Genomic DNA, 48,049 nt, shown 5'->3' with positions numbered 1-48,049 from the left:
ACTGCACTTCCAGATCGGCCAACGCTTCGCGCCGACGCTCGACGAACTGACGCAGCAGGGCAAGCTGCGCGGCCGCTTCGTCGCCGTCCGCCGCATCCAGCGCCCGGCACAGCCGCGCCAGCGCGTCGAGGCCGATGCCCGCCTCGAAGGCCGCCCGCACGAAGCACAGCCGTTGCAAGGCGGCGTCATCGAACAAGCCGTAGCCGCCTGGTGTGCACGCCACCGGGCGCAGCAATCCGCGCAGCAGGTAGTCGCGCACGATATGCACGCTCACCCCGGCATCAAGAGCCAGCCGGGACACCGTGTAGGCGTTCATTGAACACCTCCTTTTTCTCACCCGGCGCAGCAGGAAAGCTGCTTCACATCCTTGTTGAAGGTCTGCGCCGCGAGCTTCAACCCCTCGACCATCGTCAGGTAGGGGAACAACTGGTCGGCCAGTTCCTGCACCGTCATGCGGTTGCGAATGGCCAGAGCCGCCGTCTGGATCAGTTCACCCGCTTCCGGCGCGACCGCCTGTACGCCGATCAGCCGATGGCTGCCTTCCTCGATAACCAACTTGATGAAGCCGCGTGTGTCGAAGTTGGCGAGCGCACGCGGCACGTTGTCCAAGGTCAAGGTGCGGCTGTCGGTCTCGATCCCGTCGTGGTGGGCTTCCGCCTCGCTGTAGCCCACGGTCGCCACTTGCGGATCGGTGAACACCACGGCCGGCATTGCGGTCAGGTCGAGCGCCGCATCGCCGCCGGTCATGTTGATCGCGGCACGGGTGCCGGCCGCTGCCGCCACATAGACGAACTGCGGCTGGTCGGTGCAGTCGCCGGCCGCGTAGATGTTCGGGTTGCTCGTGCGCATGCCTTGGTCGATGACGATGGCACCTTGCGCATTGACAGTGACCCCCGCTGCGTCCAGCGCGAGGCTGCGCGTGTTCGGTGTCCGACCGGTGGCAACCAGCAGTTTGTCGGCGCGCAATTCACCGTGCGTGGTGGTCAGCACGAATTCACCGTCCATATGGGCGACCTGGCTGGCTTGCGTGTGCTCCAGCACCTCGATGCCCTCGGCACGGAAAGCGGCTGTCACCGCCTCGCCGATGGCCGGGTCTTCACGGAAGAACAAGGTATTGCGCGCCAGGACCGTGACCTTGCTGCCCAGCCGGGCAAAGGCTTGCGCCAGCTCCAGCGCCACCACCGACGAGCCGATTACGGCAAGGCGTTCGGGAATGGTGTCGCTCGCCAGGGCCTCGGTGGAAGTCCAGTAGGGTGACTCTTTCAACCCCGGAATCGGCGGGACCGCCGGGCTGGCACCCGTGGCGACCAGGCAGCGGTCGAACATCACGACGCGCTCGCCACCCTCGTTCAAACGGACGGTAAGGCTCTGGTCGTCCTTGAAGCGCGCCTCACCGTGCACAACGGTGATGGCCGGATTACCGCCCAGGATGCCTTCGTACTTGGCGTGCCGCAGTTCGTCGACGCGGGCCTGCTGCTGGGCCAGCAGCTTACTGCGGTCAATCGTAGGCACAGTTGCCGCAATACCGCCATCGAACGGGCTTTCCCGGCGCAGATGGGCGATGTGGGCGGCGCGGATCATGATCTTGGACGGCACACAGCCGACATTGACGCAGGTGCCGCCGATGGTGCCGCGCTCGATCAGCGTGACCTGCGCGCCTTGCTCGACGGCCTTCAGCGCCGCCGCCATCGCGGCTCCACCGCTGCCAATGACCGCTACCTGCACCGGGGGCTCGTTGCCACTGTGCTTTTCGGCGGCGGCCATCCATCCCCGCACCTTGTCGAGCAGTCCGACGCGGTTGTCCGCCAGTGGCGCATCGGCTAGCGTTGCCTTGTAGCCCAGTCCGGCCACGGCGGCAGTCAGCGCGTCCGGCGATGTGCCCGGCACGATGGCGAGTTGCGCTGTGCCCTTCGGATAGGACACCAGCGCCGACTGCACGCCTGGCACTTTTTCCAGCGCTTCCTTGACGTGCGCCGCGCACGAGTCGCAAGTCATGCCGGTGATTTTTAGATGGGTCATGCAACAGATCCTTTATCGTTTGTGGCGCCAGACAATGACGTCCGTTGTGCTGCGGTGCCGTTTTCAGTGACTCACTGCTTGACGCTGGACGGATAGCCCGCGTCTGCGGTTGCCTTGGTCAGCTTCTGCACGCTGGTCTTGGCATCGTCGAAGGTGACGACCGCTTGGCGTGTCTCGAAAGTCACGTCAACTTTGCTGACGCCTTCGACCTTGGAAATCGCCTTCTTGACAGTGATCGGGCAGGCGGAGCAGGTCATGCCCGGTACGGACAGCGTGACGGTCTGGGTGGCGGCCCAGACGGGGGCAACAACGGCGGCGAGGGCGAGGGAGGCAAACAGTTTCTTCATGGTGAACTCCGATCAGTAGAAAAATGGCATGACGTAGGGAAATCCGAGCGCGACCAGAACCAGCGCGGCCACGATCCAGAAAATGAGCTTGTAAGTAGCTCGCACTTGGGGAATCGCGCAGACCTCACCCGGTTTGCAGGCCGCTGCCTGCCGGTAGATGCGCCGCCAGGCGAAGAACAACGCCACCAGCGCCACGCCGATAAAGATGGGGCGATAGGGTTCCAACACCGCCAAGTTGCCGATCCAAGCGCCGCTGAACCCCAAGGCGATCAGAACCAACGGCCCGAGGCAGCAAGCCGAGGCGAGGATGGCGGCAAGCCCTCCAGTGAAGAGCGCGCCGCGCCCGGTTTTTGGTTCAGACATGCGCTTGTCCTTTCGAATTGAAATTGGATAGCGTAACCTTACTTCCGTACTCATGTACGGAGTCAAGCGATATGGAAAACAATTTGGAGAACCTGACCATTGGCGTTTTCGCCAAGGCGGCCGGGGTCAATGTGGAGACCATCCGTTTCTATCAGCGCAAGGGCTTGTTGCTGGAGCCTGACAAGCCCTATGGCAGCATCCGCCGCTATGGCGAGGCGGATGTAACGCGGGTGCGCTTCGTGAAATCAGCCCAGCGGCTGGGCTTCAGCCTGGATGAGATCGCCGAGCTGCTGCGGCTGGAGGATGGCACCCATTGCGAGGAAGCCAGCAGTCTGGCCGAGCACAAGCTCAAGGACGTGCGCGAGAAAATGGCTGACCTGGCGCGCATGGAGGCCGTGCTGTCTGAGTTGGTGTGCGCCTGCCATGCGCGAAGGGGGAACGTTTCCTGCCCGCTGATCGCGTCACTACAGGGTGGAGCAAGCTTGGCAGGTTCGGCTATGCCTTAGCGTGCTTTATTTTCCGTTTTCTGAGACGACCCCTTAGAAAGCCTAGTCAAAGAGCTGTCACGAGAACACCGTTAGCTTAGCGTACGATTTTTTCCGAATTCTGCGGTTCCCCCAAGCACGTCGTGAGTGCCTGGCGAATGATCCCAGGAGATCCACTCCACTAGCTCAAGTAGGTTCAGCGATGGCTTGGATCATTACGAAGTACCTGGTCACTGCCGCGATAGTGATTATCGTGTCTGAGCTGGCAAAGCGCAGTGACAAGCTGGGCGGCTTGGTTGCCGCCCTGCCATTGGTCACCGTCTTGACGCTCATCTGGCTCTACTTGGAGAACCAGAGCATGGAGAAGATTTCCAATCATGCCTGGTACACGTTCTGGTATGTGATTCCAACGCTGCCGATGTTTATCGCGTTTCCGGCACTGCTGCCCAAGTTGGGATTCTGGCCAACACTTATCTCCAGCATCCTCATCACCATGGCGAGCTTCGGAGGATTTGCCCTACTTCTAAGGCGATTGGGCATCGAGTTGCTTTGAGTCGGGTGTAGAGGAAAGCACTCGGTCACCGCTTACCGGCTGTTGATGCACTCACCTTTCACGAGGTAGCGAACCATGTGCAGTTCGCCCTTGGAATCCTCGTAAGTCATCATGCTTCTCACATTCCCGCAGTACCGCACGCTAGGCGAGACGTACACCAACTTGCCAACGTCCAAATCCATACCGTATGCGTAATCTTCAAGCTCGGGCATGGGTTTCTTCACGCTCTGTGCATAGCGTTCTGTAGCCTTCCTGGCAGACTGCTCAAGATCGTCGTTGATCTGAACGCTACTTTGGGCATTTGTCGACAGTGCAGAGAAAAGCATGAACGCGGCAATAGCCGATATAGTTGTTTTCATGAGAAGTCCATTAATAAAAAAGCGCCCATGGCGGGGCGCTAAAATTCACCTTACCAAAGGAGCGTATGGTTCCAAGGTGAATGCTTTGGCGTGAGCAGGGTATCGTTACTCCCGCCATGCTGCTTCAGATGAGACTGGCCCAAAGCAGCGCTGCCTGTGTGCTGTTCTTAAACTAGCAAAAGCGGCTAACGACAAGATGATTGTGAAATTACAATTTGGACATGTAATAGATTGTAAAGTAATTATTCTTGCCCAATTAAGATGAAAAGCCATGCATGCTGGCCGGTTTAAGCCCGTTATCAAAGGGGCGAACGATCGGTGGCTTGCTACCACTCGGAGCTTGAGCTTGTAGGATTGAACGCCATAAATGCTGAGCAGCTTGGCAGAAACGCCACCCCTCTCGGCCGAATCCTCCTGTCAGTCCTGAGGACTGATAACCGCTGCAAGCCACAGAATCCGCTAAGCTCAGTAGGGAAAGCCGTCATGACTGTCAGCAATCTTGCGGCTACATTACAAATTTGTAGGATTTCGCCGCGGCCAGCGTCTTCGCGTTAAGATTCAAGCGTCCTCAGGTGACCCCGGCGTATGGACAGAGGTAGCGACTACCAGATGTCATGCACTCAGCCGAACCTTCAAACTGCCTGCAACCACAGTCTTGGCGGATTAGGCCAATTCCTTCCTCACACCTTGAGATAAGTTATGCGCGTTCTAGTTGTGGAAGACGAAATTAAAACTGCCGAATATCTTCAGCAGGGCCTATCCGAAAGCGGGTATGTCGTAGATATCGTGCACAATGGTGTTGACGCCCTGCACTTGTTCAATACTAACGTCTATTCGTTGGTTCTGCTGGACGTAAACCTTCCTGGCATCGACGGTTGGGACCTTTTGGAAACCATCAGGAAAACCAGCCGGGTCCGCATCATCATGCTGACCGCTCGTGGTCGCATCAACGACAAGCTCAAAGGCTTGGATGGCGGAGCCGACGATTACCTTGTCAAACCCTTCGAATTCCCGGAGCTGCTCGCTCGAATCCGTTCGCTGCAGCGGCGTGGTGATGAATTAGTCGAGAAGAGTTCGCTGAAAATTGCCGACTTGGAACTCGACTCAGTGCGCCATCGGGTTTTCCGCGCTGGCACACGCATCGATCTCACCACAAAGGAATTTACGCTCCTGCACCTGCTTATGAGCAGGACGGGCGAAGCGCTGACTCGTTCTCAGATCATTTCGTTGGTCTGGGACATGAATTTTGACTGCGATACCAACGTCATCGATGTCGCTATCCGGCGCCTTCGCTCAAAGATCGATGACCCGTTTGAAACCAAGCTCATTCACACGCTTCGTGGCGTAGGGTACGTTTTTGAGGAACGCGCATGAGGCCATTCAGCCTGGCTGCAAAGCTGGGATTAAAGGTGGGGTTGATGAGCGCAGCGTTGCTGCTTCTGTTCGCCACCTTCGGGTATCTGATGGTGGGTCAGGCGCTAGAGCGAAATGCCCGCAGTGACCTGGAAGTGAAGATGGCGGGCATGGCTCACAACCTGTCCATGATTTCCGACATCTCAGGAGTCAACGCAGACGCACATCAGCTTGTGGATCTGGTGATGGGCCACAACAACCTGTACGTCAGCATTTTCGAGTCGGCGCAGAGTGAAACGCCCCTGCTCTCGATTGGCTCGAAGCAGGTCAACGTGGAGGTGCACAAGTTTCAACCATCCGCACAGCCGAAGGAACATGAGTGGCGCGACACCCAGGACCGCCCCTTGCTGACAGCTTCTCGCACCATGAATTTGGGCGACGGAACCGAAGTCAGCGTGTACATGACTATGGACCAGTCGTCCAATGAAGCGCTGCTTGATGCATTGCTCACCTGGGCCCTGATGATTTCCCCGCTCATCATCGCGCTGATCCTCGCAATCGGCTGGTGGACCGTACGCAGAGGTCTGCTGCCTCTGACCAAGTTCCTGAAAGTCGCCTCGAAGATCTCCACCGAGAGTCTTGACCATCGTCTGCCGACTAATGGAATGCCAGCAGAACTCAAAGAGCTCGCCGACGGTATCAACATCATGCTGGCTCGCCTGGATGACGGGGTTCAGCAGCTCTCGCAGTTTTCTGACGATCTTGCTCACGAACTGCGAGCGCCGCTATCCAACCTGATGGGTAAAGCCCAAGTTGCACTGACCAGAGAGCGATCCCTTCCCGAGTACAGGGAAGTGCTGGAGTCGTGCACAGAAGAGCTGGACCGCATGAGCCGCATGGTTTCCGACATGCTGTTCCTCGCTCAGGTCAGTCATCCGGCATCCATGGTGGAGTTCGAACCTGTGTCCCTGGTCGATGAAGTTCAGCGGGTGTGTGATCTCTTCAGCATTTCGGCAGAGGATGGCGAGATCCAGCTGCAGATCTCTGGCAGTGATGACGTGGTGCGCGGTAACCGCCTGATGATTCAACGAGCCGTCTCGAACCTGGTGTCAAATGCGATTCGCTACTGCCCTCGCGGTCGCACGGTCTACGTGAAAGTGCAACGCGGTGGTAGCGGCACGACCTTGAGCGTCGGCAACCCGGGCCGCGGGATCGCCAAGGAACACCATGCGCATTTGTTTGAACGGTTCTACCGCGTAGATAAGAGCCGAGCACGAAGCGAAGGGGGGACCGGTCTTGGCCTTGCCATCGTGCAGTCGATCATGAGCCTGCATCAAGGCTCGGCGAGCGTGGAAGTGACCGAGGAAAATTTCACCTGGTTCCACCTTCACTTTCCCGAAGCCCAGCTAAAGCAGTCGGCAAAGACCGCTGCTTGAAGCGCGCCCACTTGAAAAGGCCCGTCAATCGACGGGCCTTTTGTCTATGCAATGCCTCAGTGCCTAAGCACCACAGGGTCCATAGGTGACCGCAGAATTACCGACTTTATGATCTTTTGCTCTTCTGGGTTGGCGTTTCTCCACAGGTGGGAGAAGTATTGGGCATTCACTTTTTCCTGAGCGCTCACACTGCCGGCGGCCTCAATGAACTGCATGGTCGAGTACACACAGATCAGTGCCAGGATGAAGAATGCTGTCGCCACCACCATGACATAACGTTTGGCCAGCACCGGTGCCCGCTTTAGCTCCAGGATCGAGGCATCCGCTAATTTTGTCGCGGCAGTAAGCTCCGAAATCAGCGGTTGGATGGCGGTCTCGACTCCACGAGCGGCAGCGGAATATGCCTCTGCCGCAGCGCGGATGACGACCTCTTCGGCATTGGACCAGGCTTTCTCAGCCTTTCGTACCTCCTCCTGAATCTGCCGACTGACAAGGTCAACCTCCTCCACCAGCTCGTTCGACTTTTCCAGAACAGCGTTGCAGGCCCTGGTCTGGGAGGCCAGCTCATCGAGCTGAACAGTGAGTTTTTCAGTGCTTCGGCGGAAGTCACCGATGGCAACTGACCAAGGCTCTATGTCATTCATGGCTATCTCCTAGAGCGGCCGGTGACGGCGCACGGTTTTATTTTGTTAGATATCAAAAATGTAATTTACGGAACAGTTTGAAGTCAGCCTCGACACAAGCGAGATAGACATGATCCTTCCAGATTTGCAGATTGGGCGCATCCGGCCAGCCGCCTAAATTACGGAATTGTAATTATTGACTCACCTTGTCGTTAGCTTCGCGTTCCTAAACTACAAACCAACAAAGGCCGTCAGTCAGGCAGGCCTAGTAAGAACCGAGGCACACAATGAAATTTGTCAAATCTATCGCTATTGGCAGCCTGCTGCTTGGTCTCGTGGGTACCGCTTACGCTGAAGGTGGTTACGAACGAGCGAAACAGTTCCAGGAAAACTTCCGAAATGAACAGGCTCGCTTATGGAGCGACGATTCTTCGGACCAGAACAAACAACAAGTCGCTCAAGAGCAAAAGAAAGAAAGCAAGGATGGTAAGGAACAAGCCGATAACTAAACGGCGGTTAAATAGGACTTTAAATGACGAAAGCAATCGACAAAAAAGCCAGGGTAAAACCTGGTTTTTTTTGTGTCTGGAATTTTACCTTCGTTTGTACGAGGCGTTTCCGCATTACTGTCTCCGACCAGACCTTCGGTACCTTGCTTGGCGTCTTTCCAACGGCACAGCAACAGCTGACTGGCGTTCGCTTCGGTGATCTCGACACAGCCCAGGTTGGCAGGCAGCTCAGCATTGCTGTCGAGTAAGCGCCGGGACAGGTAGAATGAGCTGTCACGAGGCCACTTTGCTGGGTACTGGATGTTTTCGGACTTCCCGCTGCTGTAGAACTCCGAGGAATTCGAGCGGCGACCAGGGTAGATCAGAGGGGCCGATTGAGCACATTCAACCAGGCCTGAACGACATCTCGCTGGTTCTGAGGCCTCTGCATCAACACCCCGGCATAGATGATGTCGACGCCGATGATTGGCAGTATCAACGCTCGCGGCGGCGCCCTGGTGATCCTTCGGCCAACCTCATTGATCCGACCGGACAGGAGCAACGCCGAGACAGGTACAGAACCAGCGGCAGCCAGTCGATCAGCCCTAGTTTTCCTGCGAGCGCTCCGGCTCCGAGCAGGGCACCACAGATCAGCGCGAAAACCAGCTCGGTGTTCATGCCAAAGATGCCGTCGTGCTCATGGCTCAGCCCTTCATGCTCTGCTTGGTCATCTGGGCGTTCAAGCGAACTTTTCATAACTCGTCCCTTCTGGGGGGCAAGACTATAAACTGCTCTATGCAGTTGAAAGACATTACTGTTGTGTAGTTGAGATTTATTTCACAGCTAACCCAGGGGCAGTCATTAAGGCATCTAGCCTAAATGACGTTCATCGAGCTCAATAAAAAATGCCAGGCACTGCCTGGCATTTATGAATTCTCTAAGTATTCTACTCACAGCAATTACTACTTGTTGTTGATGCATTGCGAGTACATGGAGTAGCGAACCGTCTTAAGCGTACCCTGAGAGTCCTCGAAGGTCATCAATCGCGGGTAAACTTGGCAGGTACGCGGGTCTTGGGACTGACGCACGAATTTCGCAACATCGATCTTCATGCCGTAATTGTAGTCCTGGATCTCCGGCATCGGTTTGCCATTTCTCTCGGCATAGTTCGCTACAGCAGTCTGATGCTCCTTGATGTATTGCAGCTGCTTGCTTTCAGAGTAAGTATAAGCCTGCGAAGCCATCGAGAACATAACAAGTGCAGCAGCAACAATTAGCTTTTTCATAGGAACCTCTCAAATTCAAATCATCTCGGGCGTAACTTTAGCAACGCAGAGGCATCACCGGCATGACGAGAAACTTACAATTTTGAAAGGTAAGTGCATCTATTTCATATAAAACAAAAAACCCACAACGCGTGTTGTGGGTTTTTGTATCTGGGGGGATCAGCTTACGGCTTCTGCCTCGTCGCCGTCTTCATCCTTGCGATGTGCCCAATGATACAGGGCCGGCAGGACCAGCAAAGTCAGCGCGGTGGAGGAAAGGATCCCACCAATTACCACTGTAGCCAGAGGCCGTTGAACCTCCGCACCGGTACCGGTGGCCAAGGCCATTGGGATGAAGCCCAGGGACGCCACCAAGGCTGTCATCAACACTGGTCGCAGTCGGGTGAGTGCGCCTTCATCGACTGCCTGCCTGAGCGTTCGTCCCTCTTCTCGCAATCCGCGAATGAAGGCAATCATCACCAGGCCGTTCAGTACCGCGACGCCGGAGAGTGCGATGAAGCCTACCCCTGCCGAGATCGAGAGCGGGATATCACGCAGCCAAAGGGCCACGACCCCGCCAGTGAGAGCGAATGGAATACCGGTGAAGACCAGCATGCCGTCCTTCAGGTTGTTGAACATCAAGAACAGCAAGGTCATTACCAGCAGTAAGGCTACCGGAACCACAATCTGCAGGCGCTTGGCTGCCGACTGCAGCTGCTCGAACTGGCCGCCCCAACTGGTCCAGTAGCCTGCTGGAATTTCCACCTTCGTTGACAAGGTAGATGCCGCCTCATCAACGAACGACCCAAGGTCACGGCCCCGGACGTTGGCGCTTACAATAACCAAGCGCTTACCGTTCTCGCGGCTGATCTGGTTCGGGCCCAACTGCAAGTCCAGCTTAGCGACCTGCGAAAGTGGAATGAAACCGATCTGATTAGCGCCCTGAGCCGCATTGGCAGGCACAGGAATCAGCAAACTAGACATACCCGCGACGTCGGTGCGTACAGCCTCAGGCAGGCGCACCACCATGTCGAATCGGCGATCACCCTCGTACAACGTTCCCGCTGTACGACCACCCACAGCAATCGCGATCGAATTCTGCACGTCCGCAATGTTCAGGCCGTAGCGTGCTGCTTTTTCCCGGTCGATGTTAATGGTCAGCACTGGCAGACCTGTGGTCTGCTCAACCTTGACCTCCGAGGAGCCTGGTACCGCTTTGAGCGCTGCGGCGATCTTATTGGCCGTGCTGTTGAGCACATCCATGTCGTCACCATAAACCTTCACCGCAACATCGCTGCGCACCCCGGAGATCAGTTCGTTGAAACGAAGCTGGATAGGCTGGGAGAGTTCATAGTTACTGCCCGGGACACTGGCTGCCGCCTTTTGAACCTCGGCAATGAGCTCCTCCCGCGACTTGTCGGGATCGGCCCATTGGTCCTTTGGTTTGAGCATGACGTAAGCATCGGAGATATTCGGTGGCATTGGGTCAGAGGCGATTTCAGCCGTACCGGTTCGGCCGAACATACGCTCAACTTCCGGTACCTGCTCGATGACTGCTTTTTCCAAACGCTCCTGCATGTCCACCGACTGGCTGAGGCTAGTACCAGGTACGCGCAAGGCTTGAAGAGCGAAGTCCCCCTCACTGAGACTTGGGATGAACTCGCTCCCCATGCGACTGGCAAGTACACCGCTGAGAACGACCAGTGCTACTGCTGCGGAGAAAGCGATATTCCGATGCCCAAGCACCCACTGCAGCACAGGCTCATAACGCAGCCGCGCAGTGCGCATAACAACGCCCTCTTCCTCCTTGACCTTGCCAGTGACGAACATGGCGATCGCTGCCGGCACGAAGGTAACGGAGAGGATCATTGCACCCAATAGCGCCATCACAACGGTGAATGCCATGGGGTGGAACATTTTGCCCTCCACGCCGGTGAGGGCGAAGATAGGCAGGTACACCACCATAATGATCAGTTGCCCGAAGATCAGTGGCCGACGCGCTTCGCGGGCAGCAGCAAAGACCTCATGGAAGCGTTCGGTTTTGGTGAGCATACGGCCATGTTTGTGCTGCGCATGTGCTAATCGACGGATCGCGTTCTCCACGATGACCACGGCCCCGTCGACGATGATGCCGAAGTCGAGTGCGCCCAAACTCATTAGGTTGGCACTGACCTTGTTATTGAACATCCCTGTGAAGGTGAACAGCATGGACAGCGGGATCACCATCGCGGTGATCAACGCTGCACGGATGTTGCCGAGGAACAGGAACAGAATGGCGATAACCAGGATCGCACCTTCAACCAAGTTCTTCTTCACCGTCGCAATGGCTTTTTCAACCAAGTTGGTACGATCGTAAACGGTGACCGCAACCACGCCCTTTGGCAGAGTACGGTTGATGTCCGCAAGCTTCGCTGCGACAGCTTGGGACACAGTGCGGCTGTTCTCACCGATCAGCATGAATACTGTACCGAGCACGACCTCGCGGCCATTCTCAGTGGCAGCACCAGTACGAAGCTCCTTACCGATGCTGACGTCGGCGACGTTGCTGATGCGAATCGGTGCACCATCCACACTGGTGATTACGATGTTGGCGATGTCTTCGATGTTGCCGACTTGGCCCGGTGCACGAATGAGCAACTGCTCACCATTACGCTCGATGTAACCGGCGCCTACGTTGGCGTTGTTGCTTTCCAACGCGGCTACCAGATCATTCAGGGTCAACTTGTAGGTAGCCAGGCGCTTCGGATCCGGCGCAACCAGGAACTGCTTGGCAAAGCCACCGATGGTATTGATCTCTGCCACGCCAGGTACGTTGCGCAGCTGAGGCTTGATGATCCAGTCCTGGATTACCCGCAGGTCGGTGGGCGTGTAGGGCGTACCGTCTTCTTTGACCGCGCCCTCTTCGGCTTCAACGGTCCACAGGAAAATTTCGCCGAGGCCGGTTGAGACCGGGCCCATGACGGCATCTACGCCCTCTGGCAGCTGTTCCTTTGCAACCTGTAGCCGCTCATTGATCAGCTGGCGGGCAAAGAAGATGTCGGTGCCGTCCTTGAAAATCACGGTCACCTGAGACAGGCCCGAGCGAGACAGCGAACGGGTCTGCTGAAGACCTGGAAGACCAGCCATGGCCGTTTCAACTGGAAACGTGATCCGTTGCTCGGTTTCCAATGGGGAATAGCCAGGCGCTGCAGTGTTGATCTGCACCTGGACGTTGGTAATGTCAGGAACGGCATCGATCGGCAGCTTTTGGTAGCTGTAGATGCCGATACCGGCAATGATCAGGACAGCGATCATTACAACGATCCGCTGTTCAATGGCAAATCTGATGATACGTTCAAACATAAGAAATCATCCTGTCAGTTCGCATCAGTGACTGTGCTCGGCAGAGGCTTTGCCGAGCTCAGACTTGAGTGTGAAGCTGCCATTGGTAGCCACTTGAGCGCCCGCTTCGATGCCGTCCGTGATTTCCACGTACCCACTGTCACGGCGGCCCAGCTTTACTGGGCGGGTGTCGAAGCCCTCGGCGGTGCGTACGAAGACCGATGGTTTGTCCTCAACGGTCTGCACGGCGTGTTCCGGGACAGCCACCGCCACGCGATCAGTCTGGGACGTGACTGCGATGTTCACGAAAAGACCAGGACGCCAGGCCCCGTTGGGATTGGTCAACGTAACGCGGACGGTCGCTGCTCGGTTTTGCTCGCCCAACAGGCTGCCGACATAACCCACCTTGCCCTCGACCTCCACGTTCATGTCAGGTGAGGAAACCTTCACGGCGCGGCCGGTAGTGACCTTGGCCAAATCGGTAGGCGGTACAGCGAAAGTGGCCCAAACTTGGTTAAGGTCGGACAGAATAAAGGCGTTAGTCGCCTCGCTGACGACTTCCCCGACGGTCAAGTGTTTCTCCACCACTACGGCGTCAAAGGGAGCCCTGAGTTCGTAACGGTTACCGCCTACCGAATTGACCGAGGCACCGATCGCGCTGACTTTTTGCTTGGCGTTGGCCAGAGAGATTTCGGCTTCCTGCAGCGCCTGGCGAGCCTGGAGGTAGTCCTGCTCCGCAGAAATCTTGTCCTGCCAGAGCTGCTTCTCTCGGCTAAAAGTCACGCGCGCAAGTTCGACACGACGCTGAGCGGCTTGTTGCTCGCTGCGCAGGTCAGAGATCTGCTGGCTGGCAATCACCGCAAGGACTTGACCCTTCTTGACGGACTCACCCAAATTCGCCTGGACTGTTTCGACAACGCCTGGAACGCGAGGAACAACGTGCGCAGTGCGGTCCTCGTCAAAACGAATCTCACCCGGGAAGCTCACGACGGTTCCCAAATCACGAGGCGCTGCCGATTCCAGAGTCACGCCAGCTGCTTTGATCTGTTCAGCACTAAGGGTTAGCTTACCTTCTTCCTCACCGCCCTCTTCACTGTGGCCCTCCTCGCCATGACCTTCTTCACCGTGCCCATCTTCACTATGCTCCGCTTCACTGTTCTCTTTGTTAGCTGATCCGGCCTTCTTGTCATGGCCATGACCATCGTCAGCACCATGTTCTGCGTTAGTCGCCGCTTGTTGATCGGAACTGCTGTTCCAGGCGAGGCTGCCAAATCCAAGGATTGCCACAGCGGCTACCGCGAGGGCGATCTTGCGTTTGTTTTCCATTGCTACTCCTGCTGATCGTAGGCACCGGCAGGTTTAAACGCCGAGTGCCGAGAAAAATGTATGCCCCGTTCAGCGTGCGCCGGCGGTCGAGCCTACTTCGCCATAAACCCTTTCTACTTGCGCACGCGCATTGGTCGCCGCTGCCAGCGAGTCGAGATACTGGCCACGAGCAAGGATCAAGGTGCGCTGGGCGTCCAGTACTTCGATAAAGCCGAATTTCCCCATCTCGAATCCGCGGGTTGCGGTATCCACGGCCTGCTGGGCTGAGGGCAGAATGGTCTTGTCGTAGGACTCAACTTCTTGCATGGCGGTGGACCACTGGTTCAGCGCGGTTTGGGTTTGGGCGCGCAATCTCAACTCGACAGCGTTACGCAGGTCGCGGGCCTGATCGGCACGTCGAGAAGCGGAAAGAATGTTGCCTTGGTTACGATCAAACAGCGGCAAAGGCATGGACAGACCAACGACATTGACTCGCTCGCGCACCGAGCGGTCGTACTGGCTACCCACGCTTACCGTGAGGTTTGGAATACGCTGAGCTTTTTCTGCGCCAAGCGAGGCATCGCTCTTATCAATCTCCACCACTGCCTGCCGCATTTCCGGAGTCTGATCGAGCTTTGCCAGCAACTCTTCAGTGCGCGGCGGCAAGCCAGGAGACAAGGTTGGTGATTCAAGGCGATCGAATATGGTCACAGAACTCCCCGTGACTTGGGCGAGTTGCTGGTAAGCATTCGCTTTTTCCGTTTCGGCGCGACGGACCTGCAACCGGGCTTCAGCCAGTTGAACCTGGGCGCGGGTAGCCTCCACAGGTGAAGATTTACCTGCGCGAACTCGACCATCGACAATGCGAAGGCCGCGCTCAGTAAGTTCAAGGGATTGTTTAGCGAGGTCGAGTCCGGTTTGGGCTCGTAATGCAGCGTAAAACGCCTGCACGACGTCTGCACGCAGACCATTCACGCGTCGGTCCAGTTCCAGTTGTGCAACACTCTGGCCGTATGTGGCGACATCTACGCGGGCTCCCCGCTTACCACCGAGCTCCAAGGTCTGACTTAGCGTAACGGTCGTTGTGCTGGTGTTACGCCGTGTGTCCTCCATCTCATACGAGATTTCGGGGTTTGGAATCAGCCCGGCTTGCTTGCGCGCACCGTCCGCGATGCCGATTTCCTGACGTGCCGCCGCGAGGTCTGGGTTGGCATCCATTGCCGTCGACAGCGCTTGGGGCAAGCTGATGCTTTGGGCAAATGCGGTGGGTGCCAGCAACCCGGAAATCACCGCACAGAGAGCGGCAATTTTCCACGGTGAGACGTAGGTCTTGGATAAGACATTGCGGTTATACCGGAGCACTTTCTTGGTCCTCGTGCACAAACTTCGTTAGCTTGGCCAGAACGCCGAAATAGCTGCCAAGCCCCACTGGATTAGGTGATGGCACTCTAAAGAGCGGTAGCTATCAGAGGGGTGGCTAGAAAATTACAATTTCGTAAGAAAAGCTTGTAATGCCCGAAAACGCTGATGACACAGTCGAACCACCGAATTTCATTGCGAACGCGAGAGATGGCTAGCATGCGGCGTCAATGACCAAAATAACGACCAGATGACGAAATTGTAATTTTCCTATCACCATCCCGTTATCTTCCGCCTGCAAATATGAGCTCGGCGCTACGCGAGGCGCGCCGCCGGCTCAGAACTTATAACGACACCCGCGCCGGAAACATAATAAAAACTGCCGTAAATCAAAGGAGCATCGGATGAAAATCAAAGTACCACTGTATTTGGCGGCAGTTTCGGCGCTGTCTGGAAGCTATGCAGTTACTGCTCAAGCTGAAGATAAGCCCGAAGGTTTCATCGAAGGTAGCAGCCTTACAGTGCTCAACCGCAACTTCTATTTCAATCGTGATAACCGCGACAGCTCAGCTCCCACTTACAACAGCGGCAAGGGCAACACCAATGGCTACTCCGAGGCCTGGGCGCACGGGATCATCACCAAATTCAACTCTGGTTTTACCCAAGGGACGGTCGGCGTTGGTGTTGATGCCTTTGCCATGATAGGGCTTAAGCTCGATACTGGTGACGGGCGCAACGGCGGTCGTAGTTCATTCGACGTCATGCCTGTTGATAACAAAGGCGAAGCTCGCGACGAATACACCAAGGTTGGCGGGGCGGCTAAAGTTCGCTTGTTTGATACGGTCGTGAAAGTGGGTGATGTTTTCCCGTCGACGCCAGTTGTTGCATCAGGCGACTCGCGCCTGTTGCCTGAAAGCTTCCGCGGTGTGACCGTTGAGAACACCAGCATCCAGGGCCTCACCCTGCAGGGTGGCCGACTGCATGCGATGAGCCAGCCGGTCTCCAGCAATCTGAATGATAACTTCGCAACTTTCTACGGTGGCCCGGTTAACTCGCCTTGGGTAGGCTACGGTGGCGGTGATTACGCGATCAACGATAACTGGACCGTGAGCGTATACGCCAGTCAGTTGAAAGAAGTCTGGAACCAGTACTACGCTGGCACCAGCTTCGCCTATCCACTGAATGACGACCTTGCGCTGATTGGCGGCTTCAACTATTACAAAGCCGTGGATGAAGGGAAGCAGCGCCTAGGCGAGTTTGACAACGATATCTGGAGTGCCAAGGTCGGGGTCCGTTACGGCGCTCACACCCTGGCCCTGTCGCACCAACGCAACAACGGCGACGATGATTTCGACTACCTGCGTCAGTCAGACTCGATTTTCGTCGACAACTCTATCCAGTACAGCGACTTCAACTCGCCGAAAGAGCGTTCCTGGATGCTGCGCTACGACCTGAACTTCACCAGCTACGGCATTCCTGGTCTGACGTTCATGACCCGCTACGCTAGAGGCTCGGGCGCAGACTACTCGAACGCCAACCAGTTCTACATGCGCACCGACGCCAACGGTGATCCGCTCACCAATCAGAAACGTTGGGAGCGTGACGTAGAGGTTAAATATGTCGTGCAAACTGGTCCAGCAAAAGACCTGTCCTTCCGGTTGCGCCAGGCCACCACGCGTGCCACTGCATTCGAATCGGATCTGGATGAAACTCGTGTGATCATTGAGTACCCGCTTTCGATCCTGTGATTCTCTAAGGGGATCAGTTTATTCGTAAACTGGTCTCTTCAGAAAAATGTGCATTACGAATTCACCTTGAGTGGCTTAAGTGCTCCTTTGGTAAAAGGTGGATATTTGGCGCCCTTTGGGCGCCTTTTTTTTACCTAAAATTCAATCAACCGTTCGAGTGTACGCATTGCATGCCGGTGAAACTCATGGCTGCACCAATGACCAGTTTCCTCGACATGAGTAACTTCGCCGTCATCTGAACGGAACAAACTCAACACAAAGAAGAAAACAACCACATACTTCATAAGGTCAAATTACCTATTGGAGAGAGGGCCCGCACCTGTCGAACCCAAACCGCGAAAAGATATACCTCCAGACTATCAATCATATTACCTGGAAATTACAAATCCGTCATTTAGGCCCCACCCAGCTCATTTTGATTTACCATTCCTTTCAATAATGCCGGCGCGCGTGCGCGGTTAATTGCTCAGTGATATCGAGACAAAATCCCATGCGAATTCTGGTAATTGAGGACGAAGTAAAAACTGCGGAATATGTGCGTCAAGGCCTTACAGAATGCGGTTATGTCGTCGATTGCGTGCATACCGGGTCAGATGGGCTATTCCTAGCCAAGCAACACGAATACGAGTTGATTATTCTTGATATCAATCTGCCAGAAATGGATGGGTGGCAGGTACTTGAGCTTTTGAGGCGTAAAAATTGCCCCTCCCGCATCATGATGCTCACGGCGAGAAGTCGTTTGGCAGATAAGGTCCGGGGTTTGGAGAACGGTGCAGATGACTACCTGATCAAACCATTTGAGTTCCCAGAACTGCTAGCCCGGGTTCGCGCCTTAATGCGCAGGTCTGAACACCCTGCATCTGTGGAGATCATTCGTGTCGCTGACCTGGAGCTAGACCAGAGCCGTCACAGGGCCTTCAGGGACGGCCAGCGTATTGATCTGACGACGAAAGAGTTTGCACTTCTGCACTACCTAATGCGCAATACCGGCGTGGTGCTCAGCCGCACACAGATCATCTCACAGGTCTGGGATATGAACTTCGACTGCGATACAAACGTTGTAGAAGTGTCGATTCGAAGACTTAGAGCCAAGATCGATGACCCTTTCGAGACGAAGCTGATCCATACGCTTCGCGGTGTGGGCTATGTGCTTGAGAAGCGTTGATCGCCCGCTACTTAGTCATGAAAACAGAGCCAGGGATCATGCATGTAAGTCGAGCCATACTGTTTTTGACCCTTAGCGCGCGTTTCCTCACTAAACGTATGAGGTGTGCTGGACATAAGGTATAGCATAGATTATCAACAGGTAACGGAAGGCCAAGCGTATGCCAGAGCTGACGCACGCTCAGCGGACATTGTTTTTAACAGCGCCATGGCTTACCTCTGATACTGTGCGCCGGCGATGAGGTTAACCTCCCGACTACAGCACCAAGCAGGCTCAGTCGCCGCTCAACGATGATGGCGCCCGCCGGCTTTTCTGGTTCGTTGCAGGGCTACTCACGGTCATTGCCTTCGTCATGGCCACCCTCTCTGTGCATCTTCTCACCTCGCTCAAGGAACTTGGCCTTCCAACGGTCACGGTGTTGGCGGTGGGGATGGTCCTTGGGCCGGCCCAGGTGGTGGCAAGAGTATTGGAGTTCTCGCTTGCTCGGCATCTTCACCCAACCTGGTCGGCCGTGCCGGCGTGTTGGTGAGCTTCATCGGCATCTGCTTATTCATTCCTGGCGTGCCTTGGCTGGCATTCCCTGCAGCAGCGCTGTAGGGCGCCGGCATCGGGATTCTCACTATTGCCAGAGTCATCTTGCCTCTGGTGCTGTTTGGCAAGGGTATCGCGCACGCATGGGAGCATTAGCTCGCCCAATGGTCTTGGCGCAGGCCACGGGGCCGTTTGCTACGGCCTTTGTGCTGAGTACTCAAGGCGCACCTGTGCTCTTGCTCATGGCGGCGATGGTCGCTGTCGCGCTAGATAGCAGTTTCAAACTGCCCCTCAACCCAGTGCAACGTAGGTGAAGCTGGTGATTCTGCCCTCAAATCGGGGTACCCGCTAGATTTCCCCCCTAGCTTTGCCTTTGACTCTGCCTGGGGGTATACCGCCAGGGGATAATCGGCCTGCTTTGTCTTTGCGGATTGCCCTGCCAATTGACGGGGCCTACATAAGCCGTTTCCAATGCCCTCGACGTAGAACCATTCGCTCCGGCCGAAGCTGGCTGGTGGGCGTGAGCCAAGAGGCGTATCCTACAAATGCTTGCTCCGAGACTTGTTGGCCTACAGCCTCCCCTGGGAGACATCTGATAGCCCGCCGCCGAGGCGGGCTTTTTTGTCATCAGATCCGTAAGGCAGCGCCTTGGTGAATGGCTGCCCAAGCTAGGCTCCGCCAGAGCGCATGCTCAACATCAGCGGTCTACCCGTCTCCCTAGCCAGACGGTTAACGACGTATCCATATCCTTTGTCAGGCGCATGGAAAGCTGACTGGGCGAAAACGCTTACGCAGCCATTGCTTCGCAGGATGCAGCGCAGGCCAAACAGGTCTGTGCGCAATGCTGACAGTGGTCTGCCTTATGCTTACCGCACGCCTCCCCGCAGGCGCGGCAAATCCTTGCGCACAACGCACAAAATTCCTTGGCGAGCATGCTTTCTCGTGTCATCAAGGTAGCCGCCAGCTTGCACATATCTGCGCAATCCCTGTCCAGCTTGATGCAGTCAGCCATCATTTTTACGTCCTGCTCTCGCAGGCAGGCTGACGCGCAGACTTCACAGGCCAGCGCGCAGCGCATGCATTCCGAGATGCATTCATCAAAGCTACTGTTCATGATCATATCTCCGGTATCGGGTCGATGAGATGCCAGTGCACCGTCTCATGACGGTATGTAGCGTTCGACCTGACGGGGGCCTGAAGATTGATTACATTTCTGTAAGCTTGTCCGAATCATCTCGGTATGAAGGCGTGCCCGATCATTCAAGGCTTTTCAATCACTGCTTCTGGATGCTCACGATTTTCGCGACACTTCCCTCCATACGGAACCCAAATTTCACCTTGTCTCCTACGTTCAAGCCCTTCAGCTGTGCAGGCTCAGCTTGGAAGCCCATGGTCATCGCCGGCCATTTGAGCTCTGCTACCGGGCCGTGCGCCAAGGTGATTTTCCCGCTTTGAGGATCCAGCGCCTTAATTGTCCCTTCCGCATGCGCAGTGGGCGCCGCCTGGCTGCCTTGGCCACCCTCGGCGGAGGCTGGCATTTTCTTCATGTCCATACCATCCATGTCCTGGGCATGCACACTGGCGGCGAAAGCTGTGACCAGGCCTGCGATGACAATTAGCTTTTTCATTGGATTTCTCCTGAGAGGTTGGGGGTAGTTACAGCAAGTTCGCGGCGACGGATCAGCCAGTACGCCGCAGGGATTACAAAAAGTGAAAGCAAGGGGGCGGTGAGCATGCCGCCCACCATGGGCACCGCGATGCGGCTCATGACCTCGCTGCCGGTACCGCTGCTCCAGAGGATGGGCAGCAGGCCTGCAACGATGACTGCCACAGTCATTGCCTTGGGCCTGATGCGTTGCACCGCGCCCTCACGGATCGCGTCGAGCAGCGCTGCTCGTGTAGTTTCGCCGTTGGCCTGACGCTCAGCCCAAGCGTTATTCAGGTAGATGAGCATGATCACTCCGAACTCCGCCGCTACGCCGGCCAGGGCAATGAAGCCAACGCCTGTGGCCACTGAAAGGTTGTAGCCCAGCAGGTAGAGCAGCCAGACGCCCCCGGTCAGGGCAAAAGGTAAAGTGCCCATGATGAGCAGTGCTTCACCGAGGCGGCCGAAGGTCAGGTAGAGCAGCACGAAGATGATGGCCAGCGTCGCTGGCACCACCCAGGCCAGACGGGCGTTCGCCCGCTCCAGGTATTCGAACTGGCCGGAGTAGCTCAAGCTCATGCCTGAATCGAGCTTTACCTCGCTGTCGATCGCCTGACGTAAGTCTGCAACAACAGACGAAAGGTCCCGGCCGCGCACGTCGATGTACACCCAGCCCGAGGGGCGAGCATTCTCGCTCTTCAGCATGGGCGGGCCATCAGCAATACGTATGCGGGCCACGCTGCCGAGCGTCAGCTGGCCGCCCTGCGAGGTGTAGATCGGCAGCTGACGCAACGCCTCCACCGAATCACGCCATTCGCGTGGATAGCGCACGCTAATGGGATAGCGGGCCAAGCCTTCAACTGTTTCCCCGATGGTTTCGCCACCAATGGCGCCGGCCACGATGGCCTGTACGTCGGTGATGTTCAGACCGTAACGGGCAGCGGCATGGCGGTCGATATCCAGATCAATGTAGCGGCCACCAGTCAAACGCTCTGCCAGCGCCGAAGTCACTCCAGGCACCTTTTTCGCGGCCCGCTCCACAGCGAGAGTGGCCCGGTCTATCTGGCCTAGGTCGCTGCCGGCCACCTTGACGCCGATTGGGCTCTTGATGCCGGTGGCCAGCATATCGATGCGGTTGCGGATGGGCGGGATCCAGATGTTGGTCAGCCCAGGCACACGCACAGTGCGATCAAGCTCCTCGATAAGCTTGTCCGTGGTCATTCCTGGACGCCACTCACTCTTGGGCTTGAGCCGAACGGTGGTCTCGAACATCTCCAGCGGTGCCGGGTCGGTAGCTGACTCGGCGCGGCCGGCTTTACCAAAGACACTGGCCACTTCGGGAACAGTTCGAATCAGACGATCCGTTCGCTGCAACAGCTCTGAAGCTTTCTGCGCCGAGAGTCCAGGCAAGGCTGAAGGCATGTAGAGCAGATCACCTTCATCGAGCGGAGGAAGGAACTCGCCCCCAAGATGATTCAAGGGCCACAGACTGCTGAGCAGGATCACCAATGCTGCAGCGAGGGTAACCAGAGGCCGGCGCAGGACGACCTCCAATGCCGGACGGTATAGCCGGATGAGGCCCCGGTTGAGCGGGTTGCGCTGTTCCGCAGGCAGTGGCCCTCTGATCCAGTACCCCATCAGCACCGGTATCAGGGTCACCGATAGCGCAGCTGCCGCAGCCATTGCGTAGGTCTTGGTAAAGGCCAAGGGTGCAAAGAGGCGTCCTTCCTGGGCTTGCAGCGTGAACACCGGGATGAACGAAAGCGTGATGATCATGAGGCTGAAGAACAGTGCCGGCCCTACCTCGACGGCCGCCTCCGTCATTACCCTCCAATGCGCTTCTCCCCGCAAAGGTTGACCAGGATGCCGGATATGCCAGGCCTCAACACGTTTGTGGGCGTTCTCGATCATGACCACGGCAGCGTCCACCATTGCACCGATGGCAATAGCGATTCCGCCAAGGGACATGATGTTGGCGTTGATGCCCTGATGACGCATGACGATCAGCGCTATCAGGATTCCCACGGGCAGCGAAACGATAGCCACCAATGACGAGCGCAGGTGCCAGAGAAAGGCTGCGCATACCAACGCCACTACCAAGAACTCCTCGATCAGCTTGTGACTGAGGTTCTCCACGGCACGGTCGATCAACTGGCTGCGGTCGTAGACGGTGACAAGTTCCACCCCGGCTGGCAGGGCTTTCTTCAGGGTTTCGAGCTTAGCCTTGACGTCCGCGATGGCCTCACGAGCATTCTTCCCGCTGCGCAGGATCACCACACCTCCTACGGCTTCGCCGAGGCCGTCCAGTTCGCCTATGCCTCTGCGGGCTTCCGGACCTATCTGCACCGTAGCGACGTCGCCTAATGTCACCGGCACGCCCTTGGTAGCCAGTCGCAGGGGTATCGCTCTGAAATCATCCAGCGATCGCAGGTAGCCGGCCGCACGTACCATGAATTCCGCTTCGCCTTGCTCCAGTACACCGCCACCGGTCTCCTGGTTGGCCTTGCCTATAGCCTCCACCACCTCAGCCTGGGTGATACCGAGGCTGGCCATGCGCAGCGGATCGAGCACGACCTGATACTGCTTGACCATACCGCCGATGGTGGCCACTTCAGCGACATCCGGCAGCGTCTTGAGCTCATAGCGCAGGAACCAGTCCTGCAGGCTGCGCAGTTGCGACAGGTCATGGCCGCCGTTACGATCGACCAGCGCATATTGATAAATCCAGCCCACCCCGGTGGCGTCCGGGCCCAGTACCGGCTTGGCTGCGGCAGGTAATCGCGATTGCGCCTGGCTCAGGTACTCAAGAACCCGAGAGCGCGCCCAATACAGATCGGTGCCGTCCTCGAACAGCACATAGACGAAGCTGTCACCGAAGGCGGAGAAGCCGCGAACCGTTTTGGCCCCCGGAACCGAGAGCATGGTAGTGGTCAGCGGATAGGTCACCTGATTCTCAACGATCTGGGGAGCCTGGCCTGGGTAGGACGTGCGGATGATCACCTGCACGTCCGACAGGTCGGGCAAGGCGTCGATTGGTAGGCTACGCACCGAGACGAAGCCCCATGCCACCAGAAACAGCGTGGCGAGGAGCACCAGCACACGGTTGCCTACCGACCAGCGGATCAGTTTGGCAATCATGGTTGGCCCTCCAACACTTTGATCTGCTCAACGACCATGCCCTCGTCGCGTTCGCGTATGCCAAAGCGAATCTGCGCACCGATCTTGAGGCCATCAAGGAGAGACTGCTCAGCCACAGGGAAGGTCATGGTCATCCCTGGCATGCCCAGGGTGATGAAAGGACCGTGGGCAACGGTGAGCTGTGTGCCGTCTATCTGCACGACACGGCCATCCGCTTCATGCAGGGCTGGCCCCGCATTAGGCTGACTATCCTGCACCGTCGCCGCCTCGATGCCTTTCAAATTAGCGTCGGAGTCCAACAGGAATTGCCCGGACGCGACGATGCGCTGTCCTGCCTGAAGACCCTGCAACACCGCAACTTGGCCTTTGCTCTCCTGGCCCAACACGACTTCCACCGGCCGGAAGCGACCACCGTCTTCAGCCAGCATCACCAGGTCTCGCTTGCCGGTGCGGATGACCGCCTCGGCAGGCACCAAGAGGCTTTGCTTGGCAGACTCGCCGGGATGGAGAGCCACTTGAGCGGTCATCCCAGGACGAAGCCGCCCATCTCGGTTGGGCAACTCGATACGCAGGCGCAACGTGCGGCTCTGCAAATCGGCATCGGCCAATAGCGCAGTCAACTTGCCCGGTATGGGATCGCCTGGGAACGCTGGCAATTGCGCCTGCACAGGCTGGCCTTCGCGAAGGCCTTGAGCCTGGGCTTCCGGCACAGCCGCTTCCAGCCAGACGTTGGCCACTCCATTGATCCTTGCTAAGGTAGCGCCCGGCGTCAGCGTCATGCCGGGTCGCAGATCGAGAACCTGGATTACACCGGCAGTGGGTGCGGAGAGTGTGACCGAGAGCTGCACCTTCCCAGTGCTCGCGACCCGGTTGATCAGGTCGGCCGGCATGCCGGCGAGCACGAGCCGCTGTCGTGCCGCCGCCGTCAGCTGAGCGTCGCCAGAATGCCGCAACGCCAGGTATTCCTCCTGCAAACCAGCCCACTCCGGGGTCAGCACATCGGCTAGAGGAGCCCCTTTGGCAACGATGTCCCCCGTCGCTCGACCATAGACGCGTTCGACGTAACCGCCAGTACGGGCCTGCAACACGCTGAAGTCGCGTTCGTCGAACGTCAGAACGCCGCTCACACTTAGGGTCCGTTCTAGCCGGCCAGCCGTCACCGTTGCCAATCGAATCCCAAGGTTTTGCTGGAGCCCAGCCGAGACCTGAACCGCAGGCTGCTCCTCGCCAGCCGTGTCATCCGAATACTTGGGCACGAGCGGCATGTCCATGAACGGCGATTTTCCGGGCGCCGGGAAGTGCTGCTGGGGATACATCGGGTCGTACCAGTACAGCGCTTTTTTTTCCTGACCTAAGGGCTGCGATGGCGAATACGCACCTCTCCCACCTAGCCAGAAGCCAGCGCCTATTCCAATAGCAAGGGCAGCAGCCACGACGAAACCAATCGACCTATTCCTCATGCCCGCACCTCTCCATAAACGAAATGCAGACGCGCTGCTGTTGCCGCCAACTGTCCTTGCAGGTCCACATCCTGTAGTAGTGCCTCCACACGCTGCCGGCGTGCCGACAGCACTTCACTCAACGGCGACTTACCGGCGCGGTAATCCGCCAGAGCGAGGCGTACCCGGTCCTCGGCCAGGGGCAAAAGTGTTTCGCGACTGCGCCGCACTGCCCGTTGCAAGCGTTGGTACTCGACAAGGTCTGTTTCAAGCTGGGCTTGATGCTCGCGCAGGGCAGCGTCCTGCTCATCTTCCAATTGGCGAACTTGTGCGCGTCGTGCCGCAATCATCGGGTCTTGCCGTGAGCTGGTAAACAATGGCAATTGGAAGCTGACTTGCAGGCTGACCATGTTGCTGAAGTCCGGACCACGGCGCTGATAATCCACTCCCCAGGACCAATCCGATTTCTTTTCCGCCTGAGCCTGGTGTACCTGGGCTTGAGCCTCGCGTGTCATGGCGTTGTAGGTATTGAGCTCCGGATGGGCATGGACGGAGTGCAAGTATTCAGCTGCGTCTACAGGCCAGACAGGGAAGGTCGGCGCGCCTACTTCGGCGTCCTGCCCAATCCAGCGCTTCAGCGCGGCTCGCGCCTGAGCTGACTGACTCAATAGAACGTCTTTCTGCTCGTCCAACTGCGCGGCTTCTTGCTTGGGAGCCAGCGTATCGGCGCTGGAGCCTGCGCCTCCGGCCAGGCGGGCCCGCACCGTGGAAGCCAGCAGCTGGTTTTCTTTGTAGAAGGCGTCGAACTGTTCAAGCTTTCGCTGCACGGTGTACGCAGTAACCCAAGCCTGTGCGGTTGCCGCCCTAACCTTCAAGCGTTCGAAGATCGCCTCGGCATCGGCTCGCTCGACCGTGGCCTGCGCTGTCTCTATGCGAGCTTTGCGTTTGTCCCGGTTCGGTACTTCTTGGGACAGGCCAACCACCTGCATGGTCATGAAGTCTCTGTTCATGCTCCAGCGATCGGTGCCTTCAATCGGCAGGTTTTGTACCCCGAGATTCAGGCGCGGATCGGGTAGTTCGCCCGCTGGAATGACTGCGCTGCGCGCAGCTGATGCCTGCTCCTGGCGGGCCTGTAGAGAGGGAGCGTTACGTTCAGCCAGTTGCAGCGCCTCATCCAGCGACAGCGTTGCAGCCTGTGCCGAGACAGCCGGCAGCAGTATGAACAGGACGGCCGTGGTTATCCGTCCCTGAAAACGTTGGGGAGTCATGAAAATGATTCCTCGAAAGATCAGCGCCCAGGCGCGTGCCATCGCCCCGCTGCTAGGCGGAACGACGGTGTGAAATTAAGAGGGAATCAGACGCGGGGAGGACGCCACGGATCGGGGGGAGAACCTGTCGCTATGCCTACAGCGTAGGTATCGGCAGGTCGTGGCTTGGCGAAAGTCAGCCCAGGCGTCAGGAAGCTAATCTGTACGGTACTGGCAGTCCTGCACTCCTGGCCGACCTTGCAGGATTTGGCATGGTCGCCAGTCTTACCCAGGTCTTGGTCCTGGCAGCAGTCATGGTCCATGCCCGCCATCATTTCCATGCCCATCGCCTGCATTGGGCAAGGTTCAGTCGCCGAATCGATGCCCGCCATCCCGTTAAGCGGAAGCGCCACGATTAGCATCAGGAGGGTGAGTAGTCGAATGAGCCGATTCATGATGGGCGAGTATAGGTTACCGGGATGAGTTCAGCATTAAGGGGTTGGGGCTGCACTAACCAACCGCTTGGAGGCTGGGAGACTGATGAAGAATGTTGTGACACCCTCCGCTGATGTACACCAGATTCGTCCGCTATGAGCCTCGATGATAGAGCGGGTTATCGACAGCCCCAGGCCTGCATTGCTTGGGCCGCCTTCGCGTCTGGCTGGATCGGCTCGATAGAATCGGTCGAAGATCTTGCCAATGTGCTGGGGATCGATGGTTACCCCGCTGTTACGCACGGAAAGCGTCACGCTTTCAGGCGTCTGCTCGATCTGCACTGATATCTCGTTGCCTTCCGGGGTGTAGCGCAACGCGTTGGATAGAAGGTTGGAAAGCGCTCGGTCAATCATCAGGCGATCGCCACGAACCTTACCCTGCCCGTGTAGGGTCAGTTGGATGCCTTGATCCTCAGCCAGGAATTGGTAGTACTCGAACAGCTTTGATACGAGTTCGGAGAGCTCCACATCGATCTGCTCGGGCACGATCAGACCGTTATCCGCCTTGGCCAGGAACAGCATGTCGTCGATCATGCGCGACATGCGCTTGAGGTCTTCCAGGTTCGAATAGAGGTTTTCTTCATAGGCATCCAGGTCACGCTTCTTGGTGAGCACCACTTCGGTATGGGTCAGAAGGTTGCTGACTGGCGTTCTCAATTCGTGAGCGATATCGGCAGAGAAGTTGGACAACCGAACGAATGCATCCTCCAACCGTCCCAGCATCCCGTTGAAAGACAGGATGAGCTCCTGAAGCTCTAGCGGTACGGGCTCCAGCGGAATGCGTTCGCGAAGTGATCTTGCCGACATCCCGGTGGCCACTTTGGTGATTTGCCCAACAGGCCGAAGCCCGCTTTTGGCCACGACCCAGCCCAAGCCTGCGCTCACAATCGCGCTGATCACCAGACCAATTCCGAACCACCATTGCAGGGTGACAAAGAAATGGGCGTGAGTGGTGACATCGAGCATCAGCACGGCCGTCACCGGTTCCGGCTCGCCTGCAATGGTCAGCTGGGCGGTAATGCCGCGGAAGTTCTGCGCTTTATCCTGCCACTCCCAGACCGCACCCCGATGCGCCTGCTCGAACCGCTGAGGAATCTGGGAGGCTTTGGGGTCTGAAAACAGGACCGTTCCGTCAGCCTTGGTGATTTTCGCCGACAGATCCTGATGTGCGCCGAGCAATGCCCGCAGCTGCTGCTCCTGATCGTCGAGCCCGCCTCGCGCTGCTGAGATGGAAAGGATATGACGCGTTGACTCCAGCTTTTCAGAAAGCGCCTGCTCATCCAGCATCCGGAAATGGTGCTGGCTGAGCCCGTAGAAAGCGACGCCGGCAACCACCAGGACAGCAGTCACCGCGAACATGAACATCAGGGTCAGCCGCTTGACGAGCGATGATTGCGGGCGCATCACTCGGGCACATCCATCATGTAGCCCATGCCTCGGGCGGTATGGATTAGCTTTGGCGCGAAGTCGTCATCAATCTTGGCCCGCAGTCGGCGAATCGCGACCTCGATCACGTTGGTGTCACTGTCGAAATTCATGTCCCACACCTGAGAAGCGATCAGCGATTTGGGAAGCACCTCGCCGCGTCGGCGCATGAGCAGCTCCAACAGGGAAAACTCCTTGGCAGTAAGGTCGATCCGCTTGCCGTTTCGCGTAGCTCGACGCTTGAGCAGGTCCACCTCAAGGTCTGCCATCTTCATAGTGGTTTGAGCAGAACCACCGTTGCCTCTGCGCAGCAACGTACGAACTCGAGCCAGCAGCTCCGAGAACGCAAAGGGCTTCACCAGGTAATCATCAGCGCCCAGTTCCAAACCTTTCACGCGGTCGTCTACGCCGTCTCGGGCCGTCAAGAAAAGGACCGGCACATCCTGACCCGCCGCACGGATCTTGCGCAGGACATCCCAGCCATCGAGCCCCGGCATCATCACGTCGAGGATCAGCAAGTCATACGCTTCGCTCTGTGCCTGTTGCAGGGCGTCAGTGCCTGTCATCACCCGGTCAACGGTGAAGCCAGCTTCTGTTAGACCTTGCTGGAGGTAGACACCGGTTTTCGGCTCATCTTCGGCCACGAGTAATTTCATCTGCTCTCATCCACGCGGGGTGCATTTCCAGTTTGCGGGAAAAAAGAAGCCCAACCAGAAGCTGACGGAAAAGTAATGTCGAGATCAGTTTTCTGACAGCACCGCGAGGCTAACTTGACCCTGTACCTGACGCCATGAGGCGCAGAACCCACTGAGGATCTCCAGATGAACATGGTCAAAGCAATTGTGATGGTCGTTACCTTCGGCATGGCAGGCATTGCCCTGGCAGAGGGCGGCGCGGACCGGACCTTTGCACGGATGGAAGCGGCTCTCCAAAGCTCCATGCAGGCCTCCCAGGTTGCGCAGGGGAAGAAAGAGCAGGCGCCATTCGCCGCCCAGTCCAGCAAGCACGCGGGCCACGAAAGCTGCTGATCCTAGCTTACAGAAAAGTAATCATCCCGGAATCTGAACTATGGCTGTTTCAGAGTACGGCCTCTCATCAGCCTCGCGTAGTGGCGAAAGTCTACGAGACTGGTGAGAGCTCCAATGAACCCAAGGGCTGCACCATCTAGCAGCCTGGATATCAGCGATCTACCTGACTGGACGCAACGGCATGCAAAGCAAAACCACGAGACGATCTTTCGTCAAAGGCCTGGCCGCTACCGGACTTCTGGGTGGGCTCGGCATGTGGCGCGCGCCGGTCTGGGCCGTGACCAGCCCTGGCCAACCGAACGTGCTCAGCGGCACGGACTTCGATCTGTATATCGGCGAACTGCCCGTCAACATCACGGGTGCAGCTCGTACGGCCATGGCCATCAACGGCTCCGTGCCAGGGCCGATCCTGCGATGGCGCGAAGGCGACACCGTGACGCTGCGCGTACGCAACCGGCTGAAACAGGACACCTCCATTCACTGGCACGGCATCATCCTGCCCGCCAACATGGACGGTGTGCCGGGCTTGAGCTTCCACGGCATCGCTCCCGATGGCATGTACGAATACAAGTTCAAGGTCCACCAGAACGGCACTTACTGGTATCACAGCCACTCAGGCCTCCAGGAACAGTCCGGGGTCTATGGGGCGTTGGTGATCGATGCCAAGGATCCGGAGCCGTTTGTGTACGACCGTGATTACGTCGTCATGCTCAGCGATTGGACGGATGAAGACCCGGCGCGGGTGCTCTCCAAACTCAAGAAGCAATCTGACTACTACAACTTCCACAAGCGCACTGTAAGCGACTTCGTTGACGATGTGAGCGAGAAAGGCTGGTCGGCCGCTGTAGCGGATCGGAAGATGTGGGCTGAAATGAAGATGAGCCCCACCGACCTCGCTGACGTGAGCGGGTATACCTACACCTACCTCATGAACGGCCAGGCTCCGAACGGCAACTGGACGGGACTCTTCAAGCCCGGCGAGAAGATCCGCCTGCGCTTTATCAACGGCTCGGCCATGACCTATTTCGATGTCCGGATTCCTGGGCTCAAGATGACGGTTGTGGCTGCTGACGGCCAGTACGTCAAACCCGTATCGGTCGATGAGTTCCGGATCGCCGTTGCCGAAACCTACGATGTCATCGTCGAACCTGAAAACGAGCAGGCCTATACGATCTTCGCGCAATCCATGGACCGTACCGGGTACTCCCGAGGCACCCTGGCAGTTCGTGAAGACTTGCAAGCGCCCGTACCGGAGGTAGATCCACGCCCGATCATCGCCATGAGCGATATGGGCATGGACCACGGCAGCATGGGCGGAATGGATCACGGCGGCATGGCTGGCATGGACCAAGGGAACATGGCCGGCATGGATCACAGCAAGATGGCTGGGATGGACCATGGCAGCATGGCCGGCATGGACCACAGCAAGATGGCTGGAATGGATCACGGCAACATGGCCGGCATGGACCACAGCAAGATGGCTGGAATGGACCATGGCAACATGGCCGGCATGGACCACAGCAAGATGGCTGGAATGGACCATGGCAGCACGGCCGGCATGGACCACAGCAAGATGGCTGGAATGGACCACGGCAACATGGCCGGCATGGATCACAGCAAGATGGCTGGGATGGGTCATGAGGGCATGGCCGGCATGAGCGGTGCAATGCAGAGCCATCCGACTTCCGAGACCAACAACCCGTTGGTCGATATGCAGACCATGTCGCCGACCCCGAAGCTGAACGATCCGGGAATTGGCCTGCGCAACAACGGGCGCCGAGTGCTGACCTACGCCGATTTGCGGAGCACCTTCATCGATCCCGATGGTCGAGAGCCTGGACGCACAATCGAACTGCACCTTACCGGCCAAATGGAGAAGTTCGCATGGTCGTTCGACGGTATCAAATTCTCCGACGCTGAACCGCTGCGGTTGAAATATGGCGAGCGTCTTCGCATCACCTTGGTCAACGACACCATGATGACTCACCCCATCCATCTCCACGGTATGTGGAGTGATCTGGAGGACGAGAACGGCAACTTCATGGTTCGCAAGCACACCATCGACATGCCACCTGGCTCAAAACGAAGCTATCGCGTCACCGCAGATGCCTTGGGACGTTGGGCCTATCACTGTCACCTACTGTTCCACATGGAAATGGGCATGTTCCGAGAAGTCCGTGTGGACGAATGAACTGGAGATTTGAGATGAGCAAACCAATGAAACGAAGCGCCTTTTTCCTCTCTGCTGCGATGGTCGGCATGTTGGCTGTTTATGCCCCGTCGTCGTGGTCTAGCGACAACCACGATCAGCATTCCCAGAAATCCACCGAGGCCGGTAAAGCCAAAGGTTCGCAGGACAAGCAGGGCCAGGGCATGAACCATGAAGGCATGGACCATGGGTCCATGGAAGGTATGGACCACGGCTCGATGAAGGGGATGGACCATGGCTCGATGAAGGGGATGGACCATGGCTCGATGGAAGGCATGGACCACGACAAAATGATGGAATCGCATGGCAGCGACAAAGCTAAGGCAGGGAAAGATGGTCAATAGCCTTGGGCGGCCTTCGCTGCTGGCCCTGACTGTTTCAATCGGCATGCTGGGCGTAACGCCCAGCTTCGCCGCTGAAGAAATGGATCACTCGGGCATGGATCATTCGAAAATGGGGCACGGTTCCATGCAAATGGATGCTGCTCCGTCCGAATCGATGCCGGCGATGGATCACAGCAAGATGGGGATGAGCAAACAGCAGAAACAGCCTGCCCCTGTTGATCACAGCCAGATGGGGCATGCTCAAAGCCAGAGCAAATCCAGCCCGGTGGACCATAGCAAGATGGACCACAGCAAAATGGGCCATGGAAACATGAAGGGCATGGATCACGGTTCGATGAAGGGCATGGACCATTCCCAGATGAATCCTGGTTCAGCGACTTCTCCGACCACAACGAGCCGCACGCCGATTCCAGTGCTCACTGATGCCGACCGCGAGGCAGCCTTTCCGCCTTTGGGTGGCCACCAGGTGCACGACAGCGGAATCAACAGCTTCTTTCTGTTGGACCAGCTCGAATACCAGGACGCCGATGAGGGCAGCACCCTGGCTTGGGATGCATCTGGCTGGGTAGGTAGCGACATCAATCGACTCTGGGTTCGGTCGGAAGGCGAGCGCACCAACGGGGTAACCGAAGATGCTGAGCTGCAACTGCTATACGGGCGCTCGGTCAGTCCTTGGTGGGACGTGGTCGCCGGGGTCCGTCAGGATTTCAAACCGGAATCACCGCAGACCTGGGCAGCCTTTGGTATTCAGGGCATGGCCTTGTATGACTTCGAGGCCGAAGCTACGGCGTTCATCGGCGAAAACGGCCAGACTGCTGCGCGTCTTGAAGGCGAATACGACATCCTGCTGACCAATCGCTTGATTTTGCAGCCCACGGCTGAGGCGAACTTCTATGGCAAGAACGATCCTGAGCGCGGTGTTGGATCGGGTCTGGCCAATACCGAAGTCGGGCTGCGTCTACGGTATGAAATCGTCCGCCAGTTTGCCCCGTACATAGGCGTTACCTGGAGCCGCTCCTACGGCAACACCGCTGACTTCATCCGAGACGAGGGTGGAGATGTTGATGAGGCACGCTTCGTTGCCGGTATCAGGATGTGGTTCTGAGAATTCCAACATGAAAAGAACAATTACAACGCTGCTTGTGGCCGGTGCTGTCGGAAGTGCTGCGGTATTGGGCACCGCGTATTTCGGCTTGGTGAATGTCGGCGCCGATGATCCTCACTTCCCGGCTGTCCATTCGTTTCTCGCCATGGCTCGCGACCGGTCGATTGAGGTTCGAGCGCGAGACATTGAAGTGCCTGACCTGAAGAACGCTGCGTTGATCAAGGCAGGCGCAGGCAACTACAACGCCATGTGCATTGGGTGCCACCTCGCCCCTGGCGTTGGAAAGACAGAACTCAGCCAAGCGCTATACCCGTCGCCACCTGACCTCACCAAGGTGGGTGTCGGAGACGATCCGGCTGCCGCATTCTGGACGATCAAGCACGGCATCAAAGCCACCGGCATGCCCGCCTGGGGCAAGAGCATGGGTGATGAGTACATCTGGGGAATAGTCGCGTTCCTTGACCAACTGCCCCAAATGAATTCTGAGCAGTACAAGGCGTTGGTGGCCACGAGCGGCGGCCATCAGCACGGCGGCGGTGAAAGCGATATGCATAATCATGAGGGCCAGCACGGCGGGAGCGGTCATGCCGAGCGTGGCGATCACGACGAAGCGGCAGATGACGACCATGCTCAGACAGCTCACGACCATGGAGCTGCACCCGCAGGCGCCGCCCAAGCGGCAGATCATCACGGTGACCACAATGCGGCCGAAGCCCATTCGGACGCCCACCCGAAATCGTCGACAAAGACGCATGTTCACAAAGACGGTAAGGAGCACACTCATGCCAACTAACCGGATACTCGTTCGGCTAGCCGCAATCGCTGGGCTGCTGGTGGCCTCGGCGGCCTACGCCGCAGAGTCATTGTCCATCGACGTTCACCGAGATGCGAACTGCGGTTGCTGCAAGAAGTGGATCGCGCACCTGGAAGCCAATGGTTTCAAAGTGACCGACCATGTTGAGACGGACATGAGCGCAGTGAAACAGAAGCTGGGCGTAGCGCCACGGTTAGCCTCCTGCCACACAGCCGTGATTGACGGAAAGTTTGTTGAAGGTCACGTGCCAGCTGAGCAGATTCGAGAACTCAAGGAGCGGAACGATCTGGTAGGGATCGCCGTGCCAGGAATGCCAGCTGGATCCCCAGGCATGGAGGTTGATGGTGTAAGCCATGCCTACCAGGTTATTGGTTTGACCAAAAGCGGCGAGGACCAAGTAGTCGCCAACTATCCAGCCAAATAACCCACCGACCAGAAGGACGGCAGTAGGCTGACTGCCGTCCCATAAATCCCCGCTAGAAAGTTTCATCAGCTCAACACGACGACACAGAGGGCCTGCAAAGCGTAGCTAATCAGATTCACGGCGCTCGCGGACTGGCTTGAGTACGATATCGCCGTTGATAAGCTCGATGGAGAGTCTGTCGCCCGTCGTGACCCCGAGCTCGCTCAGAATGTCGTCGGGTAGTTCCACAATCACATCGCCGGAGCCGTCGCCGGGATCAAGGCACTTGACCGTGGTGCGCGCTGATTGAGTCATTGGGCTGTCCTGCCTGAGCTACCAATTCTCATCGTACTCCACCAGTCATGAAAGCCGGTAACCAGGCGATCAATCGCCGGAATTGACGCTTCAACCCGGCTTTTTATCAGCGTAAGTCCTGCCCGCTCGATCAGTGCTCAGTTCTGGCCCCGGCAACCGATACCAGCGGTCCGGTACTCAAGGATTTTCAGGTCTCCATTGGAATCCTCGTAGTTCATCTGTGCTGGCATCACGTCACAGCTCGCCTTGGTCGATGTCATGCTGATTACTCTCGCCACGTCGAGCCGCATCCCGTAGCGATAATGGATCACCTCCGGTGGCTTCATATCATTGACGGCCGCATAAGCTCGCATAGCTTGCTCATTGGCCTGAATCATCTTCCCGTATAGACGGTCGGATCCTCCTTCGGCGAGCGCGGTTGAGGAGGCCACTATGGCCAGGATGGCCGCGATGCTTTTGATGACTTTCATTTCAATCACTCCAATAGACGTGACTGAAGATTAGGATTTTGTCGCTGTCAATTGAGTGATACGGGGATTACAAGGTTGTAAGTCCGGCTTGCAGATGGAGGTAGCGTTGCGTCTACACGGCATACCAATTCCCCTCAGGCACACTACTGATAGACACCCAGGCGAAGACGCTCAAGATAGTCCGCTACCACGCTGAATCCGAGCGACGTGTCGAGCATCTCGAAGGGTACAAACCCCATCAAACGGCCGCACGGCCGACAAAGCCACTGCTCCGCGAGCATCTGAGAGCCAAATACCTTCGACGCAAGCTCCAGTCCTTTCGCATATTGAAACGCCACCGCGCTCTGCTGGGCATCCAGGCGATGGGCCTGAACGGAATGGCTCAGACGGTGAACGCTTCTGGTCGATATTCCTGTGATTCGCCTGACGAGGTTACGAGCCTTGAATAGGCTTGAGGACTCGACCATGCATTTCACGTCGCTGAAAAAAAATCCTGTTTGGACAAGACGCAGGAGCTCCAGCTGGCTCAACTCATCAAGGTCGGTATGAACCAAGTGGAACGTTGGTGCAAAAGCCTGCGATTCAACAGGTGGGGGCGTGCTTGTAGGATTCATTGCATCGACCTCCTCTTGTGCGTTGGCTGTCAGACTAGATCGAATTTGATTCCCAAGCACGCCCGACGCCCTTTAACCTTCACACCTTAGCCCAAAACGATCACTAATGTGTATGCAGTACCGGTGTCTTCTAACTAAAATGCCATACCACTCGTCTTCCAGAACATCATTGCATGAAAATTTTCACACCATTACCTGGAGAATATATCGCATCTGCGCTTAAGCGCGGCAATGAGCTCCTAGGCATTAAATCGTTGAAAACTGAAGATTTCTATATAAAAGCGAAACCTCGTATTGGGTTCGGAATTAATAAGACTTTGGGGAAGTTGCAAACAGAGTGGCGGCCGCATCAAGAATTCTATTACCCAAAGCTGCTAGACGAGCACAAGATTTCGGACCTAGCCTTAAGCGATCACACTTTGTATCCTATGATAGCTGCCCTCGGGCGTCATCGAGCGACCGCAATCGTCACACCGAAAACTTGGGAAAAGGTTTGTCCAGATTGTGTTCGCGAAGACTTGGATAATTGCGGAAGCCCCTATATTCATCGCAGGCACGTATTGGGTTCCGTACAGGTGTGCAGTACTCATGCCTGCGCTCTAATCGAGACATGTCCGACCTGCTCAATACCAATGAAAAAGCACGAGATTAATCACCTAGCCAAGTGCAGCAAGCTTAACACATGGTCAAAACGTCAAAAGCGAGAATTCGGATCAAACCGTCATATGTATGCCAAATTTGTCGCAGACCTTTTGGACTATAGCGGCCCTATGATCAAGGATGGAATGGCAGACTTTGTCGCATATGCAAGCCTCATGATAAATCGAACTAGCGCATTCGAAAAAACCCAGCTGAATATTTCCAAACTGATCAACGAAGAAATGGGCATAACTTCGAGACTCACCCATGTCAGTATCTCTACCAGCGACAAATATCCTATCTATGTGTTTCTTGGATGCCACACCGCTGAAAATTATTTCAACTTGCTAAATAATAAGGATGAGCAAGACGTGCTGCGGGAGAAGAAAACAGTCATATTCAATAAACTTTTGCACGAAGCCATGAAAACTAATCCATATCGTCACGTATCTGCGTAAAGACTTCATCTTCGGATACGCGAGATATTCTTATTCCTGCATAACGGTATAAAACACTCATCGCACAGTTTTCAGTCAGCGAGTATTCTCGAATTGCCCACCGGATTTTACGTAGCTGATGGTCATGAGTAGACTCAAGTAAACCCGCCATCAACCTAGTGCTCATCGGAAAGTGGTCCGGCATCTTGAGGAAAGCATGAGCGTTTAGGACACGCCTACATAGAGCAGCGCGGGTGACCTGCTGAGGCTTTCCGTCTACAGAAAGAATCATCGTCTTCGCTTTAGCGAGCTCCAACGCAAGGGCCGAGTCCCTGGATTGCCAATCGATCAAAATTCTTCGGTCTCTGTGGTAGGGGTTCCCAGCAACATAACGGGCCAACCATTCCCTGTCGTGGCGGTACAACCACTGATAGCCCGGCTTGTCATGACATTTGAGATTCGTACTCTTCGCAAACGCTATTCGCCGGGCGTGAAGGTCATCGTCAGGGATGAGGTTATTCGGTTCATCAGGCCGGACCACAATACCAGCGCGATTAACGTCCTCTAGACGGTAGGTCTTCAGGTGCTCCAGCTCTAGATCAAGGAGCCAGCAGAGAAAATAGAACTTGAAAGGCTGCACGGTTCGACCTTGTCGCCGCAATATCTGAAAGACCCACTCAGCGGATCGAACCATTTCTTCGAATTCGGCGGCGCTAGGACTGCACCGAAGTCGCCTGGTTAAAAAATCTCTCAGCATCTGCTCTCTAATTCGTCCAGACCTGATAAAACCCATCTCGTCCAAACGGTTCCTGAGCAAATTTCCAGCCAGAATCGTTTTCATCTCATTGGGATGGTCTAGCCCCCACAGCTGCATGTGGGCAATGGCAACGGCCCCGCTGTGGTCACCACAGTCCATAACCGGCGTTCCAGCAGATTCCCCCGGAAGCAACATACAACGCCAATCTGACCATCCGGGGAATCTAATCGCCTGTAGTACTTCGCTGTGGCGTGGACAAATGCAAGTGCCCGATGCTTGGTGAATACGATGCCAATAAGCTGAGCCGCACTCCAGAATGTCCTCTCTGACGCAGCTCTCGCAATACCTAAACGAGGCGTGTTGGAGGAAACGCGATGCTGTAATGCCCAAGGCCATCTTGAGGCCTGTACCTCGATTACCTCCCATTAGAACGGCAGCATCGCGGCCCTTCTCGTCGTCCAAAAAAGGCAGAAAAAGCGGTAAAAGCGTGAAGCGCTCGATCAGCTCTCCTACAGAGAAGGCGCCTCTGAGACGTTCAGACAGAGCCTCTAAGCAGCACGGCAGGATGGAACCGCAGGTACGCGAGTAGCTACCGAACAGCTCTTGGCTGGTCGCTCGGTATCCCTGATTCGCTGCTAGCTTGTGATAGCGCACGGCCAGGCTATAGAGCGACTCATCCGGAAACGGCTGGGGGAAGAACAGAAGGTTAGCCACTGCCCTGAGCTCCCCTGCGTCAAATTACCAGGAAGAATCCCTATCCACCCAGCCGCGCTGTTCGAGCTGAGCCTGAAGGTCTTCGTCCTTCGAAAAATGCACGTTAGTTAACGCGCCGTCAGCAACCGGTACGACCGTACGACTCGGAGCCTTCGGCACCGATTTTTCCTTTGCTAGAGGTGAAGGTGCTATTGCGGTCTGTGTAAGTAGCGAAAGATGAGCCCGGTCCGCCCGGCGAGCCAAGTCGTAGCTCATCATCTGAGCGATTTGGTCTTTTGTAGGCATCATGTCCTCGAAATCAGCAATCTGAAGAGGATCACCGCTTCGAAGGGCCTCGATGGGCTTGTGCAAAAGCCTCATTTGATTGTCATACACCTGCTGAAGCACGGCTGGCGTAATGGCGTCGATTCCTTCCCAAATAACATGACGCTGCGCAAGCATAAGCAGTTTCGCTAGGAAATCTGTATTGCCCTGGGTGAGATCATAGATCTTGGACAGGAGGTCACTCGTCAGGGGAGCGCAAGATTCCGTCCAGTCATAGGCCCAGAGTTGGGACACCAAGTGATGCCAAAACGGATCGTCTTCGCTGAAACGGTCAAAGGCGATTGGTCCCATCCCCGCCGCTCTTCGGGCATTACGCAACACACCAGAAAAAAGCGGAAGCATTGCGTTGGTCCCTACATAGACAAGCGGAACGCCCGCATCATTGGATAAAGTTACGAAGAAATTCAGTAACTTTTCCCGATCCTGCCCCCCTCGCGACGAGCAAAGATGCTGCATTTCATCAATTATCAAAGCACCGATAAAAAAGGTTTTGCACAGCTGACTGATGTGCTGGAGCATTACGCTGATGCTGTTGGCGGCACCGCCCCTGCGAGAGTATTTTTCGACACCTAACGCAGCGTCCAGTGCAGAGAAGAATGCTGCGCAAAAACCGCGCAACGAGCCATCGTGAGGGCACTCAATCTTTAGCCACACAACCTGGGTTTCGATGAGAATCGCGTCTTTATATCTGCTGTGACTGATCACCTGCGGATAAAGCCTTGCTATGGAATTAAGCGCTGTGGTCTTGCCCATACCACTCAAGCCAATCAGGGTCATCGTCTCAGCGGTGGACATGAATCCATGGCGCTTGGCATCTGCTGAGGAAGGCAATCGATGCCTAACAGATGAGGCCAACAGCGGATTGCGGCCCGAATAGCCGTAGCGGATCAGCTGGCTGAATAGGTCTTCGAGGCGCAAGTGGATTTCGAATGGAACCACAACATCTTTGAGCCGGTTGATCCCATGGCCGCGAAGCTTCGGTGGCAACGCTCGTTCGGCCTCGTCGGGCTTCGGCGGAAGGTTCCCAACACGCCTCACCACATCAACATCCGAGAGAATTCTAGGCAAGCATTCAATCAGCGGGTTGCCATCATATTGAGGCATGCCTGTAGGAATATATTCTGCGGGGGAGAAGGTCAAATCGTTCATGTCTCTGTCTCGCTACCCTCGCTGACTACCAGTTTCAGAAACGCCGCGCTTCTTGTGGAACTGGGCCTGCCGGTGACTGGCCTAGAATTTTCTCCCGCAAGGGGCGTGTGATCCACAACGCGTAGCTGATTCAGATCAGCGGTATGGGAATCGCGCTCGGTCTGAGCTTCGGTCGCACGCTTGGCACGTTTGTCCCGCTTGAAATCTGCATTCGATTTCGGGTCACCCTGTGCGGCACGTTTGGCTTTGGCCCGGTCAAGGATTTCCTCTTGCCGCCCCCTTACCAGCGCCGCAGTATTGTCACTGTCATAACGGGCATCCGGCGATACTTGGTTCAAGACATGGACCATATCAAGAACCTCCTCCATACGGAGTCCACCATATTTCTGCCGTTGCTGCGGTACAATAGTTAAAGCCTCAAAACCTGCTTCGGACTTGATCCAACAATTTTCAATAGAGTTAGGATCGTAGAATACTCGAACATACTTCGTCCGCAGATTGTGTGAGCGCTCCAACCACTCCTCACGCAAGGCTGTTTGACATGTATATTGGACGCCTTGGAAAACAATACCGCCTCGACTGATACGACACTCTTGAGAGGGCAGTAAAGCAATTTTCAACTCAGCCGGAGAAACCACTTTAGAATTGATAGGACTATTAGCTTTAGACCAATTCCAAACTGCTATAGGCGTCGCTTCTATACCGTCGGCAATCATCTCGCGACTTAATAGGTGTGGTATGCGTAGGCTCTTATTGTGCGCCAAGACCCCTACAATAACCATTTCTGTGAACTCGTCGATATCCAAAATCGCATCGAGTTGGTAGTCCCTATCACCACGCTCCATTTTACGAGCATCTACTCCGCCTGGAACAAATTTCAAGTCCAGGTGTTCATTGATCAGACGGAAGCGGCTTTCGATGATCCCTTTCCAATCAGGCCTAAAGGGGGGCAAAATTTGCACCGCTAGTCCCAAGCTTTGCGACAGCGTTGCCCCAGCCTCACTTAGAAGTTCGGCCCGGTCAGCAACAATTTCGACTGGCAAGTGCGAGCACGGCCAGTCAGCCTCATCTATTTCAACATTGTATCGCTTGCAAAAATCGACCTTTGGGGTGCAAGCATTGTATATCGCGTGTCGAGCCCCATTCCAACTGGGACCCTCAAGGCCCACGTGAATCCCTACAATCATTCTAGTAAAGGTATCGACGACCACATAAAGTATGGGGCGTCCTATGAGCCATAGCCTGTTAACGCGATGCACTAAATATACATCAGCGATGGTGGAATCTATCTCATATCGATGGGTCGCACCCATCAGGCCTTGGGAAGCTGCGCCAACGATAGCACGATGATCTTTGTTGTATCGAACAGAACCGCCACGCACCTTAAGTTTATAAAGATCATCGAAAAAAAGCTTACCGTGATATCTGAGCTGGGTAGTAGTCGGGTAACTGCCGCGTACAATATTCCCTTTCGAGCCGTCTGGCAGAGTCTCTCTATAAAATTTGTTTAACATCCACTTATGTGCATCTTTCAGGGTGCCGCATTTGCCGCTAGCAACCCGCCCGTAAGCCAAACGGATATGAGAGAGATGGCGCGGTTCGAGCGTGATAGCACCACCATCATTGACAACGACACCACGATACTTACGCGGCCTACCGGGGATAATGCCTGAGGATCGATCCTTTTTCTTTCCCCGACCACCGCAAGCACTAGTGTTCCATAGAAACGCGTTAGGTGTCTGCCCCATGCTCCAGTAGCGGTATAGAAGCCGGTATATCTGTTTACGCTCTACTCCTGCCTCTAGGGCATGCCTAGCAACCAGCTTTCCAAAACCCGGTCCAAGAATTTCCAAGGCGGAGCGATCTTCTACTAACCCTCTTATAAGGCTCCAGTTACGATTTCGGCTCGATTTTTCATTTTCACTAATTTCATCATCACTTCTGAGCAGATGTAAGGGCACCATTTCTCGACTTAAGATTGCGCGCCCTGCGTCAATATCGTCAATCAAAACGGACCGCTCGATCTGCCACGGCTTGCTGGGATTCGTACTCAGCTCAATCACAATTACAGAAGCATCATCTATGCCTAAAATCCGAACCGCTTTTTTTAGTAGGCTAGGTTCTTCGCCAGGAGTGACAATGCTGTTGATTTTAAGATCAAGCATGATGGGAAACCTCGTTTGGCAGAGACAAAGCCGCTGACCTTTGATTCGGCCATACGTGCAACGGCTGCGACATGCTTATTATTTTCGAGGTAAGATCTGACTCTAAACGACCGTTCCATAGCAGGTGATGGAAGAGGCGCTTTACCCCCATATATTCAATGTAAAGGTCACGAGACGCTTTATCCAAAAGAATTTTTAACGGTATTTGATCCGTCTTTGCCTCCTCAATGTATCCAAGCAAATTGCCGATGTTCTTCTCCGTCGGTAACGAGGGATGAATACTGGCGTATGTCCTGAGAATCTTGAGGTTCGCTAATTTTATCTTTGAGAGGTTTTCATGCAGGACCAGCTTCCAGTCCACCCCCCTCATTGCCCAGTATTTTTCTTCGATGGCTAGCTTTTCTGCTATTCGATTACGCGCCTGAAGATCAGCTTGCTCAAACTCTTTTCGGTATTTCACTGATCGAGCAGCTAGCCTTGTTTCGCCAGAGGAATCTAAGAAGGTAACGAGAAAGTCCGTCGTCATAACGACAGGTATTTGCGTGCCAGGATATACAGGGTGGCGACAGTTAATACTTGAGGCAATTGCTTGGGTCTCAGCCTGTGTCAGCAGAGGATACTGCTCTCGGATATCGATGATCGAGGCATCGTGCTCAAGTACAGTTAAGTAATCTCGCTCTGCATTGGACAGCAGGTGGTGTGTGCGGTGAATTTTAACTCCCGCGATCATATGAGAGACACCCTTTGATTTGATCTCCCACACTTTGATCCATGGCTTATAGGAATCTCTGACTCCACACCCACGACCCGATTGAATTTTCTTATCTATTTTTGCCTGGGTCATCAGCTTGCGATGTGCAGCCTTGACCGGAGCTATGGGCATGGATGCCATTGTTCGAGTCGCTCAAAATTGGGCGACCCGCTCGACCGGGACGAGGACAGGTGTCGTGCACAGGGGACACCCCAGAGAGCGGGCTAAGCCAGGACAACAGTCACAGCGTTGGGTAGAGGATTGTCACCCGAATCTCCAAGGCCTGGCTCCGGCCCGATGTGCGGTCAGAGCCTGCCTTGTGACAACCTTTATTACGTTGTGACAACCTTTATTGTTTTGTGACAACCTTTATTATTCAAAAACAGCTGGCACTGTCGAAAAGCTGCCCTCACTCCACCGTCACCGACTTCGCCAAATTCCGCGGCTGGTCAACATCAGTCCCCTTGAGCACGGCGACATAGTACGAGAGCAACTGCAAAGGAATGGTATACAGAATCGGCGCCAGCGCATCCGCGATATGCGGGACCGGAATCACATGGGTCCCTTCGCCGTTGCTCAGCCCGGCTTGCTCGTCAGCGAAGACCACCAGCTCACCGCCGCGTGCACGCACCTCCTGCAGGTTGGACTTGAGCTTCTCCAGCAGTTCGTTGTTCGGCGCAACGGTCACCACCGGCATGTCGTTATCCACAAGCGCCAGCGGGCCATGTTTGAGCTCGCCCGCGGGGTAGGCTTCGGCGTGGATATAGGAGATTTCCTTAAGCTTGAGCGCACCTTCCATAGCCACCGGGTATTGAGCGCCGCGGCCCAGGAACAAGGTGTGATGCTTGTCAGCGAACAACTCGGCGACTTTCTCGACGGTTGCGTCCATGGCCAATGCTTCACCCAAACGTGTTGGCAGGCGGCGCAGTTCCTCGACCAGTTCAGCTTCGACGCCCTTCTCCAGGGTGCCGCGCACCTGGCCCAAGGCCAAGGTCAGAAGCATCAACGACACCAGCTGGGTGGTGAAGGCCTTGGTCGAAGCGACGCCGATTTCCGGGCCGGCCAGGGTCAGCAATGTCAGGTCGGATTCCCGAACCAGCGAGCTGATGCCCACGTTGCAGATCGCCAGGCTGCCAAGGAAGCCCAGCTCCTTGGCGTTGCGCAGCGCTGCCAGGGTATCGGCGGTCTCGCCCGACTGGGAGATGGAAACGAACAGCGTATCGGGCTGCACGACCACCTTGCGGTAACGGAACTCGCTCGCCACCTCTACCTGGCAAGGGATCCCAGCCAGGCTTTCCAGCCAGTAACGTGCAACCATGCCGGCGTGATAGCTGGTACCACAGGCTACGATCTGCACATTGCGCACTTTGCCAAACAGCTCGGCTGCCTGCGGACCGAATGCCTGTACCAGGACATGGTCATGGCCCAAGCGACCTTCCAATGTGCGTTGCACCACCCGCGGCTGCTCGTGGATTTCCTTAAGCATGAAGTGACGGTACTGGCCCTTGTCAGCGGCCTCGGCGCCTTCGTGGTACTGCACGGTTTCACGCTGCACAGGATGGCCATCGTGGTCCCAGACGGCGACGTGGTCGCGACGGATCTCGGCGATATCGCCCTCTTCGAGATACATGAAGCGATCGGTGACCTGCCGCAGGGCCAGTTGGTCAGAGGCAAGGAAATTTTCACCGAGGCCCAGGCCAATCACCAACGGGCTGCCGCTACGCGCAGCGACCAGGCGGTCAGGCTGGCTTTTGCTGATCAATGCCAGGCCATAGGCACCGTGCAGGCGCTTGACCGCAGCCTTCAAGGCGTCTGCCAGGTCGGGAATGCCCTTGAGGAGATGGTCGATCAGGTGGACGATCACTTCGGTATCGGTCTGGGACACGAAGGCATAGCCCAATCCCTTCAGTTCCTCGCGCAGTTCCTCGTGGTTCTCGATGATGCCGTTGTGCACAACGGCCACGTCATGGCCTGAGAAATGCGGGTGGGCATTGGTTTCGGTAGGCGCGCCATGGGTTGCCCAGCGCGTATGCGCGATGCCGAGCCGTCCTGCGATTGGCTCGAGCGCGACGGCTGCTTCAAGCTCGCTGACCTTGCCGATGCGGCGACGGCGTTGCAATTCGCCCTCGGGCGTCAGCACCGCCAGGCCTGCGCTGTCATACCCACGGTATTCAAGACGCTTCAGGCCCTCGATAAGGATGGCGGTAATGTTGCGTTCGGCCACAGCACCTACAATTCCACACATGCTTGGTTACTCCTGACTGATAGCGGCGCAGATCAGATTGACGCCGCGTGCTTTAATTTGTGCGCGTGCCTGTTCGCACAGGCGTTCGTCCGAGATCAGGGTGTGCACCCTGCCCCACGGCAGTTCGAGGTTGGGAATCTTGCGGCCGACCTTGTCCGACTCAACCATCACGATCACCTCACGGGCGACCTCGGCCATGACGCGGCTCAGACCCAGCAATTCGTTGAATGTGGTGGTACCGCGTTCCAGGTCGATGCCATCGGCCCCGATGAACAACTGGTCGAAGTCATACGAGCGCAGAACCTGTTCGGCCACCTGGCCTTGAAAGGACTCGGAATGCGGATCCCAGGTGCCACCTGTCATCAGCAGCACCGGCTCGTGCTCGAGTTCGCTGATGGCCCGGGCAACATTGAGCGAATTGGTCATGACCACCAGGCCCGGCTGGCGACCGAGTTCAGGGATCATGGCGGCGGTGGTACTGCCGCTGTCGATGATGATCCGGGCGTGTTCGCGGATGAGGTTCACAGCGGCACGTGCAATGGCACGCTTGTAGGCCGACACGGGTTGCGCCGGCTCCGCCAGCAACTCCTGCGGCATGGTTACAGCCCCGCCGTAGCGGCGCAGCAACAAACCATTGCTTTCCAGTGCCGCCAGGTCCTTGCGGATAGTGACCTCGGACGTGTCAAACCGTCTCGCCAGCGCATCCACGCTGACCTCGCCCTGCTCCGCGAGCAGGGCCAGTATGTTATGGCGGCGTTGTGGCGTGTTTCGTTTCGACATCGGTGCTTTAAGTTTCGTTTCGAAAGATAATGATCGCAATCAAAACCTAAATGCGCGGATCCGTCAACCCCGTCGTCTCGCTGTGGATAACCATACCCAGCCGTATGGCCAGCGTTAGCCAGCTAATGCCTGGGAAATAAAAAGGCCGGCTTGTTATGCACAAGGCCGGCCTCGAAATAGCTGTGGATAATCAGGGCTTCTTGATCTTCTCTGGACGCTTCCACCCCGAAACGTTGCGCTGGCGAGAGCGTGCAACCGCCAATTCACCTGCTTCTACACACTGAGTAATCGTCGAGCCCGCAGCAGTCGTGGCCCCGGCCTTGATTTCCACAGGCGCGACGAGGGCGCTGTTGGAGCCGATGAAGACGTCTTCGCCCATGACCGTCTTGAACTTGTTGGCCCCATCGTAATTACAGGTGATGGTGCCCGCACCAATATTAGTGCGGGCGCCGATTTCGGCATCACCCAAATACGACAGATGCCCAGCTTTGGCGCCTTCACCAAGATGGGCATTCTTCAGCTCGACGAAGTTACCCACATGGGCCTTTGCATCGAGTACGGTCCCCGGACGCAAGCGTGCAAATGGACCTGCATCACTCCCCTCGCCCATGACGGCACCCTCTAGGTGACTGTTGGCCTTGATCACGGCACCTTTGCGCAGCGTGCAATCCTTGATCACACAGTTAGGGCCAATCTGCACGTCGTCTTCGATGACAACCTTGCCTTCCAAAATGACGTTGATGTCGATCAGCACATCCCGGCCGACCGTCACTTCGCCCCGGACATCGAAACGCGCAGGGTCACGCAAGGTCACACCCTGCGCCATCAGGCGGCGGGCCTCACGCAACTGGTAGTGACGCTCCAGTTCGGCAAGCTGACGGCGGTCATTGGCACCCTGCACTTCCATGGGATCGTCAGGTTGCTCGGTGGCGACCAACAGGCCATCAGCGACTGCCATGGCGATCACATCAGTCAGGTAGTACTCGCCCTGGGCATTGTTGTTCGACAAGCGGCCCATCCAATCTGCCAGGCGAGCGCCAGGAAGCGCCAGGATGCCGGTGTTGCCTTCGCGAATGGACTTCTGTGCCTCGTTAGCGTCCTTGTGCTCGACGATTGCCGTTACCTGCCCATGCGCATCACGCACAATGCGGCCATAGCCCGTCGGATCCTCGAGCGTAACCGTGAGCAAACCCAGTTGCTGCTCGCTGGCTTTGGCCAACAAGCGCTGCAAGGTCGGCACTTCGATGAGCGGCACGTCGCCGTACAGCACCAGCACGGTGTCCGCGGACAGTGCTGGCAAAGCTTGCGCCAAGGCATGCCCCGTACCCAGTTGCTTGTCCTGCATGACAAAGTTGAGGTCGTCACCTGCCAGTCTCGCTTGCACCAACTCTGCCCCATGGCCTATCACCACGTGGATGCCCTGCGGCTGAAGCTGGCGAGCGCTGTGGATAACATGACCGAGCATGGAGTTGCCCGCTACCGGGTGCAATACCTTGGGCAGCGACGAGCGCATGCGGGTGCCTTGGCCGGCGGCAAGAATAACGATATCGAGGGACATGACTGGCTACCAATCCTGGGCGGTCAGTTGCTTGACCGAAAGGGGAAAATCGAAAAAAGAAAAAGGGTAGCCGAGGCTACCCTTTTACTCAATCGCTACACAAATGATGGCCGCAGCCGATCACTTGCCTCTGCGCATTTGCTGGACAGTACGCAGCTGAGCCGCAGCCTCGGCCAGACGTGCGGCAGCAGCGCCGTAGTCGAAGTCCGAGCCTTTGGTGTTCAGCGCGTTCTCGGCAGCCTTGAGGGCTTCCTGAGCCTGAGCTTCGTCCAGGTCGGCAGCACGTTGCACGGTGTCGGCAAGAACCTTCACCATGTTCGGCTGCACTTCGAGGAAGCCACCGGAGATGTAGTACACCTCTTGAGTGCCACCCTGCTTGGTCAGCGTGATCGGACCCGGCTTGAGATTGGTGATCAGCGGGGCGTGGCCTGGTGCGATACCCAGATCGCCCAAGTTGCCGTGCGCTACTACCATCTCGACCAGACCGGAGAAGATTTCTCCTTCCGCGCTGACGATATCGCAATGGACTGTCATAGCCATCTGCTTGCCTCAACCTGATTAGCGCCCCTTGCGGGGCGCCGGGATTACAGTTTCTTGGCTTTCTCGATCGCTTCGTCGATGCTGCCGACCATGTAGAACGCTTGTTCTGGCAGGTGGTCGTAGTCACCTTTGAGGATGCCGCTGAAGCCAGCGATGGTGTCTTTCAGGGAAACGTACTTGCCTGGCGAACCGGTGAAGACCTCGGCCACGAAGAACGGCTGCGACAGGAAGCGCTGAATCTTACGAGCGCGCGCTACCAGTTGCTTGTCGGTCTCGGACAGCTCGTCCATACCCAGGATCGCGATGATGTCCTTCAGCTCTTTGTAGCGCTGCAGAACATACTGAACCTGACGGGCAGTTTCGTAGTGCTCGGTACCGATCACGTTCGGGTCCAGCTGGCGCGAAGTCGAGTCCAGTGGGTCAACCGCTGGGTAGATACCCAGGGAGGCGATGTCACGGGACAGAACGACGGTGGCGTCCAAGTGGGCGAAGGTGGTCGCTGGCGACGGGTCGGTCAAGTCATCCGCAGGCACGTAAACGGCCTGGATGGAGGTGATCGAACCTTCCTTGGTCGAAGTGA

Annotated in this window: 43 protein-coding genes and 2 pseudogenes (1 of these 45 running past the window's edge); 14 read left to right on the top strand and 31 right to left on the bottom strand. The window is 56.5% G+C overall.

Annotated elements, in window-relative coordinates; all coding sequences use genetic code 11:
- The 4 genes from merD to merT all read right to left on the bottom strand — a co-directional run.
- Positions 1 to 316, bottom strand: a 316-nt coding sequence (gene merD, locus ACF8E5_RS17645; RefSeq protein ID WP_392475589.1) for a mercury resistance co-regulator MerD, incomplete at its 3' end; no start/stop codon positions are given.
- A 17-nt stretch (positions 317 to 333) separates the two neighbouring features.
- Positions 334 to 2,019, bottom strand: coding sequence for a mercury(II) reductase (gene merA, locus ACF8E5_RS17640; protein ID WP_003156770.1), 1,686 nt, complete (start codon positions 2,017 to 2,019; stop codon positions 334 to 336).
- Between the two features lie 71 nt (positions 2,020 to 2,090).
- Complete coding sequence (gene merP, locus ACF8E5_RS17635; protein WP_003131987.1) at positions 2,091 to 2,366, bottom strand: mercury resistance system periplasmic binding protein MerP; 276 nt, start codon at positions 2,364 to 2,366, stop codon at positions 2,091 to 2,093.
- Between the two features lie 12 nt (positions 2,367 to 2,378).
- Positions 2,379 to 2,729 carry a mercuric ion transporter MerT gene (merT, locus tag ACF8E5_RS17630; protein ID WP_003131974.1) on the bottom strand — a complete coding sequence of 117 codons (351 nt, stop codon included), beginning with the start codon at positions 2,727 to 2,729 and terminating at the stop codon, positions 2,379 to 2,381.
- Positions 2,730 to 2,800: 71 nt separating this feature from the next.
- Here merT and ACF8E5_RS17625 point away from each other — a divergent pair, with 71 nt between their 5' ends.
- Positions 2,801 to 3,235: a mercury resistance transcriptional regulator MerR gene (locus tag ACF8E5_RS17625; RefSeq protein WP_003131969.1), complete on the top strand. Its 435-nt coding sequence runs from the start codon at positions 2,801 to 2,803 to the stop codon at positions 3,233 to 3,235.
- 181 nt (positions 3,236 to 3,416) lie between these two features.
- On the top strand, positions 3,417 to 3,767 hold the full coding sequence (locus ACF8E5_RS17620) for a DUF3147 family protein (RefSeq protein ID WP_044047185.1): 351 nt from the start codon (positions 3,417 to 3,419) through the stop codon (positions 3,765 to 3,767).
- Positions 3,768 to 3,799: 32 nt separating this feature from the next.
- Here the strand turns inward: ACF8E5_RS17620 and ACF8E5_RS17615 are convergent, their stop codons facing one another.
- Positions 3,800 to 4,126 (bottom strand): DUF2790 domain-containing protein, encoded by a 327-nt coding sequence (locus tag ACF8E5_RS17615; RefSeq protein ID WP_013974870.1) that lies wholly within the window; start codon positions 4,124 to 4,126, stop codon positions 3,800 to 3,802.
- A 699-nt stretch (positions 4,127 to 4,825) separates the two neighbouring features.
- Between ACF8E5_RS17615 and ACF8E5_RS17610 the strand changes: the two genes are divergently transcribed.
- Together ACF8E5_RS17610 and ACF8E5_RS17605 are read left to right on the top strand one after the other, a co-directional pair.
- Entirely contained in the window at positions 4,826 to 5,500 is a 675-nt protein-coding gene (locus ACF8E5_RS17610) for a heavy metal response regulator transcription factor (RefSeq protein WP_044047186.1), read from the top strand.
- Positions 5,497 to 6,915, top strand: a complete 1,419-nt coding sequence (locus ACF8E5_RS17605; protein ID WP_013974872.1) for a heavy metal sensor histidine kinase — start codon at positions 5,497 to 5,499, stop codon at positions 6,913 to 6,915. The genes ACF8E5_RS17610 and ACF8E5_RS17605 overlap by 4 nt, the downstream gene beginning before the upstream one ends.
- Before the next feature lie 56 nt (positions 6,916 to 6,971).
- Here ACF8E5_RS17605 and ACF8E5_RS17600 read toward each other — a convergent pair whose 3' ends face one another.
- The gene (locus ACF8E5_RS17600) at positions 6,972 to 7,559 is read right to left on the bottom strand and encodes a hypothetical protein (protein WP_013974873.1); all 588 of its coding nucleotides are present in this window, start codon (positions 7,557 to 7,559) and stop codon (positions 6,972 to 6,974) included.
- Positions 7,560 to 7,825: 266 nt separating this feature from the next.
- On the opposite strand from ACF8E5_RS17600, the gene ACF8E5_RS17595 reads away from it, so the two are divergent.
- The gene (locus ACF8E5_RS17595; protein WP_013974874.1) at positions 7,826 to 8,047 is read left to right on the top strand and encodes a hypothetical protein; all 222 of its coding nucleotides are present in this window, start codon (positions 7,826 to 7,828) and stop codon (positions 8,045 to 8,047) included.
- A gap of 86 nt (positions 8,048 to 8,133) precedes the next feature.
- Here ACF8E5_RS17595 and ACF8E5_RS17590 read toward each other — a convergent pair.
- From ACF8E5_RS17590 to ACF8E5_RS17565, 6 genes and pseudogenes are all read right to left on the bottom strand, one after another.
- Positions 8,134 to 8,606: pseudogene (locus ACF8E5_RS17590) on the bottom strand (phospholipid carrier-dependent glycosyltransferase); the annotation flags it as partial.
- Positions 8,594 to 8,782: pseudogene (locus tag ACF8E5_RS17585) on the bottom strand (hypothetical protein); the annotation flags it as partial. The pseudogenes ACF8E5_RS17585 and ACF8E5_RS17590, both read right to left, overlap by 13 nt.
- Positions 8,783 to 8,988: 206 nt before the next feature.
- The gene (locus ACF8E5_RS17580) at positions 8,989 to 9,312 is read right to left on the bottom strand and encodes a DUF2790 domain-containing protein (protein WP_013974877.1); all 324 of its coding nucleotides are present in this window, start codon (positions 9,310 to 9,312) and stop codon (positions 8,989 to 8,991) included.
- Positions 9,313 to 9,471: 159 nt separating this feature from the next.
- A complete protein-coding gene (locus tag ACF8E5_RS17575; RefSeq protein ID WP_013974878.1) occupies positions 9,472 to 12,633 on the bottom strand; it encodes a CusA/CzcA family heavy metal efflux RND transporter in 3,162 nt (1,053 codons plus the stop codon).
- 24 nt (positions 12,634 to 12,657) lie between these two features.
- Positions 12,658 to 13,938 (bottom strand): efflux RND transporter periplasmic adaptor subunit, encoded by a 1,281-nt coding sequence (locus ACF8E5_RS17570; RefSeq protein ID WP_013974879.1) that lies wholly within the window; start codon positions 13,936 to 13,938, stop codon positions 12,658 to 12,660.
- 69 nt (positions 13,939 to 14,007) lie between these two features.
- Entirely contained in the window at positions 14,008 to 15,279 is a 1,272-nt protein-coding gene (locus ACF8E5_RS17565; protein WP_080563836.1) for a TolC family protein, read from the bottom strand.
- Positions 15,280 to 15,680: 401 nt separating this feature from the next.
- Here ACF8E5_RS17565 and ACF8E5_RS17560 point away from each other — a divergent pair, with 401 nt between their 5' ends.
- Both ACF8E5_RS17560 and ACF8E5_RS17555 read left to right on the top strand, forming a co-directional pair.
- Complete coding sequence (locus ACF8E5_RS17560; RefSeq protein WP_013974881.1) at positions 15,681 to 17,024, top strand: OprD family porin; 1,344 nt, start codon at positions 15,681 to 15,683, stop codon at positions 17,022 to 17,024.
- 490 nt (positions 17,025 to 17,514) lie between these two features.
- Positions 17,515 to 18,189, top strand: coding sequence for a heavy metal response regulator transcription factor (locus ACF8E5_RS17555; protein WP_013974882.1), 675 nt, complete (start codon positions 17,515 to 17,517; stop codon positions 18,187 to 18,189).
- Positions 18,190 to 19,507: 1,318 nt separating this feature from the next.
- Here the strand turns inward: ACF8E5_RS17555 and ACF8E5_RS17550 are convergent.
- The 7 genes from ACF8E5_RS17550 to ACF8E5_RS17520 form a co-directional block, all read right to left on the bottom strand.
- Positions 19,508 to 19,834 carry a four-helix bundle copper-binding protein gene (locus tag ACF8E5_RS17550; RefSeq protein ID WP_085982928.1) on the bottom strand — a complete coding sequence of 109 codons (327 nt, stop codon included), beginning with the start codon at positions 19,832 to 19,834 and terminating at the stop codon, positions 19,508 to 19,510.
- Between the two features lie 160 nt (positions 19,835 to 19,994).
- Complete coding sequence (locus tag ACF8E5_RS17545; protein WP_047595905.1) at positions 19,995 to 20,348, bottom strand: copper-binding protein; 354 nt, start codon at positions 20,346 to 20,348, stop codon at positions 19,995 to 19,997.
- The gene (locus tag ACF8E5_RS17540) at positions 20,345 to 23,503 is read right to left on the bottom strand and encodes an efflux RND transporter permease subunit (protein WP_013974884.1); all 3,159 of its coding nucleotides are present in this window, start codon (positions 23,501 to 23,503) and stop codon (positions 20,345 to 20,347) included. Before ACF8E5_RS17540 ends, ACF8E5_RS17545 begins: the two co-directional genes overlap by 4 nt.
- Positions 23,500 to 24,963: an efflux RND transporter periplasmic adaptor subunit gene (locus ACF8E5_RS17535; protein ID WP_044047188.1), complete on the bottom strand. Its 1,464-nt coding sequence runs from the start codon at positions 24,961 to 24,963 to the stop codon at positions 23,500 to 23,502. The genes ACF8E5_RS17540 and ACF8E5_RS17535 overlap by 4 nt, the downstream gene beginning before the upstream one ends.
- The gene (locus tag ACF8E5_RS17530) at positions 24,960 to 26,210 is read right to left on the bottom strand and encodes a TolC family protein (protein ID WP_049798466.1); all 1,251 of its coding nucleotides are present in this window, start codon (positions 26,208 to 26,210) and stop codon (positions 24,960 to 24,962) included. Before ACF8E5_RS17530 ends, ACF8E5_RS17535 begins: the two co-directional genes overlap by 4 nt.
- A 470-nt stretch (positions 26,211 to 26,680) precedes the next feature.
- The gene (locus ACF8E5_RS17525; RefSeq protein WP_047595906.1) at positions 26,681 to 28,087 is read right to left on the bottom strand and encodes a heavy metal sensor histidine kinase; all 1,407 of its coding nucleotides are present in this window, start codon (positions 28,085 to 28,087) and stop codon (positions 26,681 to 26,683) included.
- Positions 28,087 to 28,764, bottom strand: coding sequence for a heavy metal response regulator transcription factor (locus ACF8E5_RS17520; protein WP_044047190.1), 678 nt, complete (start codon positions 28,762 to 28,764; stop codon positions 28,087 to 28,089). Before ACF8E5_RS17520 ends, ACF8E5_RS17525 begins: the two co-directional genes overlap by 1 nt.
- A gap of 165 nt (positions 28,765 to 28,929) precedes the next feature.
- Here ACF8E5_RS17520 and ACF8E5_RS17515 point away from each other — a divergent pair, with 165 nt between their 5' ends.
- From ACF8E5_RS17515 to ACF8E5_RS17490, 6 genes are all read left to right on the top strand, one after another.
- Positions 28,930 to 29,136 carry a co-regulatory protein PtrA N-terminal domain-containing protein gene (locus ACF8E5_RS17515; protein WP_013974890.1) on the top strand — a complete coding sequence of 69 codons (207 nt, stop codon included), beginning with the start codon at positions 28,930 to 28,932 and terminating at the stop codon, positions 29,134 to 29,136.
- A gap of 181 nt (positions 29,137 to 29,317) precedes the next feature.
- Positions 29,318 to 31,327: a copper resistance system multicopper oxidase gene (locus ACF8E5_RS17510; RefSeq protein ID WP_044047191.1), complete on the top strand. Its 2,010-nt coding sequence runs from the start codon at positions 29,318 to 29,320 to the stop codon at positions 31,325 to 31,327.
- Positions 31,328 to 31,341: 14 nt separating this feature from the next.
- Positions 31,342 to 31,689 (top strand): hypothetical protein, encoded by a 348-nt coding sequence (locus tag ACF8E5_RS17505; RefSeq protein ID WP_013974892.1) that lies wholly within the window; start codon positions 31,342 to 31,344, stop codon positions 31,687 to 31,689.
- Positions 31,679 to 32,794: a copper resistance protein B gene (locus ACF8E5_RS17500; RefSeq protein WP_044047193.1), complete on the top strand. Its 1,116-nt coding sequence runs from the start codon at positions 31,679 to 31,681 to the stop codon at positions 32,792 to 32,794. Before ACF8E5_RS17505 ends, ACF8E5_RS17500 begins: the two co-directional genes overlap by 11 nt.
- Before the next feature lie 10 nt (positions 32,795 to 32,804).
- The gene (locus tag ACF8E5_RS17495; protein WP_013974894.1) at positions 32,805 to 33,587 is read left to right on the top strand and encodes a cytochrome c; all 783 of its coding nucleotides are present in this window, start codon (positions 32,805 to 32,807) and stop codon (positions 33,585 to 33,587) included.
- Positions 33,577 to 34,032: a DUF411 domain-containing protein gene (locus ACF8E5_RS17490; RefSeq protein ID WP_044047194.1), complete on the top strand. Its 456-nt coding sequence runs from the start codon at positions 33,577 to 33,579 to the stop codon at positions 34,030 to 34,032. Before ACF8E5_RS17495 ends, ACF8E5_RS17490 begins: the two co-directional genes overlap by 11 nt.
- Positions 34,033 to 34,137: 105 nt before the next feature.
- Here ACF8E5_RS17490 and ACF8E5_RS17485 read toward each other — a convergent pair whose 3' ends face one another.
- From ACF8E5_RS17485 to ACF8E5_RS17475, 3 genes are all read right to left on the bottom strand, one after another.
- Positions 34,138 to 34,326, bottom strand: a complete 189-nt coding sequence (locus ACF8E5_RS17485) for an AbrB/MazE/SpoVT family DNA-binding domain-containing protein (protein ID WP_044047195.1) — start codon at positions 34,324 to 34,326, stop codon at positions 34,138 to 34,140.
- 137 nt (positions 34,327 to 34,463) lie between these two features.
- Positions 34,464 to 34,796, bottom strand: coding sequence for a DUF2790 domain-containing protein (locus tag ACF8E5_RS17480; RefSeq protein ID WP_044047196.1), 333 nt, complete (start codon positions 34,794 to 34,796; stop codon positions 34,464 to 34,466).
- Between the two features lie 143 nt (positions 34,797 to 34,939).
- On the bottom strand, positions 34,940 to 35,410 hold the full coding sequence (locus ACF8E5_RS17475; RefSeq protein WP_044047197.1) for an antitoxin Xre/MbcA/ParS toxin-binding domain-containing protein: 471 nt from the start codon (positions 35,408 to 35,410) through the stop codon (positions 34,940 to 34,942).
- Positions 35,411 to 35,583: 173 nt separating this feature from the next.
- On the opposite strand from ACF8E5_RS17475, the gene ACF8E5_RS17470 reads away from it, so the two are divergent.
- Complete coding sequence (locus ACF8E5_RS17470; protein ID WP_114167560.1) at positions 35,584 to 36,507, top strand: TniQ family protein; 924 nt, start codon at positions 35,584 to 35,586, stop codon at positions 36,505 to 36,507.
- Here ACF8E5_RS17470 and ACF8E5_RS17465 read toward each other — a convergent pair.
- The 9 genes from ACF8E5_RS17465 to atpD all read right to left on the bottom strand — a co-directional run.
- Positions 36,479 to 37,957, bottom strand: a complete 1,479-nt coding sequence (locus ACF8E5_RS17465; protein ID WP_013974897.1) for a TniQ family protein — start codon at positions 37,955 to 37,957, stop codon at positions 36,479 to 36,481. The two genes, ACF8E5_RS17470 and ACF8E5_RS17465, sit on opposite strands and share 29 nt — an antisense overlap.
- A 24-nt stretch (positions 37,958 to 37,981) precedes the next feature.
- The gene (locus ACF8E5_RS17460; RefSeq protein WP_013974898.1) at positions 37,982 to 39,430 is read right to left on the bottom strand and encodes an ATP-binding protein; all 1,449 of its coding nucleotides are present in this window, start codon (positions 39,428 to 39,430) and stop codon (positions 37,982 to 37,984) included.
- Positions 39,427 to 41,595: a Mu transposase C-terminal domain-containing protein gene (locus tag ACF8E5_RS17455; RefSeq protein WP_013974899.1), complete on the bottom strand. Its 2,169-nt coding sequence runs from the start codon at positions 41,593 to 41,595 to the stop codon at positions 39,427 to 39,429. Before ACF8E5_RS17455 ends, ACF8E5_RS17460 begins: the two co-directional genes overlap by 4 nt.
- Positions 41,588 to 42,487 (bottom strand): TnsA endonuclease N-terminal domain-containing protein, encoded by a 900-nt coding sequence (locus ACF8E5_RS17450; RefSeq protein WP_049798467.1) that lies wholly within the window; start codon positions 42,485 to 42,487, stop codon positions 41,588 to 41,590. The genes ACF8E5_RS17455 and ACF8E5_RS17450 overlap by 8 nt, the downstream gene beginning before the upstream one ends.
- Positions 42,488 to 42,755: 268 nt before the next feature.
- Positions 42,756 to 44,591, bottom strand: coding sequence for a glutamine--fructose-6-phosphate transaminase (isomerizing) (glmS, locus tag ACF8E5_RS17445; RefSeq protein ID WP_392475588.1), 1,836 nt, complete (start codon positions 44,589 to 44,591; stop codon positions 42,756 to 42,758).
- A 6-nt stretch (positions 44,592 to 44,597) separates the two neighbouring features.
- On the bottom strand, positions 44,598 to 45,371 hold the full coding sequence (locus ACF8E5_RS17440) for a DeoR/GlpR family DNA-binding transcription regulator (RefSeq protein ID WP_058602719.1): 774 nt from the start codon (positions 45,369 to 45,371) through the stop codon (positions 44,598 to 44,600).
- Between the two features lie 190 nt (positions 45,372 to 45,561).
- Entirely contained in the window at positions 45,562 to 46,929 is a 1,368-nt protein-coding gene (gene glmU / locus ACF8E5_RS17435; protein ID WP_058638775.1) for a bifunctional UDP-N-acetylglucosamine diphosphorylase/glucosamine-1-phosphate N-acetyltransferase GlmU, read from the bottom strand.
- A gap of 120 nt (positions 46,930 to 47,049) precedes the next feature.
- Positions 47,050 to 47,469, bottom strand: a complete 420-nt coding sequence (locus tag ACF8E5_RS17430) for a F0F1 ATP synthase subunit epsilon (protein WP_023532701.1) — start codon at positions 47,467 to 47,469, stop codon at positions 47,050 to 47,052.
- Positions 47,470 to 47,513: 44 nt separating this feature from the next.
- Positions 47,514 to 48,049: the end of a F0F1 ATP synthase subunit beta gene (atpD, locus tag ACF8E5_RS17425; RefSeq protein WP_023532615.1), read on the bottom strand. Its footprint extends 841 nt past the window's final position; only the last 536 of its 1,377 coding nucleotides appear in the window; its start codon lies beyond the right edge, outside the window; the stop codon is at positions 47,514 to 47,516.

The sequence above is a fragment of the Pseudomonas sp. WSY_20 genome, from assembly GCF_043104335.1.
Taxonomy (GTDB): domain Bacteria; phylum Pseudomonadota; class Gammaproteobacteria; order Pseudomonadales; family Pseudomonadaceae; genus Aquipseudomonas; species Aquipseudomonas parafulva_B.
The sequence above is the reverse complement of the archived record's forward strand: the minus strand, read 5'-3'. Positions and strand labels throughout refer to the sequence as shown.

Bases quoted from the DNA above. Each gene is read 5' to 3' on its own strand.
- merA (WP_003156770.1), bottom strand. From the start codon at position 2,019: ATGACCCATCTAAAAATCACCGGCATGACTTGCGACTCGTGCGCGGCG.
- merP (WP_003131987.1), bottom strand. From the start codon at position 2,366: ATGAAGAAACTGTTTGCCTCCCTCGCCCTCGCCGCCGTTGTTGCCCCC.
- merT (WP_003131974.1), bottom strand. From the start codon at position 2,729: ATGTCTGAACCAAAAACCGGGCGCGGCGCGCTCTTCACTGGAGGGCTT.
- ACF8E5_RS17625 (WP_003131969.1), top strand. From the start codon at position 2,801: ATGGAAAACAATTTGGAGAACCTGACCATTGGCGTTTTCGCCAAGGCG.
- ACF8E5_RS17620 (WP_044047185.1), top strand. From the start codon at position 3,417: ATGGCTTGGATCATTACGAAGTACCTGGTCACTGCCGCGATAGTGATT.
- ACF8E5_RS17615 (WP_013974870.1), bottom strand. From the start codon at position 4,126: ATGAAAACAACTATATCGGCTATTGCCGCGTTCATGCTTTTCTCTGCA.
- ACF8E5_RS17610 (WP_044047186.1), top strand. From the start codon at position 4,826: ATGCGCGTTCTAGTTGTGGAAGACGAAATTAAAACTGCCGAATATCTT.
- ACF8E5_RS17605 (WP_013974872.1), top strand. From the start codon at position 5,497: ATGAGGCCATTCAGCCTGGCTGCAAAGCTGGGATTAAAGGTGGGGTTG.
- ACF8E5_RS17600 (WP_013974873.1), bottom strand. From the start codon at position 7,559: ATGAATGACATAGAGCCTTGGTCAGTTGCCATCGGTGACTTCCGCCGA.
- ACF8E5_RS17595 (WP_013974874.1), top strand. From the start codon at position 7,826: ATGAAATTTGTCAAATCTATCGCTATTGGCAGCCTGCTGCTTGGTCTC.
- ACF8E5_RS17580 (WP_013974877.1), bottom strand. From the start codon at position 9,312: ATGAAAAAGCTAATTGTTGCTGCTGCACTTGTTATGTTCTCGATGGCT.
- ACF8E5_RS17575 (WP_013974878.1), bottom strand. From the start codon at position 12,633: ATGTTTGAACGTATCATCAGATTTGCCATTGAACAGCGGATCGTTGTA.
- ACF8E5_RS17570 (WP_013974879.1), bottom strand. From the start codon at position 13,938: ATGGAAAACAAACGCAAGATCGCCCTCGCGGTAGCCGCTGTGGCAATC.
- ACF8E5_RS17560 (WP_013974881.1), top strand. From the start codon at position 15,681: ATGAAAATCAAAGTACCACTGTATTTGGCGGCAGTTTCGGCGCTGTCT.
- ACF8E5_RS17555 (WP_013974882.1), top strand. From the start codon at position 17,515: ATGCGAATTCTGGTAATTGAGGACGAAGTAAAAACTGCGGAATATGTG.
- ACF8E5_RS17550 (WP_085982928.1), bottom strand. From the start codon at position 19,834: ATGAACAGTAGCTTTGATGAATGCATCTCGGAATGCATGCGCTGCGCG.
- ACF8E5_RS17545 (WP_047595905.1), bottom strand. From the start codon at position 20,348: ATGAAAAAGCTAATTGTCATCGCAGGCCTGGTCACAGCTTTCGCCGCC.
- ACF8E5_RS17540 (WP_013974884.1), bottom strand. From the start codon at position 23,503: ATGATTGCCAAACTGATCCGCTGGTCGGTAGGCAACCGTGTGCTGGTG.
- ACF8E5_RS17535 (WP_044047188.1), bottom strand. From the start codon at position 24,963: ATGAGGAATAGGTCGATTGGTTTCGTCGTGGCTGCTGCCCTTGCTATT.
- ACF8E5_RS17530 (WP_049798466.1), bottom strand. From the start codon at position 26,210: ATGACTCCCCAACGTTTTCAGGGACGGATAACCACGGCCGTCCTGTTC.
- ACF8E5_RS17525 (WP_047595906.1), bottom strand. From the start codon at position 28,087: ATGCGCCCGCAATCATCGCTCGTCAAGCGGCTGACCCTGATGTTCATG.
- ACF8E5_RS17520 (WP_044047190.1), bottom strand. From the start codon at position 28,764: ATGAAATTACTCGTGGCCGAAGATGAGCCGAAAACCGGTGTCTACCTC.
- ACF8E5_RS17515 (WP_013974890.1), top strand. From the start codon at position 28,930: ATGAACATGGTCAAAGCAATTGTGATGGTCGTTACCTTCGGCATGGCA.
- ACF8E5_RS17510 (WP_044047191.1), top strand. From the start codon at position 29,318: ATGCAAAGCAAAACCACGAGACGATCTTTCGTCAAAGGCCTGGCCGCT.
- ACF8E5_RS17505 (WP_013974892.1), top strand. From the start codon at position 31,342: ATGAGCAAACCAATGAAACGAAGCGCCTTTTTCCTCTCTGCTGCGATG.
- ACF8E5_RS17500 (WP_044047193.1), top strand. From the start codon at position 31,679: ATGGTCAATAGCCTTGGGCGGCCTTCGCTGCTGGCCCTGACTGTTTCA.
- ACF8E5_RS17495 (WP_013974894.1), top strand. From the start codon at position 32,805: ATGAAAAGAACAATTACAACGCTGCTTGTGGCCGGTGCTGTCGGAAGT.
- ACF8E5_RS17490 (WP_044047194.1), top strand. From the start codon at position 33,577: ATGCCAACTAACCGGATACTCGTTCGGCTAGCCGCAATCGCTGGGCTG.
- ACF8E5_RS17485 (WP_044047195.1), bottom strand. From the start codon at position 34,326: ATGACTCAATCAGCGCGCACCACGGTCAAGTGCCTTGATCCCGGCGAC.
- ACF8E5_RS17480 (WP_044047196.1), bottom strand. From the start codon at position 34,796: ATGAAAGTCATCAAAAGCATCGCGGCCATCCTGGCCATAGTGGCCTCC.
- ACF8E5_RS17475 (WP_044047197.1), bottom strand. From the start codon at position 35,410: ATGAATCCTACAAGCACGCCCCCACCTGTTGAATCGCAGGCTTTTGCA.
- ACF8E5_RS17470 (WP_114167560.1), top strand. From the start codon at position 35,584: ATGAAAATTTTCACACCATTACCTGGAGAATATATCGCATCTGCGCTT.
- ACF8E5_RS17460 (WP_013974898.1), bottom strand. From the start codon at position 39,430: ATGAACGATTTGACCTTCTCCCCCGCAGAATATATTCCTACAGGCATG.
- ACF8E5_RS17455 (WP_013974899.1), bottom strand. From the start codon at position 41,595: ATGCTTGATCTTAAAATCAACAGCATTGTCACTCCTGGCGAAGAACCT.
- ACF8E5_RS17450 (WP_049798467.1), bottom strand. From the start codon at position 42,487: ATGGCATCCATGCCCATAGCTCCGGTCAAGGCTGCACATCGCAAGCTG.
- glmS (WP_392475588.1), bottom strand. From the start codon at position 44,591: ATGTGTGGAATTGTAGGTGCTGTGGCCGAACGCAACATTACCGCCATC.
- ACF8E5_RS17440 (WP_058602719.1), bottom strand. From the start codon at position 45,371: ATGTCGAAACGAAACACGCCACAACGCCGCCATAACATACTGGCCCTG.
- glmU (WP_058638775.1), bottom strand. From the start codon at position 46,929: ATGTCCCTCGATATCGTTATTCTTGCCGCCGGCCAAGGCACCCGCATG.
- ACF8E5_RS17430 (WP_023532701.1), bottom strand. From the start codon at position 47,469: ATGGCTATGACAGTCCATTGCGATATCGTCAGCGCGGAAGGAGAAATC.